General features: G+C 39.5%; 35 protein-coding genes and 7 pseudogenes (2 of these 42 running past the window's edge). 12 read left to right on the top strand and 30 right to left on the bottom strand.

The annotated features are described in order from the left end of the window. The 5 genes from RBL01_RS12285 to RBL01_RS12305 form a co-directional block, all read right to left on the bottom strand. Positions 1-210: the 5' portion of a hypothetical protein gene (locus RBL01_RS12285; RefSeq protein WP_002318811.1), read on the bottom strand. Its footprint begins 6 nt before the window's first position; the window shows 210 of its 216 coding nt (coding positions 1-210); it begins with the start codon at positions 208-210; its stop codon lies off the left edge, out of view. 528 nt (positions 211-738) lie between these two features. Next, entirely contained in the window at positions 739-1,131 is a 393-nt protein-coding gene (gene rpsI, locus RBL01_RS12290) for a 30S ribosomal protein S9 (RefSeq protein WP_002287505.1), read from the bottom strand. 15 nt (positions 1,132-1,146) lie between these two features. After that, the gene (gene rplM, locus RBL01_RS12295) at positions 1,147-1,575 is read right to left on the bottom strand and encodes a 50S ribosomal protein L13 (protein ID WP_002323724.1); all 429 of its coding nucleotides are present in this window, start codon (positions 1,573-1,575) and stop codon (positions 1,147-1,149) included. Positions 1,576-2,109: 534 nt separating this feature from the next. Next, the gene (locus RBL01_RS12300) at positions 2,110-2,577 is read right to left on the bottom strand and encodes a Dps family protein (RefSeq protein WP_002297290.1); all 468 of its coding nucleotides are present in this window, start codon (positions 2,575-2,577) and stop codon (positions 2,110-2,112) included. Between the two features lie 119 nt (positions 2,578-2,696). After that, entirely contained in the window at positions 2,697-4,235 is a 1,539-nt protein-coding gene (locus RBL01_RS12305; RefSeq protein WP_002307792.1) for a gluconokinase, read from the bottom strand. 79 nt (positions 4,236-4,314) lie between these two features. On the opposite strand from RBL01_RS12305, the gene RBL01_RS12310 reads away from it, so the two are divergent. After that, the gene (locus tag RBL01_RS12310) at positions 4,315-5,001 is read left to right on the top strand and encodes a prepilin peptidase (RefSeq protein WP_002318809.1); all 687 of its coding nucleotides are present in this window, start codon (positions 4,315-4,317) and stop codon (positions 4,999-5,001) included. Positions 5,002-5,072: 71 nt separating this feature from the next. Here the strand turns inward: RBL01_RS12310 and msrA are convergent, their stop codons facing one another. From msrA to RBL01_RS12330, 4 genes and pseudogenes are all read right to left on the bottom strand, one after another. Beyond that, on the bottom strand, positions 5,073-5,600 hold the full coding sequence (msrA, locus tag RBL01_RS12315; RefSeq protein WP_002288119.1) for a peptide-methionine (S)-S-oxide reductase MsrA: 528 nt from the start codon (positions 5,598-5,600) through the stop codon (positions 5,073-5,075). Positions 5,601-5,683: 83 nt separating this feature from the next. Continuing rightward, positions 5,684-6,361 (bottom strand): beta-phosphoglucomutase, encoded by a 678-nt coding sequence (gene pgmB, locus RBL01_RS12320; protein ID WP_002288121.1) that lies wholly within the window; start codon positions 6,359-6,361, stop codon positions 5,684-5,686. Next, positions 6,358-7,453: pseudogene (locus tag RBL01_RS12325) on the bottom strand (glycerate kinase). Before RBL01_RS12325 ends, pgmB begins: the two are co-directional and overlap by 4 nt. Further along, a pseudogene (locus RBL01_RS12330) lies at positions 7,453-8,361 on the bottom strand (glycosyl hydrolase family 65 protein); the annotation flags it as partial. The pseudogenes RBL01_RS12330 and RBL01_RS12325, both read right to left, overlap by 1 nt. Before the next feature lie 70 nt (positions 8,362-8,431). Here RBL01_RS12330 and RBL01_RS12335 point away from each other — a divergent pair. Then, positions 8,432-9,557, top strand: a pseudogene (locus tag RBL01_RS12335) (IS3 family transposase). A gap of 11 nt (positions 9,558-9,568) precedes the next feature. Here the strand turns inward: RBL01_RS12335 and RBL01_RS12340 are convergent. The 8 genes and pseudogenes from RBL01_RS12340 to RBL01_RS12375 form a co-directional block, all read right to left on the bottom strand. After that, positions 9,569-10,354 (bottom strand): annotated as a pseudogene (locus RBL01_RS12340) (glycoside hydrolase family 65 protein); the annotation flags it as partial. Then, positions 10,351-11,375 (bottom strand): annotated as a pseudogene (locus RBL01_RS12345) (Gfo/Idh/MocA family protein). The pseudogenes RBL01_RS12340 and RBL01_RS12345, both read right to left, overlap by 4 nt. A gap of 27 nt (positions 11,376-11,402) precedes the next feature. Then, complete coding sequence (locus RBL01_RS12350; protein ID WP_002373846.1) at positions 11,403-12,236, bottom strand: sugar phosphate isomerase/epimerase family protein; 834 nt, start codon at positions 12,234-12,236, stop codon at positions 11,403-11,405. Beyond that, positions 12,233-13,300 (bottom strand): zinc-dependent alcohol dehydrogenase, encoded by a 1,068-nt coding sequence (locus RBL01_RS12355; protein WP_038809159.1) that lies wholly within the window; start codon positions 13,298-13,300, stop codon positions 12,233-12,235. The genes RBL01_RS12350 and RBL01_RS12355 overlap by 4 nt, the downstream gene beginning before the upstream one ends. A gap of 25 nt (positions 13,301-13,325) precedes the next feature. Beyond that, positions 13,326-14,159 (bottom strand): carbohydrate ABC transporter permease, encoded by an 834-nt coding sequence (locus RBL01_RS12360; RefSeq protein ID WP_307780963.1) that lies wholly within the window; start codon positions 14,157-14,159, stop codon positions 13,326-13,328. Continuing rightward, a complete protein-coding gene (locus tag RBL01_RS12365; RefSeq protein ID WP_002302347.1) occupies positions 14,156-15,025 on the bottom strand; it encodes a carbohydrate ABC transporter permease in 870 nt (289 codons plus the stop codon). Before RBL01_RS12365 ends, RBL01_RS12360 begins: the two co-directional genes overlap by 4 nt. Positions 15,026-15,094: 69 nt before the next feature. Next, a complete protein-coding gene (locus RBL01_RS12370) occupies positions 15,095-16,378 on the bottom strand; it encodes an ABC transporter substrate-binding protein (protein ID WP_038809161.1) in 1,284 nt (427 codons plus the stop codon). 13 nt (positions 16,379-16,391) lie between these two features. Continuing rightward, positions 16,392-18,077, bottom strand: a complete 1,686-nt coding sequence (locus RBL01_RS12375) for an alpha-amylase family glycosyl hydrolase (RefSeq protein ID WP_002318801.1) — start codon at positions 18,075-18,077, stop codon at positions 16,392-16,394. Positions 18,078-18,352: 275 nt separating this feature from the next. Between RBL01_RS12375 and RBL01_RS12380 the strand changes: the two genes are divergently transcribed. Then, positions 18,353-19,378, top strand: a complete 1,026-nt coding sequence (locus RBL01_RS12380) for a LacI family DNA-binding transcriptional regulator (RefSeq protein WP_002300082.1) — start codon at positions 18,353-18,355, stop codon at positions 19,376-19,378. Positions 19,379-19,973: 595 nt separating this feature from the next. Here the strand turns inward: RBL01_RS12380 and rpoC are convergent. Both rpoC and rpoB read right to left on the bottom strand, forming a co-directional pair. Beyond that, the gene (gene rpoC / locus RBL01_RS12385) at positions 19,974-23,627 is read right to left on the bottom strand and encodes a DNA-directed RNA polymerase subunit beta' (protein WP_002295965.1); all 3,654 of its coding nucleotides are present in this window, start codon (positions 23,625-23,627) and stop codon (positions 19,974-19,976) included. Between the two features lie 78 nt (positions 23,628-23,705). Then, on the bottom strand, positions 23,706-27,323 hold the full coding sequence (gene rpoB, locus RBL01_RS12390; RefSeq protein WP_002295964.1) for a DNA-directed RNA polymerase subunit beta: 3,618 nt from the start codon (positions 27,321-27,323) through the stop codon (positions 23,706-23,708). A gap of 727 nt (positions 27,324-28,050) precedes the next feature. Between rpoB and RBL01_RS12395 the strand changes: the two genes are divergently transcribed. From RBL01_RS12395 to RBL01_RS12410, 4 genes are all read left to right on the top strand, one after another. Then, a complete protein-coding gene (locus RBL01_RS12395) occupies positions 28,051-29,019 on the top strand; it encodes an ABC transporter substrate-binding protein (RefSeq protein WP_002318800.1) in 969 nt (322 codons plus the stop codon). A 17-nt stretch (positions 29,020-29,036) separates the two neighbouring features. Further along, positions 29,037-29,942 (top strand): ABC transporter permease, encoded by a 906-nt coding sequence (locus RBL01_RS12400; protein ID WP_002318799.1) that lies wholly within the window; start codon positions 29,037-29,039, stop codon positions 29,940-29,942. Then, positions 29,939-30,745: an ABC transporter ATP-binding protein gene (locus RBL01_RS12405; protein WP_002328805.1), complete on the top strand. Its 807-nt coding sequence runs from the start codon at positions 29,939-29,941 to the stop codon at positions 30,743-30,745. The genes RBL01_RS12400 and RBL01_RS12405 overlap by 4 nt, the downstream gene beginning before the upstream one ends. Before the next feature lie 156 nt (positions 30,746-30,901). After that, entirely contained in the window at positions 30,902-31,870 is a 969-nt protein-coding gene (locus tag RBL01_RS12410; protein WP_002318797.1) for a biotin--[acetyl-CoA-carboxylase] ligase, read from the top strand. Positions 31,871-32,185: 315 nt separating this feature from the next. Here RBL01_RS12410 and RBL01_RS12415 read toward each other — a convergent pair whose 3' ends face one another. Both RBL01_RS12415 and RBL01_RS12420 read right to left on the bottom strand, forming a co-directional pair. Beyond that, the gene (locus RBL01_RS12415; protein ID WP_002289384.1) at positions 32,186-32,710 is read right to left on the bottom strand and encodes a DinB family protein; all 525 of its coding nucleotides are present in this window, start codon (positions 32,708-32,710) and stop codon (positions 32,186-32,188) included. Between the two features lie 286 nt (positions 32,711-32,996). Next, positions 32,997-34,122 (bottom strand): annotated as a pseudogene (locus RBL01_RS12420) (IS3 family transposase). Between the two features lie 66 nt (positions 34,123-34,188). On the opposite strand from RBL01_RS12420, the pseudogene scm reads away from it, so the two are divergent. Next, positions 34,189-34,731 (top strand): annotated as a pseudogene (gene scm, locus RBL01_RS12425) (collagen-binding MSCRAMM adhesin Scm); the annotation flags it as partial. Between the two features lie 154 nt (positions 34,732-34,885). On the opposite strand, the gene RBL01_RS12430 reads toward scm, so the two are convergent. The 3 genes from RBL01_RS12430 to RBL01_RS12440 are packed head-to-tail and all read right to left on the bottom strand — an operon-like array spanning position 34,886 to position 36,891. Next, positions 34,886-35,872, bottom strand: a complete 987-nt coding sequence (locus tag RBL01_RS12430) for a polyprenyl synthetase family protein (RefSeq protein ID WP_410779634.1) — start codon at positions 35,870-35,872, stop codon at positions 34,886-34,888. Between the two features lie 22 nt (positions 35,873-35,894). Continuing rightward, on the bottom strand, positions 35,895-36,461 hold the full coding sequence (locus RBL01_RS12435; protein WP_002289378.1) for a Gx transporter family protein: 567 nt from the start codon (positions 36,459-36,461) through the stop codon (positions 35,895-35,897). A gap of 13 nt (positions 36,462-36,474) precedes the next feature. After that, positions 36,475-36,891 (bottom strand): NusG domain II-containing protein, encoded by a 417-nt coding sequence (locus tag RBL01_RS12440; protein WP_002298268.1) that lies wholly within the window; start codon positions 36,889-36,891, stop codon positions 36,475-36,477. A 376-nt stretch (positions 36,892-37,267) separates the two neighbouring features. Between RBL01_RS12440 and RBL01_RS12445 the strand changes: the two genes are divergently transcribed. Continuing rightward, on the top strand, positions 37,268-38,560 hold the full coding sequence (locus tag RBL01_RS12445; RefSeq protein ID WP_000122610.1) for an ISL3-like element IS1251 family transposase: 1,293 nt from the start codon (positions 37,268-37,270) through the stop codon (positions 38,558-38,560). A 177-nt stretch (positions 38,561-38,737) separates the two neighbouring features. Here the strand turns inward: RBL01_RS12445 and RBL01_RS12450 are convergent, their stop codons facing one another. After that, positions 38,738-40,672 (bottom strand): NAD(P)/FAD-dependent oxidoreductase, encoded by a 1,935-nt coding sequence (locus tag RBL01_RS12450; protein ID WP_002327586.1) that lies wholly within the window; start codon positions 40,670-40,672, stop codon positions 38,738-38,740. Between the two features lie 300 nt (positions 40,673-40,972). Here RBL01_RS12450 and pplA point away from each other — a divergent pair, with 300 nt between their 5' ends. The 3 genes from pplA to menA all read left to right on the top strand — a co-directional run bounded on the left by pplA (position 40,973) and on the right by menA (position 44,066). After that, positions 40,973-41,908 (top strand): extracellular electron transfer flavoprotein PplA, encoded by a 936-nt coding sequence (gene pplA, locus RBL01_RS12455; protein WP_033629036.1) that lies wholly within the window; start codon positions 40,973-40,975, stop codon positions 41,906-41,908. An 88-nt stretch (positions 41,909-41,996) separates the two neighbouring features. Continuing rightward, on the top strand, positions 41,997-43,100 hold the full coding sequence (locus RBL01_RS12460; RefSeq protein WP_002327584.1) for an FAD:protein FMN transferase: 1,104 nt from the start codon (positions 41,997-41,999) through the stop codon (positions 43,098-43,100). Positions 43,101-43,112: 12 nt separating this feature from the next. Continuing rightward, positions 43,113-44,066, top strand: a complete 954-nt coding sequence (gene menA / locus RBL01_RS12465) for a 1,4-dihydroxy-2-naphthoate polyprenyltransferase (RefSeq protein WP_002289029.1) — start codon at positions 43,113-43,115, stop codon at positions 44,064-44,066. Between the two features lie 1,298 nt (positions 44,067-45,364). Here menA and gor read toward each other — a convergent pair. The 5 genes from gor to RBL01_RS12490 form a co-directional block, all read right to left on the bottom strand. Then, a complete protein-coding gene (gene gor, locus RBL01_RS12470) occupies positions 45,365-46,711 on the bottom strand; it encodes a glutathione-disulfide reductase (RefSeq protein ID WP_002318792.1) in 1,347 nt (448 codons plus the stop codon). Between the two features lie 133 nt (positions 46,712-46,844). Next, a complete protein-coding gene (locus RBL01_RS12475) occupies positions 46,845-48,098 on the bottom strand; it encodes a peptidase U32 family protein (RefSeq protein WP_002318037.1) in 1,254 nt (417 codons plus the stop codon). A 5-nt stretch (positions 48,099-48,103) separates the two neighbouring features. Beyond that, positions 48,104-49,027, bottom strand: a complete 924-nt coding sequence (locus RBL01_RS12480; RefSeq protein WP_002318793.1) for a peptidase U32 family protein — start codon at positions 49,025-49,027, stop codon at positions 48,104-48,106. Positions 49,028-49,247: 220 nt separating this feature from the next. After that, positions 49,248-51,740, bottom strand: coding sequence for an ATP-dependent Clp protease ATP-binding subunit (locus RBL01_RS12485; RefSeq protein WP_002318794.1), 2,493 nt, complete (start codon positions 51,738-51,740; stop codon positions 49,248-49,250). A gap of 6 nt (positions 51,741-51,746) precedes the next feature. Next, a protein-coding gene (locus RBL01_RS12490; protein ID WP_002327581.1) for a CtsR family transcriptional regulator crosses the window boundary here: on the bottom strand, positions 51,747-52,157 show its 3' portion. It continues 57 nt past the right edge of the window; 411 of the gene's 468 nt are visible here — the last part of the coding sequence; its start codon lies beyond the right edge, outside the window; its stop codon occupies positions 51,747-51,749.

The raw sequence follows: 52,157 nt of genomic DNA on the forward strand, positions 1-52,157 counted from the left end.
TTCTTTCTTATTGATAAGTGAAGTATAGTTGACGGGTATAAAGAAAGCAGCCAGAAATGTATAAAGAAAGCGTAAATTTTCCAATTGAATTTCAAGAAAAATCAGACTGTCTCGCAGACGTGGTTGCGTTGTCTGCCAATCAAAGAGCGCACCAAACAGTGCTAATCCAAGTGGACTGGCCACCATGGTAATCGTTGTTATCGTTGACATCAGACGTCCTTGTATATGCGTTGGAACTTCTCGCTGAAGCTAGACCATATAAAAAGCAAAAGAAAACATTAATCCTTAAAAACGGACTTATGAAAAATAATACATGCCGTTTGGGATTTACAATTAGCTACCAAATAAGAGGTTATGACAAAAGACTTTTCACAATCCCTTCTTCCGAATAAACGGTGTTCTCCTGCCAACTCCTCGGTCACAAGTCACAATCTTCATCAAACATGAGAAGCGATTTTTGTAAATTCCTTCTTATTTCTTGAAGCTGACCACTTCTGTCACAACCTCAGAAGCGGATAAATAATATTGTTTGAAGATACTTGATCTTTTTCCCGTTTGTTTATAGATCGAATGATATTATAGACCAAGAATCCTACCTATTAACATAGCTAAAAACACAAAAAAGGCACTTTCCAAATTGTGGAAAGTGCCAGAAAAGTTAGGATTAAGGTAACTGCGCTCAGCATTGCTTCGCCCAGTACGATTCTCGTAACTCGTGAACTCGAACGATAATCGCAATTAACGTTTTGAGAATTGTGATGCTTTACGAGCTTTCTTAAGACCTGGTTTTTTACGTTCGACCATACGTGCGTCACGAGTAAGTAAGCCAGCACGTTTAAGAGCTAAACGGAAGTCAGGATCAACTTCTAGCAATGCACGAGCGATACCATGACGGATAGCTCCTGATTGTCCAGCGTATCCTCCGCCGTTTACGTTAACAAATACGTCATATGCGCCTTTTGTTTCAGTAACAGCGAAAGGTTGATTGATTACTTCACGCAAGTCAGCATGTGGAATGTATTCTTCAACATCTTTTTTATTTACAGTAATTTTGCCAGTTCCTGGTACTAGACGTACGCGAGCAACTGCGTTTTTACGACGGCCTGTGCCGATATATTGAACTTGTGCCAATGAAATTCCCTCCTATTAGATTAAGTTTGTGATGTCTAAAACTTCTGGTTGTTGTGCTGCATGTGGATGTTCTGCTCCACCGTATACGTTCAATTTTGTAAATTGTTTGCGGCCTAAAGTGTTTTTAGGAAGCATACCTTTTACAGAAGTTTCGATCAAACGACGAGAATTTTTAGCACGCAATTCGCCAGCAGTGATTGATTTCAATCCTCCTGGGTAGTTGCTGTGACGGTAATAAATTTTGTCAGTCGCTTTTTTACCTGTTAATTTCACTTTGTCTGCATTGATGACGATGACGAAATCGCCAGTATCCAAATGAGGTGTGAAAGTTGGTTTATTTTTACCACGTAGTACAGATGCAACAACTGTTGAAAGACGTCCCAATGGAACATCAGTTGCGTCTACTACATACCATTTACGTTCTACTTCGCCTGGTTTGGCCATATATGTTGTACGCACGTTATTTTCCTCCAATTTAAGTTCTGATGTTTGACATACACTTCGAGTTTCCGGGGCTCTTTGTGGGGCAAACAATACCATTTAACATATTACCCGCTAATCTAGCCAATGTCAACGTTTTTCTGCTTGATTGAAAAATTTATATGAAACTTTACTTCTTTGTCTTTCTTTTATATAAAAGGGGCGTTTCCTGCCAAAATGAAAAACAAAAAGAGGCTGTGACAAAAGTCTTGTCACAACCTCTTTTTTTAAATAAACAGTGTTATCCTGCCAACTCCTCGGTCACAAGTCACAATATCCATAAAACATAAGAAGCTGTTTTTTAAAATTGTTTCTTGTGACTCGGAGCTGAACGGCAGGCTTACAACCTCTTGGTAAACGGTGTTCAATCAGCTGACCCTCGGTATTAGCTCAAAAAACGGCAAAATATGAGGAACTATTTTGACGTTTGTTTCTCTAATACTCAGGTCAAAACGCTGATTTCACAACCTCTTTTTCGGTCAAGTTCAACAACAGTTTTTACGCGTCGATCTCTGGCGCTTTGCCCAAATGAGCTTGGATCATCCAGATACGTTTTTCTGTGGCTGTTTTGAATTCGATAAAGATATCTTGTGTTGGATCGTCGCCTTCTTCTCCAGAAACTTCGATTCCTTTTTGGTAAAGATCTGCTAGATAACGATAGCCTGCAACAAGTGTTTCCAAACGTTCTGGAATAGTACGATCCCAGCGGCCAATTTCATCAGGGATTTTTGTGTTATCTGCAAATTCACGCAATGTAGAATAAGGTGAACCGTCTAATGTGATCAAGCGTTCGGATACTTCATCTAACTGAGCGTTCAAATCATCCATGAACTCATCCATCATTGGGTGCAATGTAAGGAAACCTGGTCCTCTCATGTACCAATGTGTTTGGTGAACAACAACAGACATTTGGCTTAGATCTGCAACTAATTGATTTAATACTTCTTTGGTTTGTTGGAATTTCATCTTTCATGCCTCCTAACATTTTCTTACACTTAAAATAATAGTAGACTTTCAATGAAAAGTACAACAAAATCATTTACCTGAGAACGATTTTCAGTTCGCTTTTTTATCCGTAAAGCCAATCATTTTTCAGAATCAGCTAATTCTTCTCGCAGTTGTGCAAATTGCTGATAAGTCTGTGCTAAATGCTTTTGTGTCGAAACAAATAATGGATAGATTTTCTGATATTTTTTATGATCAGTTTCTTGTACTCCAACTTGCTCTTTCAATTCTATCAATTCCTGTGCTTCACTGATACTTTGAATCTTTCCGATGCTTCGCCAGCCTAAAATCACAGCTCCTAATGCGGATGCTTCTGTGACAGTAGGGAAAACAAGCGGGTAACCCAGTACATCAGCCATCATCTGACGAAAAATCGGAGATTGAGCAAACCCGCCTGTAGCACGGATCTCTGTGAGCTGATTTTCTTGGCAAACTCCTTTTAAAATCCGATAAAGATTGAGACAGATCCCTTCTAGAATCGCCTTCATCATTTCTTTTTCTGTATGTTGCCGCTGTAAGCCGATAAAACTGCCAAACGCATCTGCGTCCCAAAGCGGTGCTCGCTCACCAAGCAAATAGGGATGAAAAATCAGACCATTGGCACCCGCTGGCACAAAAGCGATAGCCGAAAGCAGTGCGTCATATGGATTTTCTCCTTTTTCTTTAGCAGATTGAACGACTTCCTGTAAAAATGTATGCCCTGCCCAATCAAAGATGCCAGCACCATTGCTAGTCGCTCCTCCCACTACCCAATGTTTCTGATCCAGAACATAACAAAACGTCTCCATTTCTGGATGGAACTGAGGCTGAGTAGTAATAAAACGAAGTGCTCCGCTCGTTCCTACGGTCAAAGCGGCGATCGTATCACCAAAAGCACCTAACCCTAGATTAGAAAGCGGCCCGTCTGCCCCTCCCAAAACAAATGATATATCATTTGGCAAACCTAGTTCTGCTGCTGTTTTTGATGGTAGACCTGTTACTTGATAGGTGGAAGGAAAGACTTGCGGCAATTGCTCTATTCGAATGTTCAAGTAGTCAAGCACTTCTTCTGCCCATTGGAATTCATGGATATCAAAATATCCAGTTCCTGAAGCTGTTCCGTAGTCGCTGATCAGTTCGCCAAACAATCTATAAAAGATATAGTCTTTGATACCGACAAAATAAGCAGTTTTTTTGAATAATTCAGGTTGGCTGTTTTGCAGCCACTTGATTTTGTTCAATGGTGTCATTGGATGAATCGGCGTCCCAGTCTGCCGATAAAATTCTTTGCCAAGCACGGTATATTTCAGTTTTTCTGCTTCGTCCGCTGCTCGGTTATCTGCCCAAGTGATCATTCGAGATAACGGTGTTTTCTCTTCATCCAACAATATCAGGCCATGCATCGCAGAGGAGAAGGAGACAAATTGAATGATTGTGTCTGAAGGCAACTGTTTAATTACTTCTTTTATAACGGTGCAGACACCTTGAAAGATCAATTCCTGATCTTGTTCTGCCATCCCTTGTGTTTCTTGGATCAAAGGGTAGCGAAAATAAGCGGATGCTACTTCTTGGGCTTCATCTGTGAAAGCAACTGCTTTGGTTTGTGTGGTTCCGATATCTAATCCGATTGAAACGTTCATTTTTTCACCTCAAATTTTATGTATGTACAAAAATTTAGTTTAAGCTTGCGTATCTTGGTTTTGAAAAGGGGGAGATGGCGTGTTACTTTATTTTATCATTGGTTGCTGTATCGGATCATTTTTATGTTTAACCGCCCAGCGGATTCCGTTAGGTCACTCTATTATTTATCCTAGATCTCATTGTGTCAAATGCTGTCGTTCGCTTTCTTGGTATGAATTGATTCCGATTCTCTCGATCATCGTCCAACGATTTCGCTGCCGCTATTGCAGGTGTCGGTTGCCCTTCTACTATTTGTTGGCAGAAGCCTTATGTGGTGGTCTTTTTGTCTGGTTCTTTACTTTTTCTTCTGCAAGAAATTATTCGACGTTCATATGGATGCTTTCGGCTTTGCTATTTTCGTTGATGGATTTATTTTACTTCATGGTCCACTCTCACACGCTATTCTGTTCTTGGGCAATTTTATGGATTTTTTGGTTGCAGGTCGGCGTCTTCCAATGGCAAAGTGTGCTGTTAACGTTTATCGTAGGCGGTGTGTGCCTTCGCTATGGTCAATCCTATCTCGGAGCTGGTGATACTCTGTTGATGCTTTCTTGGAGTGGTGGCTTGTCTCTGGAAGAGTTGCTTCAGATCTTGTTTCTTGCTAGTCTGTTTGGAATATCCGTTTTTTCTGTTTACTTTATCTGTCATAAAAAAAAGATGGAAAAACTGCCTTTCATTCCTTTTTTGAGCAGTGCGTTGCTGATCGTCCTTCATCTTAGGTATTGAAAAAAGGTTGTGACAAACGACTTGTCACAACCTCTGATATACGGTGTTCCATAAGTAGCTTTTTCGGCTTCTTATTTCTTGACGCCCCAATGTCGACGAAGGAAACCTGCACGTCCAGAACCTTCTCGATAAAGATTGTAATGGAGCTTGTTTTTCTTGTAATAATCCTGATGGTAATCTTCTGCAGGATAAAATTCGCTTCTTGGTTCGATTTTTGTCACGATTGGCTTATCGAATCGCCCGCTGTCTTGCAATGCTTGTTTTGAACGCTCTGCAATATTTCGTTCTTCTTCATCATTATAGTAGATCACTGGACGATAAGAATCACCGCGATCAGCGAACTGTCCTAATGCGTCAGTCGGATCGGTTTGCTGCCAATAGATTTCCACCAACTGATCATAAGAAATAACTTCTGGATCATATTCGATCTCTACTGCTTCTGTATGCCCTGTTGTGCCTGTTGTTACTTGTTCATAAGTTGGATTTGGTACATGCCCGCCAGTATAACCGGATGTCACAGAAATGATCCCTGGCTGCTCTTCAAATGGTTTGACCATACACCAAAAGCATCCGCCTGCGAAAACTGCTTTTTTTGTCATATAAAATCCTCCTTTTTTCTCATCATACCTTGATTTCCAAAAGGAGGATAACGTTTTGCTTGTGACAGAAAAAACGGAAACTATTATATACGTGATACGGCTTCTGATAAATGCCAAAACGAACGTACTTGATCAAAAACGGTTAAATCAGGAATCACATATTCAGCAGAAGGAAGATTTATGTTTTCACCTATTCCCAATACATGCATGTTACCAGCCAAAGCTGCTTGACAACCAGCTTCTGAATCTTCAATGACCAAGCATGCATTTGGCGGTACATTCAATTGCTGTGCTCCTTTGAGAAAAACTTCTGGATCAGGTTTTGCTTTTGATACTTGCGTGCCGTCAATAAGGACATCAAAATAACTTGTCAAATTCGTTTTTTCTAAAATGAGGCGTGCATTTTTGCTTGCTGATCCCAATCCGATCTTGATGTTTGTTTTTTTCAAGTACTCAAGAACAGCTATTGCACCAGGCAAAACGGATGTTTCATCCATTTTTTGAATCGCTTGAAGATATAGATTGTTTTTTTGCTCAGCAAAGGCTGATTTCTCTTTTTCTGAGAATTTCTGTTCCATTTTTCCAAATGACAGCAATCGCTCTAGTGACTCGGTTCTGGATATTCCTTTCAGTTGCTCGTTTTCTTTCTCAGTGAATGGAATGGACAGCTGGTTAGCTAAAACCAGCCACGCTTCGTAATGATAACGAGCTGTGTCTACAAGAACGCCATCTAAATCGAATAGTGCTGCTTTGATTTTCATCGATTACCTCCTTGAAAATGAACGACTTGAAGTAAAGATGCGATGTTTTTAGCTGTGCGATGAAGATTATCAGTGGCTTGCTGTAAAGCTTCTTGTAAAGGCACAGCTGCAGGAAGGATCGGAAAAACGGCCGAAATGCCAACATCTGCTGCTTTTTCGCTTCCTTTACCAACACTTCCGCAAATAGCTATCACAGGAACGCCCTCTGGTACTCTTCTAGCAATCCCAACTGGCGCTTTTCCTTTTAGACTTTGTCCATCTAGACGTCCTTCGCCTACGATTACGAGGTCTGCTTGCTGTACCCGTTTATCGAACTCCAGTAAATCCAATACGTAGTCGATGCCAGAGACTATTTTCCCTGAAGCAAATGCTAACAGTCCTGCACCCATTCCACCACCAGCACCACTGCCCGATGCCTCGATTACTTGAGGGGCAAATCTCATATAAAAATCATGCATGGCTTGGTCAGCCACTGCTAATTCATTTTCTTTCAAGCCTTTTTGTGGTCCGAAAACAAAAGAAGCGCCTTCTTTTCCGCATAAAAGATTAGTAACATCAGTAATGACAGTGATTTTGGCTTTAATCAGCTCAATAGGCACGTTCGTTTTATCAACTGTAGCAATTTTACCTAGATTTTCTCCCAGTGCTTCTACTTTTTGATTATCTTGATCATAAAAAGCATAACCTAGACCTTCCGCCAATGCCGATGATGATGTGTCGAACACCTTGTTGCAACAATTGTCGTATCAGTTCTCCTACTCCTCGCGTGGATAACCTAAGTGGCTGTCGTTGGTTTAGTGGGACATCTTTCAATCCGACGATTTCTGCCATTTCAAAAATCGCAGTTTGACCGTCTGAAGCGTACTGGATTTCTTTGTTTTTGCCAAATGCATTAGTAACGACTGCTGTTTGCCGCTTCAACCTTAAACTGTCTGCTAATGATGAAACCGTTCCTTCTCCTCCATCGCCTATAGGTAGCAGATCATATTCAGCCTGAACAAAAACTTCTTGAAAACCTGATTGAATGGCTTGTGCTGCCTCTAAGGCTGTCAGACTTTCTTTGAAAGAATCTGGCGCAATCAGAATACGCATTATTTTCCCCTCCGTTCCAAGATCAGTTCTTTTTCCAGCTGGTATTGGTCTCCATTGACAAAAATAGGTAATGTTTCTTTCGTCTCTTTTTTTATTACTATTTGTTTTTTTGTCAAAACAAATAGTAACCTGTGATTTTTCCAAATAAAAGGAAAAGAATTTTTTTCCCATGCTGAAGGAAGTCTTGGAGAAATAGAAAGAGTTCCATTCGTTACTGTAATACCTGAAAAACCAAATATAACTGCTAGCCATAGTGCTCCTAATGAAGCAGCATGAATTCCGTCATCTGATGAATGCGGATCTGGTCCTAAATCAATCAGGCACGCTTCTTGGAATAAATGATACGCCCATTCCATTTCTTGGATACGGCAAGCCTCTATGGCGTGAATCGCTTTACTCAACGATGAGTCGTGGATCGTTTTGTTTTCATAGTAATGCAAATTCTTAGAAACGATTGGTTGAGAAAAATACTCAGGTAATAAGTATAACAGCATGACAAGATCTGCTTGCTTGCTGACTTGGAGTTCATTTACTTCGCTACGGGCATAATCAAGTAAAATAGACTGGCTGCCAGGACGTTCTTTGTAAGTGGTCAAATCAATAACTGGCTTACTGAGATACGTGTCATCTTGCGGAATCAGCTGTTCTTTGTTAGGCACTGGCAAATATAACTTGTCTAAAAAATTTTGACATTCTTTCAAAAAAAGCGGATCGCCAGCTTGATATTTAACAGCTAAGGCCACATTATAATGCGCCAGATAGTTCGTATATGCATTATTGTCGATATATTCTGTGTATTCATCTGGACCAATGACTCTGTGTATCTCTAAATGATCATCGACTTTTACAGCTCTGCTCAGCCAAAAAGCTGCTGTTTCATGAATGAGCGTTTTTCCCTTTGGTGTTAGTATCAAATCTTAGACAGCTTTTCGTAGAGACAAGAATAAATTAAACTTATCTACGAGAGGATGAATTTTTATGACCCGATATGAAGAAAATTTTAAACAAATGATTGTTGAACTGAATCAAACTGGACGTTCTGTTCGAGGGTTAGCGAAAGAATATGGCTTATCTGAAGCAACGATTTACAAATGGAAGAATTTATATTTACCTGATCAGTCCACAGGACTGACTGGAAAAGAAGTAGCTGAACTGAGAAAAGAAAATGCTCGTTTAAATGAGGAACTTGAAATCTTAAAAAAAGCCGCAGCCATATTCTCTCGGAAAACCTAAATTCGCTTGTTCAATTTATTGAAAAATGGTGTAAGGATTACACTGTTTCTTTGTTGTGTCGGTTATTAGAAATCCCTAGAAGTGTCTATTATTTTTATAAGAATAAACCGTTGACAGCTACAGAAATCAGAAATAATAAGTTGAAAAAGAAGATTTCAACAATTTTTTTACGAATAAACAACGCTATGGTGCCACAAAGATCCATCAAGTTTTATTAAAAGAAGGGATTTCAGTATCTCTTAAACATGTCCAAAAGCTAATGAAACAATTAAATTTAAGGTCGATTGTAGTTAAAAAATATAGACCTCAAAGGTCTAATAAACCGATCATTTCAAAAGAGAATCTCTTAAATCAGGACTTTTCTACTGAAACGATCTGTGAGAAATGGGCAGCTGACATTACGTACATTCCTACTAAGAAAAATGGTTGGTGTTACTTATCTTCAATCATGGATTTACACACGAAAAAAATTATTAGTTATACATTTTCAAAACGAATGACTGTGGATTGTGTCATTCAAACATTGAATAAAGCAAAAATACATTATCACATTCCAGAAGGAATGATTCTACACACTGACTTGGGCAGCCAATACACAGCAAGAGAAGTGGAACAATGGCTTAAAACCAACAAAATAAGGCATTCTTATAGTAGAAAAGGAACACCTTATGATAATGCTGGAATCGAATCTTTCCATGCCTCATTGAAAAAAGAAGAAGTCTACACGACTAGCTACTCAGATTTTGAAGAAGCAAATCGAGCGCTATTTAGCTACATTGAAGGATTTTATAACCGAAATCGAATCCATAGCTCGATTCACTATCTAACCCCACAGGAATTTGAAGAATTAGCAAAAGAAAAAATGGCTTAACCGTCTCTACTAAAATGTGTCCAAGATATTGACTCAAATCCACTAACGCTTTTCTGGGCTTGGGCAATACTTTTCTTAAACGGGTCTGTTTGCTGAAGAGAGGTAGAGAGCACGATGATCTTCTCCAGCGTAAAGGACGTATTTTTTCTGATCTTTTCTGAAAAGGAAGCGGTGATCCGGCGATTTTTTGCTTGGAATACACCTGCTTTATTGAATTTAGCTGCAATCCCAATATCAATTTTACTTTCTGTTGTCTGGTAGGATGCACTGATCAAATCGTCACCAAATACTCGCAGTTCTTTTTCAACCAACTGCTGTGTACCAAAATTGGTTTGCTGTCCATCGATACCCGTTTTCACATCTACTTGGCAGTCTTCGGTCAACGGCTTGATGACCACTTTCAGGGCTGCCTGATGGAGATTATTTTGATCAGCAACACGACAAGTAATGACTTCCACTTTTTTTCCTTGAGCAGTTTCAATGAGCGCATAGCGTTTAAGCTCTCCCATTTCTAAATCTAGTGCCCGCTCGTATGCAAGAACTTTCATCGTCTCAAGAGAAAAATGTTCACCGTCGATTTTTATTTCCCATCTGATGACATCTGGAAGATTCACTAACTCGGCTGATTCTGCTCCTAAAGGTCGGTTATATACACCAGCTGCAAACATTCCCCTTACTTGATTCCGATAGTCTTCCTCCTGGCTTCCTCTGATACCAAAAAATCCATTTCCAATGGTCATCTGACTCGCATACTTATTGATATACTCTAAATCAAATTGTTTTTCTTCTACTTTCATAAGGTAATAACTTCTCCTGTTTCTGCCGAACGATATAAATTTTCCACCAGATTCTGGATGACATATCCTTGCCAGCCATCTGCAATCATCTGAGTCTGGTCACCGAGCGCCCGATTCACAAAATGATCCATACTTAGTTCATGTGGGTCATTAACTGGTGTGGTCTTTTGTAAGGAAACCAGCTTTCCATCTACATCTTCGAATAGTTCGCCTGGATACAGATTAGCACCTGCCTGATCGCCACAAAAAGCCACATTCAGTTTGTCTTCTCTGACATTCAAAGCAAACGAAGTATTCAGTTGGATGATCTTGCCGTTTTCTAATTCCAGTGTGCCAAAAATTGCATCTTCTACTGTGAATTTGCTTGGATCCCATTTCCCGAATTTCCCTGAATTTTTTTCGTACCAATTTTTTGGAAGCTGTACGCCCGAACGTTTTTTACTTTAGGAAATCCAGTAATATACATCGCTGTATCAAGCATGTGAATGCCATAATCGATCAAAGGCCCGCCTCCTTGAAGTTCTTTGTCGATAAACGTTCCCCAGCCTGGAACACCAGACCGACGAAGCGCATTCGCTTCTACGTAATAAATATCCCCGAGAACATCAAGATAATTCTTGATCATTGTTGCTTCGTCAGAAAAACGATGCTGGAATCCATAAGCCAAAATCTGCCCGTTTTTATCGGCTGTCTCTGCCATCTTTCTTGCTTGATCAGCTGTCATAGCTGGTGGTTTCTCGCACATCACTGAAGCATTAGCTTCGAGGGCAGCCAATACATGTTCGAAGTGAAAGCGATTGGGTGTACAGACACTCACGATATCGGGAGAAATCTCATTCAGCATTTGTGTAACTGATGTATACGCATGAGAAAATCCTGTACGTCGGCAAAAGTCTTCTGCTCGCTGGCTGACTGGATCAACCACAGCGGCCAATTCTAAGACATCTGATCTTTTTTGATAATAAGCAGCATGTACTTTTTCTGCTACTTGTCCAGCGCCTATGATTGCTACTTTCTTCATTTATTTCTCCCTCCTTTGCTTATTTACTTATTGTTTTTCTTTCTCTAAATCATTTAAATGACGCGCTGTTTCCAGACAGTTTTTCAAGTATTGCAATGATTCCTGATAAATTTTCACTTCATTTTCTCCTCGCAAACGACATTCATATACCATATAACCTTCATACTCATTTTGAAGTAGCGTTTGAAAATGGCGAGTAAAATCAATTGCGCCAGATCCTGGTTGGTAGCGATGATTATCTGCTAAATGGATATGACCCACATACTCTTTTTGCGTAGTCAATGCTTTTGAAATATCATCTTCTTCAATATTCATATGATAAAAATCAGCGATGATCTGCACATGTTTCAATTGATTAGAGTCAATATAATGACGCGCATCCGCTAACAAATTGATCATATGGTCTTGGTATCGGTTCAAAGGCTCCAAATAAATAACCGTACCTGTTTCTTCGGCTACTTTATCTAAATAACGAAGTGATTCGCTGACTGCTTTATAGTCTCCTTCTTTGCTTCGGGGTGAAACCATCGGCGGTAATCGATAAGTGAACATTCCCCAAGCTGCTGGGATAACGATTCCTTTGCCGCCAACCTCGCTTAGTGCACGCAAAATCTCAGCAATTTGACGTACACCATTAAGACGCCGTTCTTCGATGAAGTCACCGATCCACCCATCGTATCCGTTACAAGCTGTCACTACTGGGATCCCTGTTTCTTTGATTGCCTGTTTGACTGTGTCGATATTTTCTATTAACAACTTACCATCGATTTCGTATTCTTCAAATCCACAGTCTTTGATAAATCTAAATTTTTCTAAAATGTCTCTTGGGAAAAATGCTTGATCTTGCGTACCGAATTTCATTGTTCTCCTCCTTGTACTTGAACACCCATTTTGATACTTTTTTCTGGGTGCTGATCTACATAACGCATGTAAGCTTCTGCGCTTTCTGCAAATGGCACAACTGGATCAATGATTTCTTCACAATCCAAGTAACCGTTCATCAATAATTCCCAACATGTGTCCTCGATTCGTTTACGGTTCCATCTTGGGTAATCTGGGTTTGGTTCACTAGATGCTCGAGCAAAGACGATTTTTGCATTATTGAAATGTGCTTCGCGACCAAGATTAAACCCAGCTGGAAAAGGTTTAGCAAAGGCAACATAAGAAATGATCCCGCCATAGCCGATCCCTCTTAAAGAAGCTTGTAATGCGGCAGCACTGCCACTCGTTTCAATAACTGAATCTACTCCACGTTTATCTGTCAATTCCTTTAGACGAAAACCGATATCTGCTTTCATAGGATCTAGCGTGTAATCGGCACCGTATTTTTCTGCTAATTCTCTACGCTGCGCTATGGGATCGATCCCAACGATGGTAGTAGCACCTGCTTTTTTAGCTAATTGAATCGCAATTTGCCCGATAGCGCCTAAACCGAAAATTGCTACAGCATCACCTGCTCGAACATGTGCTTCCCGGATACCACCTAAAGCGAATTGAGCAGGATCGTAACATACTGCATTTTTCCATTGATCCAACCGATCAAGTTTACGTAGTTTATAATTATCAACACCGTTTGTAATTAGTGTTTCACGAATGGGTCCATAAGTGCAGACTAACTCTCCTTTTTGATACTCTGTCACCAAACTGCCCGTTTCTTCGATCGTACCGACAATCATATTTCCTAATTGAAATTCGCCAAATACCACACCGCGTTGGCTTCCTTCTTCTCTTGGCAAGAATAGGCGCCATTCTTCTGAAAATTCTTCATCGATAAATGGACTTAATCCTCTAAAGTCGACAATTTCTGTTCCTGGTTTTGGAGTAGCGAAAATTACTCGGATACGTACTTCGTTCTTTTCGATCTCACGGTCTTCGTAATCTTTGAATCCGGCTATTCTTGGTTCTAATGCAACTAATTTTTTCATCTTTTCTTTCCTCTTTCTTTTCTTTTTATCCTTTTACGCCGCCTTCGACTAAATCCCCTTTAATGAATCGTTCAGATAACGCATACATAATGATGACTGGTAAAGCGGTCACCAATGAAGCGGCCATCATTCGTCCCCAAATGTAGTCTGGTGTACTGAATAATGTGTTCAAACCGATTGGTAAAGTAAATTTTTCGAAGGTCGACAGGAAAATCGAAGCAAATAAATAATCATTCCACGAAACCATAAAACAATAAACGAAGACAGAAATGATTCCAGAAATAGCCAATGGTATAATGATCCGAATAATGATTTGGATCCGGCTAAGACCATCGATCATTGCTGCTTCTTCAATATCAGTCGGAATCGTGTCAGAATAACTTTTTAGCATGAATATCGCAGTAGGAAGTGTTTGAACGACCATCGTGATAATCAGTGCTGTATTGGTATCATACAAACCTAGACTGGAAATGATTTTAAATAATGGAACAACGATCAAAATACCGGAAAACATATAGACGGTATAAAAGCTAGCATTGATTTTCGAGCGAGCTTTGAAGCGTAGTTTTGACAAAGCGTATGCCCCGCTGATCCCAATCACTACTGCAGTTACGGAGGCTATCGAGGAGATCACTAAACTATTTTTGAAATACATGATGAATGGAAAAATCTCAGCATTGAAAATATCCTGATAATGTTCAAAAGTCCATTCTTTCGGAAAAATAGTTTGTGTCGTTGCAATTTCTTGTGAATCCTTGAATGATGTCATCAGCATGATCAAAAATGGAAACAAATTGACAGCTAATAGCAACAAAATCGTCGCGTAAAATAAGATTTTCCTGCTCTTTTTATTTTTCATTTCAAGTCCACCTTCTTTCGTGAGAGCAAGACGACCGCTGCAATAATGATGAACAATAGAATCGATATAGCTGCTGCTTTTCCAAGATCATTGAACGCAAAGGCTGTCTGATACAAATAAACGCCTAAGATATTGACTTTATTCGTCAGTAGATAGACATCTGTAAACATATAGAACATCCAGATAGATCTTAAAACAATCACAGTTGCTAGTACTGGTTTGATTGCCGGCAGTGTCACGATCTTGAACTTCTGCCAAGCATTTGCACCGTCCATTTCAGCTGCTTCATAAAGCGTTTTGTCGACTGTTTGCAAAATAGCCAAAAATGAAATAAACGCATACGGATAGTATCTCCAGATCGCAAACAAAACGACCATAAAGAAGCTAGCAACTGGCTGGTCGAACCACAGCGGTGCTTCGTTGAAAAGCTGCAACCTATCTACTAACAGATCATTGACGATTCCATAACTATTATTGAACATATATTTCCAAGCAAAAATCAAAGAAATAGATGGCGTAACATAACTTAATAAAATCAGTGAACGCACCGTTTTCCTAAATCTGAACTTGCGGTTAAGCAAAATAGCTACGGCTAATCCTAAAGCTGTACTGCCTGCTACAACTAAGAATGTGTAAGCAACTGTTAAACCTAAAGAACGATAAAATTCACTATCACTTAAAATTTCAAGATAATTGCTTAATCCGATAAAAACGGCGTCTAAGTTAGGATTCAGCGGCATATCGAAAAAACTGATCTGAATATTGGAAAGCATTGGAATCAGCACTAAAACAGCTAATAAAAGCATGCTTGGTGCTAAAAGTCCCATGGCTAATTTTAAGTCAGAATGTTTCCTTGGACGATTCATTGAAACCTCCCCCTGATAATCTGCCAATAGCTATCTACTTTTTTCGAACACCATTGGCAGAACTTCTTGTTATTTCGTATTTTTTTGTGCGTCAGCTAAAGATTGATCGACATCTTCGTTTCCGACAGTTACTTGGTTCACTGCTTTTCCGATCACACCTGAGCTTGTGATATCTCCCATTTTCGTGAAATTCTTTTCCCCGACTAGTCCAAAGACTTGTACTTCATCAAAAGCACTAGCAATCTCAGATGGCAGCTCGCCAAAAGACTTGATGACTTCATTTTCTTTGTAACCATCCAGTTCGACTACTTGTTTATTCACTGGTTGAGCACCACCAGGAGACATCAAGACCCACTTTTCCATGTTTTTCGGTTGAGATAAGAAAGCTGTGAATGCTTCAGCAGCCTCTTTTTGTTTCTCGTCTAGACCAGAAGAAATCGTCAATCCAGATACTGTGCCATAGACAGCTTGATCTTCTTGTGTTGGGATAGCAAAACCGATATTTTCTGAGTTCCCCGCTTCATAAACAGAAGGCAAAATGTAAGTTGAATAGATTGCCATTGGTGCTGTTCCATTCATGAAAGCATCTTTGATTTCTGTCACATCATTAGAGCCTGGCATCGTGTATTGGGATAAGTTTTGATAAAACGACAATGCTTCTCTCATCTTTTCCGTATCGATCGTTACCTCGCCTTCATCATCCAAAACATTTGCTCCATTTGACAAAGCAAATTGAGAGAACGCTTGCTCACTCATTGTTCCTTCAGCAGTAGGCATAGCAATTCCATATTGTTTATTCTCTTTATATGTGAAATGTTGAGCAATTTTTAAAATATCATCCCAATTTTCTGGTTCTGAAAAACCAGCTTCTGATAATTTTTCTTTGTCATACCAAATACCTTGAACCCAGCCGCTAATTGGTGCAGCAATATAGCTTTTTCCATCTTCTGAACGAACAAGGTTTTTGGCTCCGTCATAATAATTATCTTCTCCAGCTTCCTCGATAACGTTTTGGACTGCCGTCTGATCAATCAGTTCATCTTTATCCATCACTTTAGCAAAATCCTGACTGACTTCCATTACTTCTGGTAATTTACCGGAACGAGCTAACGTAACGATTTTCGTATTGAACGCTGATTCTTCTACCGGCACTTGCTTGATTTTGATGTCTGGATTTTCTTTTTCAAAATCAGCAACCAGTTCATTGATCACACTTAATCGTTCCTGTTCGACAGAAGAGTGCATGAATTGAATCGTTGTCTGTTGTGATTCGTTAGATCTTTGACTTTCACCACAAGCAGTAAGAAGAAATCCAGTAGCTAGCAGACAGGTAGTAACAATAATTTTTTTCATTTTTTTCCACCTCTTATTTTATTATTTTCAGCCACATATATTCATACGGCTGGAATATCAACTTTCGTTCTTGACTGCAATGGATAATTTGTCCAGAAAACAGGTCTAGGTAATCTCCTTTTGGTAAAAGATAACCTGCTGATTGATTGGAAAAATTATGGATAACTAAGACTTTCTCTTCCTTCGCTTCGCGAATAAAACTGATAAAAGAATCTGCTGAGTCCAGTAAGTAAATCAAACTATTCGGATGGAAGGCTTTTTCTTTTTTTCGAATAGATAGCATCTGGGTCAATTCACCATATACTGCTGTTCTTAATGGATCTGTCTGCAACTCTTTCTCAATATCTGCTAACAAAAATTTTTGCCGATTGATTTTTCGATTCTCTCCTGTTTTTTCTACGCCTTTGTAATCATTTCGACTTCCCATCACACTTTGAATATAAATTGCCGGCACGCCTGGTAACGTTACCAAAAATGAATGAGCTGCTAAAAAGCGTTTGCTTCTCCATTCCGTCGTATCTGTTGGAGAACTTAACGCATCTAGATACGTAGCGTTTATCTCATATGGACTGGTCGTTCCATCTGGGTTTTTCTTGTAGTTTACTCGGGCACCCTCTTTCTTCAGCTGTTCCACTAATTCAAGGATCGTTGTTTCTGGCAAAATACCTCGTACCGGATTCAATCCGATACCGTCATGGGAGGCTAAAAAATTAAAAAAAGTTATTTTTTTCGATGCGAAATCGATGGTTTTTAACCATTCTTTCAACTTACTTGTATTACCCGAACGAATCGCTTGAAGGGTCAAAGGTGGTAGCGAAAACTGATAGACCATCTGTGCTTCATTCCTGCCATCGCCAAAATAACTAATATTATCTTTATGTGGCACATTTGTCTCGGTGATCAATACCGTTCCTAGAGCTGCTTCATCAACGATTGCACGGAATAACTGAATAATCTTATGCGTTTCTGGCAAGTGTATACAAGAAGTTCCTAGTTCTTTCCATAAAAACCCCACAGCATCCAAACGAATAAATGAAGCGCCTTTTTCTAAGTAAAACAAAAGAATATCGATCATTTTCAATAAAACTTCTGGGTTTTTAAAATTCAAATCTACTTGATCTTCGCTAAAAGTCGTCCATACATGTTTTTCTTTCCCGTTTTTGTCGATGAAAGTTGTAAGTAGTGGACTAGTCCTTGGTCTAGTCACGCTGCTTGTATCTGTATCCAGTGGCAAATCAATAAAAAAATCTTTGTACGTATCATTCAAGTTTAAATATTCCTGAAACCAAGTACTTTCGGCAGACATATGATTGCAGACAAAGTCGAACATTAACCGTGTTTCGCTTCTCATTTCTTCTATATCTTCCCATGTGCCCAAACGGTCGTTGATTGCCTGATAATTTACAACGGAGAAACCATCATCAGATGTATATGGGAAAAATGGCAAGAAATGTACAACACTAAATGTATCTGCCAAATACTTTTGATAAAATTTCTTAAATGTACGCAAAGTTGGTTGCTGCTCTTCAAAAAATTGCTCCCCATAAGTAATCAAGAAAATATCTTCTTCGTCCCAATGCAGTTTGCCTGCCTGGCCTTTCTTCTGCTGATAATCACTGACTTTTTGTTCAATCATAGAGGCGGTTTTCTCAGCCAAATCTGAGTCGCGATAAATCGCTTGTAAAAGTTTTGTATACATCGGATTCCCCTTTCTTTTTTTGGGAGCGTTCCCAACGATTTGATCATATTATGGAAAACGCTTACTGTCAATAGCATTTTTTTAAATAATTTTGATATACAAAAAAATACAAATAAGAAAGCTTATGTATCAATAGTTAATAGCTTCTTAAAAAAATATGGTCTCTCATGATCATGCAAGCTATTCCTAAATTTTCAAAATCATAGACAAAAAAGAATGTCTATTGTACTATGGAATTATTCTAAAACGCTCCCAAAAAGGAGGTGCATATAAAATTGAAACCTACTATTTATGACATTGCGAACAAAGCCAATGTCTCCAAATCAACTGTCTCCAGAGTATTAAATAACCAGCCAAATATCTCTGATAAAGCAAAAGCAAGTGTACTTCAAGCAATCAAAGAATTGAATTATGAACCGAGCAAAATTGCAAGAGGACTGTCAGGAAATGGTTTTGACGCGATTCTAGCATTATCTCATCGTACTTCTCATACGACCTATGGCAATCCTTTTTTTTCAGATGTTATTCAATCCATTTCTGCCGTTTCTGAACAAAATAACTTCGACTTGATTCTACAAACGGCAAAAACACCAGAAGAAGAGCTAGAAAAATGCGCGAAAAAGATCCAAGAAAAAATGATTCGAGGAATTATTATTTTAAGCTCTACGATGGATGAAACACTTCTTTTTGAATTGGATCAATACAATATTCCTATTGTGGTAATCGGAAAAGTCGGAAACGACTACACGAACATCTACTCAGTGGACACGGATAATTTCCAGGATAGTTACGATTTGGTGGAAACACTGATCAAGAATGGACACCGTCATATCGGCTGTCTCCATGCTCCGACAGAAGTTTATGTATCCAATGATCGTCTCAATGGTTACCGTCAATGCTTATTTGATCATCACCTAGATATCCGTAATGAATGGATCATAGACGGCGGCTTTCGCTTAGAAGACAGCATGGCAGCAATGAATGATTTAATGAAGCTGCGAGAAAGACCAACTGCGATTTTTTCTACCGATGCATTAAAATCATTGAGTATTTACAAAGTTGCAGAACAAACTGGAAAGCAGATACCTGATGATCTTTCGATCGCAGGATTCAGTGATCCCTTATTGTCCTCCCTATTTTCGCCACAGCTGACTCGGATAGACATTCCAACAAATCAGTTAGGAATCAAAGCCACAGAACTTTTATTCCAATTGATCCATCACCAATACCCAGAAGAAAAAAGAATCATTCTTTCAACCGAGATTACTCTCACAGATTCGATCCAACAACAAGAAATGTAGGGCAGATTTATAAAAGAACAGAAACACTGAGGATAAGTCAGTTACTCTGTTCTTTTTTCAATCACTCACCCCCCATTACCCCCTCCCGGTATTTTAGCGGATTTTTCTTTATTTTCCATCTGTTTTAGATAGCTGTGGATAATTATAATGTTTGTGTTAAACTATTTTTTCCACAGGGAAGAAAAAACTATTTTTAACCACGTTGTGTATAAGTTTTTATAGTTCATTTTTTCAAACTCATTTACCCTTATTTCAATCCATGTTATTTGGGGATACTTATCTCTAAAACATAAATAGAATAACAGACATGTCTACTGGTTTTGTTTTATTCGAGGAATTATTCAATAATAGCTAGCAAAATATTAAAAATAACCGCTCTATCTTCCCATGAATTTATTTTGCATTCAAAAAATGATCTATCTTTACTTTTGTTGATTGACTTCTCTTGGAAGATGATCGTTCCGATACCTTAATGGGATACGAATCGATGTTGTTAAGATCCTTTCCCACTTTTCTTCTAGTTAGACAAATTATTTTAGAAAAACCAAAAAAGAGGTTGTGACAGTAATTTGTCACAACCTCTTTTGTAAAATATCTATTTTGTTTGATTGTTCATTGCGTCTTCTGCAGCCATTTGTGCTTCAATATCTGAAATACTGTAGACATTTTCGCTTGCTACACCGACTTCTTTTGGTTCCATGTCACGGTAACGTTGCATACCAGTACCAGCTGGGATGATCTTACCGATGATAACATTTTCTTTCAAACCAAGAAGAGGATCTTTTTTACCGCGGATCGCAGCATCCGTCAAGACACGAGTTGTTTCTTGGAATGATGCAGCAGATAAGAAACTATTTGTTTCTAATGATGCTTTTGTGATACCTAGCAAGACAGGTCGAGAAGTTGCAGGAACGCCTCCTGAGACTAGCGTATTGTAGTTTTGATCTTTAAAGTCTGCGATGTCTAATAATGTACCTGGTAAGATATCTGTATCACCTGGATCCATTACACGAACTTTACGCAGCATTTGACGAACCATTACTTCGATATGCTTGTCGCCGATTTCTACCCCTTGCATACGGTAAACACGTTGTACTTCACGAAGCAAGTAGTTTTCAACAGATAATACATCGCGAACTTGCAACAATTGTTTTGGATCGATTGATCCTTCTGTCAATGGCGCACCACGGTGGATCATATCGCCTTCTGCTACTTTCATACGTGCTGTATAAGGAACAGTATACGTACGTGTATCTGTTTTTCCTTTGATTGTTACTTCTTTGGTACGTGTTGCAGGATCTTCTGAGATATCGATGACATCCCCTGTTACTTCTGTGATCACTGCTTGCCCTTTCGGATTACGTGCTTCAAAGATTTCTTGGACACGAGGAAGACCTTGAGTGATATCGTCTCCGGCAACCCCACCCGTATGGAATGTACGCATCGTCAACTGAGTACCAGGTTCACCGATTGATTGAGCGGCGATCGTACCAACTGCTTCTCCGACTTCAACGTCAGAGCCAGTTGCAAGGTTGCGTCCGTAACAATGTTTGCAGACACCATGTTTTGTATTACATGTGAAGACAGAACGGATTGTCACTGTTTCGACACCTGCATCAACGATTTGTTTTGCGATGTCTTCGGAAATCAATTGGTTTCCTGCAATGATCAATTCATTTGTTTCAGGATGACGTACTTCTTTACGAGTGTAACGTCCCACTAAACGATCTTCTAATGATTCGATGATTTCATTTCCTTCACGGATTGCTTGGATTTCAAGACCTCGGTCAGTACCGCAATCTTCTTCACGAATGATTACATCTTGGGCCACGTCAACCAGACGACGAGTCAAGTAACCTGAATCGGCAGTCTTCAAGGCTGTATCGGTCATCCCTTTACGAGCCCCGTGAGTTGAGATAAACATTTCCAAGACGGATAGTCCTTCACGGAAGTTCGAAATGATTGGCAATTCCATGATTCGACCATTAGGAGCGGCCATCAAACCACGCATTCCGGCAAGCTGTGTAAAGTTGGAAATGTTCCCACGAGCTCCAGAATCAGACATCATGAAGATTGGGTTTTTCGCTTCCAAACCTTCCATCAGTTTTTGTTGGATGCTGTCTTTTGCAGCGTTCCAAACAGCAATGACACGTTCATAACGTTCATCATCTGTAATCAGACCACGACGGAATTGTTTTGTAATAGTTTCAACTTGTTTATGGGCATTTTCAATGATTTCTTGTTTTTCATTCAGTACACTGATGTCAGCGATCCCTACTGTGATACCGGCATGTGTTGAATGTTTATACCCTAAGTCTTTCATACGGTCAAGCATCTTAGAAGTTTCTGTTACTTTGAATCGTTTGAAGACTTCTGCGATGATGTTTCCTAAGTTTTTCTTCTTGAACGGTAATACTAATTCTTGCTCTTTGATATGTGCAGGAATATCAGTACCAGCTTCAACAAAGTATTTGTCCGGTGTTTGGACGGTCAAGTTGAAGTCTGTTGGTTCATTCAGATAAGGGAATTCAGGAGGCATGATCTCGTTGAAGATGATCTTACCAACTGTTGTGATCATCGTACGTTCTTTTTGCCATTCAGTAAATGGTTTTTCACCTAATGAGTTAGGGTTCACACCGATACGTGAATGTAAATGAACATATCCGTTGCGCCATGCGATAACGGCTTCGTTTTGATCTCTGAAGACCATTCCTTCGCCTTCGCGTCCTTCTTCTTCCATTGTCAAGTAGTAGTTACCTAGAACCATATCTTGAGAAGGAGTAACAACTGGTTTACCATCTTTAGGGTTCAAGATGTTTTGAGCAGCTAACATCAACATACGTGCTTCTGCTTGTGCTTCTTCATTCAATGGCACGTGGACAGCCATTTGGTCTCCATCGAAATCGGCATTATAAGCTTCACATACAAGTGGATGCAAACGGATTGCGCGTCCTTGTACTAAAACTGGTTCGAATGCTTGGATACCAAGTCGGTGAAGCGTAGGTGCCCGGTTCAGCAATACTGGGTGTTCCTTGATTACGTCTTCTAAAACATCCCATACTTCGTCTTCTTGACGTTCGATTTTACGTTTCGCATTTTTGATGTTTGAAGCTAGTTCGCGTTGAACAAGCTCACGCATCACGAATGGTTTGAATAATTCGATAGCCATTTCTTTTGGAAGTCCACATTGGTACATCTTCAAGAAAGGTCCAACAACGATAACAGAACGACCGGAGTAGTCGACACGTTTACCTAGCAAGTTTTGACGGAAACGACCTTGTTTCCCTTTCAACATATGAGAAAGAGATTTCAATGGGCGGTTACCTGGTCCAGTAACTGGACGTCCGCGACGACCGTTATCGATCAATGCATCTACTGCTTCTTGCAGCATACGTTTTTCATTTTGAACGATGATTCCAGGTGCATTCAAGTCTAACAAACGTTTCAAACGGTTATTACGGTTGATTACACGACGGTAAAGATCATTCAAGTCACTTGTTGCAAAACGTCCACCTTCTAATTGAACCATTGGGCGTAAATCTGGTGGAATAACAGGGATAACGTCCATAACCATCCAGCTTGGTTGATTTCCTGAAGCGCGGAATGCTTCTAAAATATCCAAACGGCGGATTGCACGTGTACGTTTTTGTCCTTGTGCAGATTTCAATTCTTCTTTCAATTCGGCTGCTTCTGCATCTAGATCAACATTATCAAGTAATTGTTTGATCGCTTCTGCACCCATAGCAGCTTGGAATTCTTGTCCATATTGTTCACGTTTTTCGCGATATTCGCGTTCTGTCAACAATTGTTTTTTCTCTAAATTCGTATTTCCTGGTTCGATGACTACATATGAAGCAAAATAAATGATTTCTTCCAAAGCGCGTGGGCTCATGTCTAATACAAGACCCATACGTGAAGGAATCCCTTTAAAGTACCAGATATGTGAAACAGGAGCTGCTAATTCAATATGTCCCATGCGTTCACGGCGAACTTTCGAACGAGTAACTTCCACTCCGCATCGATCACAAACGATTCCTTTATAACGGATACGTTTGTATTTTCCGCAGGCACATTCCCAGTCTTTTGTAGGACCAAAAATCCGCTCACAGAACAACCCTTCGCGTTCAGGTTTTAAGGTGCGATAGTTAATCGTCTCAGGTTTTTTTACTTCACCGTAAGACCAGCTTCTGATTTTTTCGGGAGAAGCCAAACCTATTTGCATACTTTCGAATTTATTTACATCGATCAAAAGGGGTTCCCTCCATTTCATTTAATGGCAAACCGCAAGACGGCTGATCTTCGACCGCCTTGCAGCTCATAGACCGGATTAGTCTAAATTATCTTCTGCGGTTTCGAAGTTTTGGATGACATCGTCTTTTTCATCTTCCACTTGTTCAGCAGCTTTCTTTTCTAATTCTTTGGCAGTTTGCTGTTCGGCAAATTTTGTCAAAGCATCAACAGTGATCAAATCGTCGTCTTCATCGTCCATGTCGCGAAGTTCGATCTCTGTTTCTTCGATATCCAAGACACGCATGTCCAGACCTAGTGATTGCAATTCTTTCACCAATACGCGGAATGATTCCGGTACACCTGGTTTTGGAATTGGTTCACCCTTGACGATTGCTTCGTATGTTTTCACACGTCCGACTACGTCATCTGATTTGTATGTCAAGATTTCTTGTAAAGTATAAGCCGCACCGTAAGCTTCCAGTGCCCATACTTCCATTTCACCAAAACGTTGTCCACCAAATTGAGCTTTACCTCCCAATGGTTGTTGTGTAACCAATGAGTAAGGTCCGATTGAACGTGCATGCAATTTGTCATCGACCATGTGAGCAAGTTTGATCATGTACATCACACCGACAGACACACGTCCATCAAATGGTTCACCTGTACGTCCGTCGTACAGAACAGTTTTCGCATCGCTGGCCATACCGGCTTCACGAACTGTTTCCCATACGTCTTCATCACTTGCACCATCAAATACTGGCGTTGCTACGTGGATACCTAACTGACGTGCAGCCATACCCAAGTGTAATTCCAATACTTGTCCGATGTTCATACGTGAAGGCACCCCTAAAGGATTCAGCATGATATCGATTGGTGTTCCATCAGGTAGGAATGGCATATCTTCTTCCGGCATAATACGGGATACAACCCCTTTATTTCCGTGACGACCGGCCATTTTATCCCCTTCATGGATTTTACGTTTTTGAACGATATAAACACGAACTAACATGTTTACGCCTGGTGACAATTCATCTCCAGCTTCACGAGTAAAGATTTTCACATCGTGAACGATCCCGCCGCCGCCATGCGGTACACGTAATGATGTATCGCGGACTTCACGAGCTTTTTCGCCAAAGATCGCATGCAATAGACGTTCTTCTGCAGATAATTCTGTTACCCCTTTTGGCGTGACTTTCCCTACAAGCAAATCGCCATCTTGGACTTCTGCACCGATACGGATGATGCCCATTTCGTCTAAATCTTTCAATGCGTCTTCCCCGACATTAGGGATTTCGCGTGTGATTTCTTCAGGTCCTAATTTTGTATCGCGGGCTTCCGATTCATATTCTTCAATATGAATAGAAGTGTATACGTCATCTTTTACCAAACGACGGCTCATGATGATCGCATCTTCATAGTTGTACCCTTCCCAAGTCATGAAACCAACTAAAACGTTTTGACCTAGAGCCATTTCGCCTTGTTCCATAGATGGTCCGTCTGCCAGAGTATCCCCTTTTTCGACTTTCTCACCCAAATGAACGATTGGACGTTGGTTGTAGCTTGTTCCGGAGTTTGAACGACGGAATTTTGTTACATCGTATTTATCTAATGCACCGTTGTCGCGGCGTACACGGATTTCAGAAGCATCAACGTATTCAACGACACCGTCATGTTTACATAACAAAGCAGCTCCTGAGTCATGCGCTGATTTGTATTCCATACCAGTACCAACCCATGGTGCTTGAGGATTGATCAACGGCACTGCTTGACGCTGCATGTTGGCACCCATCAAGGCACGGTTGGAGTCATCGTTTTCCAAGAAAGGAATACATGCTGTCGCAACGGCAACTACTTGTTTAGGTGATACGTCCATGTAGTCTACTTTATCAATAGATACTTCTAAGTTTTCACTTTGAGCACGAGCCATAACAACGTCTTGAGCAAATGTTCCATCTTCATTCAATGGGCTGTTTGCTTGGGCTACGATGTAATGGTCTTCGATATCAGCTGTCAAGTAGTCGATTTGGTCAGTAACACGACCTGTTTCACGGTCTACACGACGATAAGGTGTTTCGATAAATCCGAATTTATTTACTTTCGCATAACTGGACAAACTATTGATCAACCCGATGTTTGGGCCTTCAGGAGTTTCGATCGGACACATACGGCCATAGTGGGAGTAGTGAACGTCACGAACTTCATAACCGGCGCGGTCACGAGTCAATCCGCCAGGTCCTAAGGCTGAAAGACGACGTTTGTGTGTCAATTCGCCAAGAGGATTTGTTTGATCCATGAACTGTGACAACTGAGAAGAACCAAAGAATTCTTTGATACTTGCCACAACTGGACGGATATTGATCAATTGTTGAGGTGTCAATGTTTCAGTATCTTGGATCGACATTCTTTCACGAACCACACGTTCCATACGTGCTAGACCGATACGGAATTGGTTTTGTAAAAGTTCACCGACTGAACGGATACGACGGTTTCCTAAGTGGTCGATATCATCGACATTGCCGATACCTTCCATCAAGTTCAAGAAATAGCTCATTGAAGCAATGATGTCGGCTGGACGAACCGTTTTTACAGCTGCTTCTGGATAGCCGTTTCCGATCACGTTTACTTCACGTTCAGGGTCTCTTGGTGAAAATACTTTGATGACTTGGACAGTCATTGGATCTGTGACCACACCGTCTTCTGATGGATAGTAAGTCACTGAATTTAGGCCATTATCAATGAAAGGAGCTAGTGTTTCCATGACTTGGTGAGTCAGAACTGTTCCTTTTTCAACGATGATCTCGCCTGTTTCTGGATCAACTAATGTTTCAGCTAATGTCAGATTCAATAGACGTGTTTTCAAATCTAATTTTTTGTTTACTTTGTAACGACCAACGTTTGCTAAGTCGTAACGTTTTGGATCGAAGAAACGAGCATTCAGCAAGTTACGTGAGCTGTCTGCTGTTTTTGGTTCGCCTGGACGCAAACGTTCGTAAACGTCTTTCAAACCTTCTTCTGTTCTTGAGTCGCTTGCGTTTTTATGCAAGTCTTTTTCGACTGTATTGCGTAATGTTTCGCTGTCACCGAAGATTTCAAAGATCGTATCATCGGAACCAAATCCTAACGCACGAACTAATACGGTTAAAGGAATCTTACGTGTACGGTCGATACGTACATAAGAGATGTCTTTTGCATCAGTTTCCATTTCTAGCCAAGCGCCACGGTTAGGGATAACAGTAGAACCGAATCCTTCTTTTCCGTTTTTGTCGACTTTTCCATGGAAATAGACACCTGGTGAACGGACTAACTGAGAAACGATTACTCGCTCTGCCCCGTTGATGATAAATGTTCCTTGTTCTGTCATTAATGGGAAATCACCGAAGAATACTTCTTGTGCTTTGATTTCGCCAGTCTCGCGGTTTGTCAAACGCAATGTTACATGTAATGGTGCAGAGTAGTTTGCATCATGCGCACGAGCTTCTGCTACTGTATACTTTGGTTCTTTCAATTCATAATCTACAAATTCCAAAGATAGATTGCCATTGAAGTCATCGATTGGCAAAATGTCTTCAAACATTTCTCTAAGTCCCTCATCTAAGAACCATTGGTAAGAGTCTGTTTGAATTTCGATCAAATTTGGTAATTCCAACACTTCACTGATTCTTGCGAAACTTCTACGTTCGCGATGTTTTCCGTATTTTACTACGTGTCCAGCCAAGCTCTTCACCCCTCTAAAATGTCATTCAAAAAGACTACCCGATCGATTGTTACAATAATATTTCAAATATTATTTTTAGGTAACAACAGACATTTTTTGCGGCTTTTAGGCAAAAAAAAACCAAAAATAGAACATTCTCTTGAAACCTTACTTCGTGAGCTTCTACTTTTGTTTCCTTATATTAAAGCCGAAACGGACAATATTTCGTTTCTGCCTTTTCTTCATCAGATAGTTTTTGCAACTTCATATATTACACTTATTTTCTATAAAAGTCAACACTTCCTGGCGTTTCTTCTGCTTTTTCGCAATATTTTCTTAATGTTTTCAATTTTATGTTTTCAATTATCTGACAATTCTTAATTGACAGACCTTTTTATCTCGGTTATACTTTAGAAAATTCATCTTGTGGAGGAACTTCTATGCGAACCAACATCAACAAAATCGCACCAACACAACTGAATAACTTTTACTTTAGCTACTTTAGATAGGTTTATATTCATCATGATGGATACAAACGTTAAACGACAGTTTGTATCTATGATGGCTAAAGAACTTTGTATTGCAGCAAAAAGCCACGTAGACAAAATGCTAAGTGGCTGAGCAGTGAAAATACAAAGTAAAAGTATCAAGCATTCTACTTTTTCAATTTATTTTCCGACTTTTCAATCCATTTGGACATTTTGTCTGAATGGATTTTTTGTTTCCCAAAATTAAGGAGGAAAAAGAAATGAAAAAAAATATAATCATCGGATTAGGCGCTGCCCTGCTACTAGCTTTAGGAGGTTGCGCACAAAAAGACAATTCCGCAGAGGCATCAGATGGACAAAAAACAATTGGCGTATTGCAACTTGTACAACATAACTCGTTAGACGCTGCCTATAAAGGATTCAAAGAAGGATTAGCAGAAGAAGGGTATAAAGAAGGCGATAATCTAACAATCGATTATCAAAATGCCCAAAACAATCAAGACAACCTGAAAAGTATGAGTGAGAAACTCGTCAAAGAAGATCCTGATTTGCTACTCGGGATCGCCACTCCAGCAGCACAATCCTTATTAAATGAAACAACCACTATCCCGATGACTGTCACAGCGGCCACAGACTTGGAACAAGCCCATTTAGTCACATCCAATGAAAAACCTGGCGGCAATGTGACTGGCACGACAGATATGGTGCCAATCGAAAAACAAATCGGCTTACTGTTAAATATCGTGCCAGACGCCAAAACAATCGGCATCATGTATAACAACGGTGAAGCAAACTCTAAGATCCAAGCTGATTTGGCAGAAAAAGAATTGAAAAAAGCGGGCGTCAAAGTCAAAGTACTGACAGCAAATTCCACAAATGATGTCCAACAAGTGACGAAAAGTCTAGCTAAAGATGTAGATGGAATCTATATTCCTACTGATAACACGTTCGCAAGTGCGGCAAGTGTTGTCGGTGAAGTCGCAAAAGAAACAAAAACACCTGTCGTTGCTGGCGCAGTTGATCAAGTCAAAGACGGCGGTCTAGCAACAGTAGGAATCGACTACGAAAGCTTGGGCAAACAAACAGGGATCATGGCAGCAAAAATCTTAGACGGCAAGAAGCCAAGTGAACTTCCTGTCGAAACAGCGAATGATTTGGAACTGTATGTCAATAAAGACATGGCCAAAGCATTAGGCATCAATCCAGACAGCATCAAAGAAGCTGAATAAAACACAGGAGGATTCTCATGACAAATTTGCTCTCTCTTTTCTTATCATCTGCATCGCAAGGGGTCTTATGGGCCCTACTTGCGATTGGTGTATACGTCACTTTCCGTATCTTGGACATTGCCGACTTGACTGCTGAAGGAAGCTTTTCTTTAGGTGCAGGGATCGCGGCAGTAAGTATTACAAATGGCTATCATCCATTGACAGCTTGTCTTCTAGGCTTTTTAGGGGGTGCGGCAGCAGGGCTTGTTTCCGGACTGCTTCACACAAAATTGAAAATTCCCGCCCTTCTTGCAGGGATCATCACCATGACTGGTTTATATTCTGTCACATCCCGTGTGATGGGTGCGCCGAACATCTCTTTATTGGGTCAGCCAACGATCTTTCATTGGGTCGAGTCATTCGGCATAACAAAAGACAACGCTGTACTGATCGTCGGTCTGCTTTTTGCTTTGATCGTTGTATGTTTACTTGTTTTGTTCTTACGTACAGAAACAGGACTTGCTATTCGTGCAACTGGCGATAATCTGGCAATGAGCGAAGCAAACGGGATCAACACAGATAATATGAAGATCATCGGTTATATGATTTCTAATGGATGCATTGCTCTTTCTGGCTCCTTGCTTGCGCAAAACAACGGCTTTGCTGATTTGAATTCTGGTATTGGAACGATCGTAATTGGACTTGCTTCTATTATCATCGCAGAAGTTTTGTTACGTAACCAACCACTATTTCTCCGTCTCTTGACTGTCGTTTTAGGTGCGGTCATTTACCGTTTTATTTTAGCGTTAGTCTTCGAACTGAATGTTGAACCAAGTGATTCGAAACTTGCTTCTGCTTTCGTGCTAGTGATCTGTCTTTCTTTCCCGCAGATCCAGCAAAAATTCCATTTACCTCAAAAAAAGAAAGGCGGTAGTGTCAAATGAATGACGTCTTAACATTGGAAAATCTCCATCATACCTTTGAAAAAGGAACGATCAACGAAAATCATGTCCTGAAAGGCATTAATCTTTCCTTAGATCCCGGCGACTTCGTGACGATCATCGGTGGAAATGGGGCTGGTAAATCTACTTTGCTGAACAGCATCGCCGGTACATTTTCTGTCGATCAGGGACAAATTTTATTGAATGGAAAAAATATCACGAAAAAATCTGTTGTCGAACGTTCGAAATCCATCAGTCGCGTATTCCAAGATCCTAAACTAGGGACAGCCGTTCGTTTAACGGTAGAAGAAAACCTCGCTCTTGCTATGAAACGAGGAAAAAAACGCGGCTTCTTCCGTGGTGTCAAACCACAAGACCGAACATTTTTCAAAGACCAGCTGGCTCGGCTAAATTTGGGTTTGGAAAATCGTTTATCCTCAGAAATCGGTTTGCTGTCTGGAGGACAACGTCAAGCTATTACGCTGTTGATGGCCACATTACAGCGTCCAGAACTGATTTTATTAGATGAACACACTGCAGCGCTTGACCCTGCTACTTCCAAAACGGTGATGGAATTGACAGAAAAGCTGATCACTGAGCAGAATCTCACTGCTTTTATGGTCACTCATGACATGGAAGACGCGATCCGCTATGGGAATCGACTGATCATGCTACATCAAGGAAGGATCGTCGTAGATATCCAGCAAGAGGAAAAACAGCAGCTCACAGTGCCCCAATTATTAGCGTTGTTCAAACAAAACAGCGGCACGGCATTAAAAGACGATCAAGTACTTTTATCTTCATAATCAGAAAGAGGCTGGGACAAAAAATGAACGCCCACCCTCTTCTTTTTTCTCTTTCCTTCTTTCGTTTTTGCTTTATGTATCAACCGTTGTTTCTTCGAAAACTATTTTGTTCTCTCCTTCTTCCTGATAGAATGGATGAGAAAGGAGCTTGATGCCATGACAACGAAAGACAAGGTACTTCAATTATTGAAAAAGACACCAGATTTTCTTTCCGGAGAAAAGTTGGCACAGCAACTGGAAGTTTCCCGGACAAGTATTTGGAAAGCCATCAAAGAATTGGAAAAGGCAGGCTATCGTTTTGAGCACGGGCCTACAGGGTATCGTTACCTGCCCTCTGACGTACTAGATGCAAAAGAAATCCAGCAAGAGCTACGGTCGTTTATTCCTGATTTGAAAGTACAAACGATGTTGACTTCTGAATCTACGATGAAAGATGCCAAACTGACAGCAGCTCAAGGAGATTCTGTTTCGAAGTTATTTGTTGCTGATACACAAGAACAAGCTCGTGGACGTTTTGGACGGCCTTTTTTCGCTGAACCTGGACGAGGAATCTACATGAGTCTCTTGCTCCATCCAGACAAACGGTTTGATGAATTGCCTCAATATACGATCATCGCAGCCAGTGCCTGTGTGAAAGCCATTGAATCTGTAACCGGTCGTTCTGCTTCGATCAAATGGGTCAATGATATCTACATGGATGGAAAAAAAGTCTGTGGGATTTTATCTGAAGCAGTCAGTGATATGGAAAGCGGCAGGATCAGTCATATCATCATTGGGATCGGGCTTAATTTTTCTGTTCCTCAAAATCATTTTCCAGCTGATCTCCAAGAAAAAGCCACCTCTGTCTTTCCCGACGGACAAGCTAGTGTCACAAGGAATCAGCTAATCAGCAAAATTTGGCAAGAATTGTTCACTTATCTTTCTCACCCAGAAAAAGCGTTGGACTTCTATAAAGAAAAATCATTCGTATTGGGAAAAACCGTGTCGTTCAATCAAAAAGGAACGACTTATGTCGGTCTTGCAAAAGAAATCGGTGATCATGGCGAATTGATCGTCCAAACAAATGAACAGGAGATGAGTTTGTCTTCTGGCGAAATCAGTCTCACATCTATCCGTACGCAATAATATCAGATTTCACAAAAGGACACCTGATCTCATACAGTGTCCTTTTTTCTGAATTCTCTTCAAAAGACTCTCCTTATTCTATCAGCTGACAGTTTCTCTATCCTCTAGAAAAAGGTGTTCTAAAAATATCTATAAAGCATGGTACACCTTCTTTAAATGAATCAATGCAAAAAACAAGAGAGTCATTAGTTTACACGATCAAAAGAGATAGCAGGCCGCTTCCTTTTTCGATCTTATAGATAGACCATGGGTAACGATAAAAACAAAAAAGAACTTGCGACTTATTTTGCCGTAAGTTCTTTTTTAGCTAGTGCCTTAATCTCTTAATCCCAACAAACGTCTCGCATAGATCACCTGACCAGAGTGCATAGCAGCATCATCAATAATAGAAACGAGACGCATTCCTCGTGTGACTGGTGGTGTCCAGTTCTCGTCAATTACTTCATCTAGCTCGGAAGGTTCCAGCCTTCTTAAGTAAGAAATAGCAAAATCAGCAGCTCCTCGCAAGTATCCTAGCAGATCTTCTATTTGATTAGCTTGGATCTGCTTTGCTTGTTCCAGACTGTGCTTCCAATCTTGTTCGTTATCTGCTATCGTCATCGGAAACCGGCTTTCCCAGTCTTGACTATGCCAAATTGGAGAGGTTCCTGCTAAATCAGCAATCTGGAAATCTAATTCTCGAGCGGTATGCCAAGCCAGCCAAGTCATTGATTTGATCTGCGGTGCTCTATCTTCCACTGGAAAACGATTGGCCTCCTCAATAGAGACGCCTTCAAACAAACGTTCAAACCGATCATATGCCCGATCCACACTCTCGCATAGCATATCTAAATAATCCATTTATTTTCCTCCTTTTTATTTATCCTACTTACTTTTTCCTAATTCTAGGATACCTACTTATATGTTACTACACACCCTTATTTTTTACACTTTAACAGTCACCATCATCAATAGTTTGGAGATTGAAAGAAAAAGAGTATAATAGGAAAATGTTTGAAAGGAAAGGAAGGGGAAAAATGAAAAAAAGGGCAAGTTTACTAGTCCTAGTTGCTTTGTTGTTCAATATCTTTTCGTATGGTGTGGCTGGATTTGAGTCAATATCTTGGACACATTTTAGTAGAGACGGTTAAGCCATTTTTTCTTTTGCTAATTCTTCAAATTCCTGTAGGGTTAGATAGTGAATCGAGCTATGGATTCGATTTCGGTTATAAAATCCTTCAATGTAGCTAAATAGCGCTCGATTTGCTTCTTCAAAATCTGAGTAGCTAGTCGTGTAGACTTCTTCTTTTTTCAATGAGGCATGGAAAGATTCGATTCCAGCATTATCATAAGGTGTTCCTTTTCTACTATAAGAATGCCTTATTTTGTTGGTTTTAAGCCATTGTTCCACTTCTCTTGCTGTGTATTGGCTGCCCAAGTCAGTGTGTAGAATCATTCCTTTTGGAATGTGATAATGTATTTTTGCTTTATTCAATGTTTGAATGACACAATCCACAGTCATTCGTTTTGAAAATGTATAACTAATAATTTTTTTCGTGTGTAAATCCATGATTGAAGATAAGTAACACCAACCATTTTTCTTAGTAGGAATGTACGTAATGTCAGCTGCCCATTTCTCACAGATCGTTTCAGTAGAAAAGTCCTGATTTAAGAGATTCTCTTTTGAAATGATCGGTTTATTAGACCTTTGAGGTCTATATTTTTTAACTACAATCGACCTTAAATTTAATTGTTTCATTAGCTTTTGGACATGTTTAAGAGATACTGAAATCCCTTCTTTTAATAAAACTTGATGGATCTTTGTGGCACCATAGCGTTGTTTATTCGTAAAAAAATTGTTGAAATCTTCTTTTTCAACTTATTATTTCTGATTTCTGTAGCTGTCAACGGTTTATTCTTATAAAAATAATAGACACTTCTAGGGATTTCTAATAACCGACACAACAAAGAAACAGTGTAATCCTTACACCATTTTTCAATAAATTGAACAAGCGAATTTAGGTTTTCCGAGAGAATATGGCTGCGGCTTTTTTTAAGATTTCAAGTTCCTCATTTAAACGAGCATTTTCTTTTCTCAGTTCAGCTACTTCTTTTCCAGTCAGTCCTGTGGACTGATCAGGTAAATATAAATTCTTCCATTTGTAAATCGTTGCTTCAGATAAGCCATATTCTTTCGCTAACCCTCGAACAGAACGTCCAGTTTGATTCAGTTCAACAATCATTTGTTTAAAATTTTCTTCATATCGGGTCATAAAAATTCATCCTCTCGTAGATAAGTTTAATTTATTCTTGTCTCTACGAAAAGCTGTCTAAGATTTGATACTAACACCAGCTCAGATTCATCTACCACTACAAGTGATAGTACCGATACATCAGCTTCAAGCGACAGTACAGATACAACCTCTACCACAAGTGATAGCTCAGATTCATCAACTTCAAGCGATAGTACAGATACTACCTCTACCACAAGTGATAGCACGGACACGTCAGCTTCAAGTGACAGTACAGATTCATCTACCACTACAAGTGATAGCACGGACACGTCAGCTTCAAGTGACAGTACAGATTCATCTACCACTACAAGTGATAGCACGGACACGTCAGCTTCAAGTGACAGTACAGATTCATCTACCACAAGCGATACACGTCATGCAAGTGTCTCCTTCTCAAAAACAAGTTCGGATAACAGGACGAACTTTAACTTAACTAATAAAACAAGCAATGACAATGGAAACAAATCAAAAAGAGCACTTCCTAAAACTGGAAGTCAATCGAATAATTGGATAACACTCGCAGGCGTTATATTACTTGTAATCGGTTTAAGAATCACTTTTATGAGTTATAAGAAATCGAAAAGGTAAAAAAATATTCAAGATAAAAAAGAGCAACGTCGCTAACGGACGTTGCTCTTTATTTTTGCTTTTTATCATAAATACAAGAACTACAATTCAATTTGTCAAAAAACACGTAGATTTCCTTCTGAGAAATTTATTTACGTATCGAACCTTTCCCTATTCAGTCTTTGCGATCCAAAATCAGTTGGGTAAGGGAAAAGAGATTCTCTTTTGTTCGAAGAGAGGTGGCAGGTAATTTCTTTATTTCCTTCAAAGCCTTTTCTGTGTAAGAGGCCGCTAACTTCCTAGCTTCTTCCACGCCTACTGTATGTTCAACGATTTTGCGTACGGCGTTGACATCTTCTTCTGTCATTGCCGCTTTCTTCTCTAAATAAGGTAGTAGCTTTGGTTTGTTTTTTTGCAAAGAGTAGATCAACGGTAAAGAATAGACCCCTTGACGCATGTCTTCTAGTACAGGTTTGCCGATTTCCTGGCTCTCTTTTGTATAATCTAAAATATCATCGATAATCTGAAAGGCCATCCCTATAGAAAGTCCGATATCTCCTGCTTTTTTTGCGAAGCGCTCGCTTGTTCCACTTTCAAAAGCGCCAACAGAACAACTTAATTGGAACAGTTCAGCTGTCTTACCTGAAATATTTTCCAAATATTCTTTTACAGAAAGTTCATAATTATAGCGATCATCCATCTGCCCTAATTCGCCATTCAATACTTTTTCCATACTGCGAGAATTCAATTGGAGACTTTTCAAGGAAGTGGAGTAATCAGACAATAGTTTAAAACAGCAGACAAATAAATAGTCTCCTGCATAGACAGAAACGACATTACCAAACTGACTACGGATATTAGGCTGACCACGTCGCAGATCCGCTTCATCAACGATATCATCATGGATCAGTGTGGCCGTATGGAGCATTTCGATAGAAGCTGCCAAAGCGATGGCTTTGTCTCGATCTTGCTCTGGTCCAAATTGTGAGAACAATAGCTGATAGGCAGGACGCAACAGCTTTCCGCCGGCATGGATCGTTTCTTTGATTGCTTGTTCGACAGGTTTGTTTTTCAGGCGGACAGTTTCTTCCATCCGTTTTAGTGTTTCTGTCAATTCTTTACTTAAAGCAGGATAGTTTTCCCACATTGGATGTAGCTTCATAAAAAAACTCCTTGTGTGACGATTATTTTTTGGTAAACATTGGGCTCCATTTTTGTTTGGTTCCCTGCTCATAATCTTTTTGGAATCGTTGAAGTGTCTGCACATGTCGTAAAAGATAATTCGCTGCGATCCCGATTGCAATCCCTGATAAAATCCCTAAAACTGAAAGGACTGGCAAGTACAACATGACTGTCCATGATTGTGCAATGAAAGAAGCCATCAAAAGCTGTCCGACATTATGCATGAAACCGCCGGCCGCACTAATTCCGATGATACTGACACGTTTTGGTCCTAATTGCTTGACCAATAACATTCCAAAATAACTAAGCAAAGCACCACTCATACTATAAAGGAATGTGGAAATCGTTCCGCCTAGCAAAGTAGTCAGGAATAGTCGTAGCCAAAGTAGTAAGAAGCTGTCTCGTTTTTTCATGGTAAAAATGGCAACAATCGTGATTAGATTGGCTAAGCCTAGTTTTGCACCAGGCGCAAAAGAAAAAGGATAAGGGATCATATTTTCCAATAAACCAATGATCACTCCTTGTGCAACAAGTAGCGAAATATAAATCATTTTTTGTAATTTACTCATGGTGTGTGAAGGTCTAATAAATCAGACTGTCTTCGTCACCCCCATCTGTTGATCGGACCTCGATCACTAATTTATGTGGTAAACAAACAATGGTTTCGCCATTTTTCGTTGCCCAGCCTCGACGTACGCAGATCTGGTCATCGCAATCTGCTTCTTTTATCCGTACTCGATCGCCATCTATCTCGATCAAGTTATAATCTCCGTGTTCATCTTTGTAAGTATATGTGTAGCTCTCTTCTCCAGCCATCAAAGGGAATGTTTTGATTTCTGTGCCATCCACACGCAGTACCGCTTCTTTTTCTGCTGTTGCGGTGTTTTGCTGAAGACCAAAAATCATGACTGGTAAAAAAGAAAGAACAGTCAAAAGCAAAATAATAAAAACATCCCAAGGTTTGAGCAGACTTTTTTCAGCAAATTCTTTAAGGCTCATTTTTGTTCTCCTTTTTCCAGATTAACTCACCCAATTTTAGCATAAAAACAAGAGGTTGTGACACCTGTGTCTTGCTTTGAGTAATAAGAACGAAGAATAGAAAACAGCTTTCCATGTTTTCTAATTCTTTGGGCTTATTACCGAGAAGCAGCAGGTGGAACACCGTTTATAACAAGAGGTTGTAACAGAGGTTGTGACACCTATATCTTGCTCATGGAGGCTTATCTCGGGCATCTTATTCCTTTAATTTGGCTCTATACTTTTTGATGTTGGTGGATGACACCAGCATCTTTTTTATTTTCCAAAACATATAGAAAAGACACCTTGAAATCCTTTAGAATTAATTTGGCGAACCAACCCAAAAGGAGGAATCAAGATGTCTTACACTCACCTTATCAAAGAAACATTAGATATTCTAGACTTATCAGTTACTTTTAACGAAAATTGTCTCACAAAAGAAAAATACAAAGGGCAAATCTGTCATATTTATCGTGGAAACTTGATTTATACAGCCCAAGAATGCATCCACTGTAAACACCAGATTGCTTCAGATATTGTGCGTTGGGGTACAACAACCGTCCGGTTGTTAATGAACGATGTTTCTGAATACCGTACCTACCTCGAATTGAAAAAGCAACGCTTCAAATGCAAAGCTTGTCAGCGGACCTTTGTCGCAGATACTTCTGTTGCGAAAAAACATTGTTTCATCAGTGAGAAAGTCCGCTGGTCTGTCGTGACTCGTCTGAAAAAAAATACCTCAATGACAGAGATCGCCGCTCAGAAAAATCTATCGGTCTCTTCTGTTTACCGTATTATGAAGCGATTTTATCGTCCGTTGAATCCTTTTCGGACACCGTTACCTAAGGTACTTTGTTTTGATGAATTCAAATCAGTTCGGGGTGTTTCAGGTGCTATGAGTTTCATCATGATGGATGGACAAACACAGCGCTTATTGGACATTGTCGAGAACCGACAACTGCCTTTTTTAAAACGTTATTTTAGTCATTTTTCACGAGAAATTCGTGAAGCGGTCGAATGGATCGTGATTGATATGTACGCTCCTTATGTATCGCTCGTTAAAAAGCTGTTTCCAAAAGCACAGCTGATTATTGACCGGTTTCACATCGTCCAACATATTGGTCGTACCTTTCGCAATCATCGAATCAAAGAAACGAACCAACTATTAAAAAGCAAAGAACAAAAACACTATCAATTAGGTAAGCAATTAAAAAGATACTGGAAACTTCTTCAAAAAGATGAACGCAAGCTTGATTATACTCGACGCCTTTGGCGACCTGGCTTCAAAGCTCATTTAACAGAGACCGATATTGTGGATCGCTTACTGAAAGGGAGCCCTGCTTTGCGTGTAGGCTATCAGTTATATCAAGACTTTCTTTACGCTGTAAAGGAACGAGACTACGTATCGTTTGAAGAACTACTTACCAATAATATCATGCTTCCCGAAGGCTATCAGACGACCTTGAGAACGTTCCAGAAATTTCTGCCACAAATCAAAAATGCTTTACAACAAAGTTATTCAAATGGCCCACTTGAATGTCTGAACAACCATATCAAAGTGTTAAAACGAAATGCATATGGCTTTCGTAGCTTTTATAATTTCAAATTGCGCATCATGATTCGTCATGGCAACGCATTGATTTTCAACTAAAAAAGATCAAGAGGAACTGATCCACTTGATCTCCAATTATTCTAAGATTTCTCTTTACCAACATCATTTGACAAAGAGCCTTTAATTTTACATAAAAAGGGGCTGTGACGGTTTGTCTCAGCCCCTTTCTATTGAAATCTTGCATTCAAGTAAAGTTGTTCATCTATTTTTGTCTATTTATTTCTTGCCGTACTGGGAACTTGGTCTACCGTACCACCAATTACCTAGTGTACGTTGTAGCCATGGAATTACCCAGCGATCCAACCCAATCGCACGTCCGGAACCGTTCATCAATGCGAAAGCAACAAAAATGAACCAAATGTTTACCCAGTAAAACATGCCTGATAAGCAGAACGTGATCACCAATACAATCGTTGTCGCACTGCATAACCATGTGAATAATCCAGCAATCAATGCTAATGCCAAGGCAATTTCAAAGAATACCATGAATTTTTGGAAGAACATTGCTACATCATTGTTTGGCATGATCACTTGCATGATCTTTGTGAACCAGTCTGGTGACTTCTCAATCACAGCCATTGGTTCTTCACCGTATGCATAACTCAAACCAAAATGTGCAGCTTGAGTCGCTGCTTCTCCAGCACTGGCCCCTGCTCCGCTGGCAGCTGTCGTTGCGTCCCCAGCAGCAGAAGCACCACTGGCAACATCTGTTACATTGTATTCCCATGTCCAAGGGAACACACTGTTTCCAGTGAACCATGATCCTTCACCAAACCAAGTACTTGGTTTGAACACTTCACCATTCCCAATGATTTTTTTGGAGGCTTCAACGAACCAAACTAAACCATAGAAAATACGAAGTGGCACACTCCATAAGACGTTGCCGTAACGAGAAGAATGTCCTCGAGTCACGTTGCGATCATCTTTGATATGGAAAAACTCATGCATTAAATATTGGAACATATAATAACCAGAACGAATATCAAAGAAATATTTCAAATTAACGATATGTTTCATCACGATAGCTAAAAATCCACTTAGATGAATCTTGTCAAATAAATTCGCCACACCCCATTTGGCTCCAATAGAAACCATAAATCCTTGATAGTTCCCTTTGAATTTGTGCTTTTCTCCACCTTTGATCGAAGCCACGATATTCGCTGCAGCCGTGTGTCCTGTTTGTTCAGCAGCTTGAACGATCTGCGGTGTCGGTGTTCCTGGGAATTCTTCATAAAAGACTAAATCACCAATGATATAGATGTTTTTATCTTCGTAGCCTTTTGCCTGCATATATTCATTGGCGATCAACCGCTGTCCGCGTGCTGATTCTAATCCAAAGTCAGCAGCGTCAGAAGTTCCTTTGACACCAGCTGTCCAAATCAGTGTGTGAGTCGGAATGTTGCGTCCGTCTTTCAATTTGATATGATCAGCAGCCACTTCTACGATTGGTGCATTCAATAATAATTCCACGTTGTGCTTACGCAAATAGCGTTCAGCTTTTGCAGCATCATTTCGATCCAACATATTCAAGATCGTCGGCATTGCCTCTACGACCATCAGTGTGATTTCGTTTGGATCTAATTTATAATCTTTGGCTAGGCGATTTTTCCAGTCGATCAGTTCCCCAATCATTTCAATACCGGTAAATCCAGAACCACAGACAACGAAAGTCAGCATGGCTTTACGCAGTTCATCATCTGGTTCCAATGCAGCTTTTGCTACTGTCTTCTCAATATGTTCCCGAATCCTTACAGAATCTTCAAATGACCAAAGGGTGAATCCGTGTGCTTTGACACCAGGTGTACCAAAGTCATTCGGCTCTCCGCCCATTCCAAGGATCAGCTGATCAAAAGGATAGGAACCTAATTTGGTCTTGACGATTTTCTGTTCTTTATCGATACCGATTACAGTGTCTGTGACAAGTTGTACATTCTTTTGACGAGCAAACAAATGCTGCAGATCGTATTGGATTGCTTCTGGTTCTACACGTCCGCCAGCTACTTCATGCAACTCGGTCATCATAGTATGGTACGAATGACGATCGATCAGAGTAATTGCTACATCTTCTTTTTTCAGTTTCTTTGCCAAGTATTTTGTAGCTGAAACACCGGCATATCCTGCTCCTACAACGACAATATTTTGCTTTGCCATTGATCATCCGCTCCTTATAGACTATCTATATAATGAATATATGATAATTCTTTTAGTTTGATACTTATTACACAATCTCCATATATTATATAGATGTTCTGTTCTTTTGTCTAACTCCTTTTGGATTTTTTCAAATTTTAAAATAAAGAGTTTTTTCACGAAATTTGCTGAAAGAAAACGTTTGAAATATTACATGGGTTATTTATCAAAAATAGTTGACTTATAGGCTAAAAAGATTAGAATGTATAATGAATCACAAAGAAAAATTGTGGACTAAAAATGGAATGGTGGGGTATTAAAATGAAGAAAAAACGTTTTGTAACTGGATTTGCCGTATTAGCATTTTCAGCTCTAGTGTTAGGCGCTTGCGGCGCAGATGACAACGGAAGCTCAAACTCTTCTTCTGAATCATCTACAGCACAATCTTCGACTGCAAAAAGCACAACAGAATCATCTGCAAAAGTTGTAGCTGGCGGAGATTTGCAAGACGGTACATATAAATTAGAAGAAAAAAATTATTCAAATGGTTACCGTGCAGTCTTTGAAATGGTTGTAAAAGACGGCAAAATCACTGAATCAAAATATGATAACGTCAATGAAAACGGCGAATCAAAAACAAAAGATGCAGAATACAACAAAAACATGGAAGCAAAATCTGGCACAAACCCAGAAAAATACATTCCTGAGTTGAATGACCAATTCTTAAAAGCACAAAGCGCAAGCGGTGTGGAAGTCGTAACTGGAGCTACTCACTCATCTGAAAGCTTCCAAAACTACGCACAACAATTGATCCAAGCTGCTCAAGCTGGTAACACAGATACAATCGAAATCGACAATGGTGCTGATTTGAAAGACGGCACTTACAAGCTTGAAGAAAAGAACTACTCTAACGGCTACCGTGTGCAATTCGAAATGACAGTTGCTGGCGGCAAAGTAACTGAATCAAACTTTGATTATATCGACAAAGACGGTAAATCAAAACAAGATGATACAGAATATAATGAAAATATGAAAGCAAAAAGCGGTACAGAACCAAAAACTTACATCCCTACTCTGAACAACGAATTCGTCAAAGCAATGGGCGAAGAAGATGGCTCACCTGCTGATGTAGAAGTTGTTACAGGTGCTACACACAGCTCACATTCATTCATCATGTACGCACAACAATTAGTGAATGCAGCTGAAAAAGGCGACACTCAAACAATCGAAGTAGATAATATCGTAACAGAAAAATAATCACATAATCATACTAATAAAAGTTGGAGGGTGGGACGATAGCCAATTAGGCAGTCGTCTCACCTTTCAAAATGAAGAGAGGAAAACAATGCGGAAAAAACTACTATTTTCCTTAATCACACTGGGCATCTCTTTTATGGTGCTAACTGGCTGCACTGATTCAGCAAAAAATACAACCACTGAAAGTACAGCGTCTACCAAAATATTAAAAGATCCGTATTCTGATGAACAGTTCTTGTTAGGGACTTACGTTCGTATCCGTGTGTATGATGAAGGCAAAGAATCAGCATTGAAACCTGCCTTCGATCGAGTAAAAGAACTTGGTGATAAAATCACGATCAATCAAAAAGGTTCTGAGATCGATGAAGTGAATGAGCAAGCTGGGATCAAACCAGTAAAAGTTTCTGATGACGTCTACACGTTAGTCAAGCGGGCCTACGAATATAGTCAAGATTCTCAAGGCGGATTCGATATGGCGATTGGTGCAATCACACAATTATGGCGAATCGGTTTTGATGACGCCAGAAAACCTTCCCAAGAAGAAATCGATCAGGCATTGAAATTAGTGGATTATCATAAGATCGAACTAAATGACAAAGAAAAAACTGTTTATCTAAAAGAAAAGGGAATGATCATCGATTTAGGTGCAATTGCCAAAGGTTACATTACGGACGAAGTAGTGAAAGTCTTGAAAAAACAAGGAGTGACCACTGCCATCGTTGACTTGGGCGGTAATGTCTATGTCTTAGGCCACAGCCCAAGAGGCGAAAACCAAGACTGGACAGTCGGCATCCAAGATCCGAACATGGCTCGCGGATCTGTTTTAGGTTCTATTAAAGAACGGAACAAAACATTAGTTACCTCTGGAATTTACGAGCGTTATTTAGAAGTAGATGGCAAAAAATACCATCATTTGTTTGATCCAAAAACGGGTTATCCGTTCGACAATGATATCGCAAGTGTCACGATCATAACAGATAAATCAATTGATGGTGACGGGTTGTCTACAGCAGTCTTTTCAATGGGTGTGAAAAAAGGACTGGAATACGTCGAAAGCGAATTGAATAACGGGACGGAAGCGATCTTCGTGACAAAAGACGATAAAGTATATGTGACCGATCCAATCAAAGACACCTTCAAATTATCGGAGGACTCCCATTACACGATGGGTGACCGTTCTGAACTAAAATAAGGAGTACGAACCATGACACTAAAAATCTTTTTAGAAGTAGTTGAAATACGAACAAAGGTGGCTAGTGTATTTCCTTTTGCGGTAGGGGTATTATTCTCTATCGCTTTTTTTCATGAGATACATTGGCTAAACACTTTTTTATTTTTTATTGGAATGCTAGTTTTTGATTTGGCGACTACCGCTATCAATAATTACATGGATTATGAAAAGGCTCATTCTGAAGTATATAAGTATGAAGAAAATGTCATTGGCCGCAGAAATCTATCTCCTGTATTGATTCGAAACATGATTTTAGCTATGATTGCATTTGTTTTTGTTATCGGCGTTATTTTAACGATCAATACGGGTTGGCTTTTACTTTTGATGGGATTTATCTGTTGTTTTATTGGAGTATTCTATACATTCGGACCGATTCCTTTATCTCGAATGCCTTTAGGGGAAATTTTCAGTGGGGTGACTATGGGCCTTGGAATTTTTGCCATGGTCGTTTATGTCAATACATTCGGTTCAGATGTCTATGATCTGACAGTCAACTTTTCATCTGGACAATTTGCTTTGGTAGGAAATCTTTGGGCTATAGCAGCAATCGTATTAGCTTCCTTACCCTTGGTGTTTACGATTGCCAATATCATGTTGGCTAATAATTTGCGGGATCTTGACCGTGATATTGAAAATCATCGCTATACACTAGTTTTTTATATCGGACGTCCTGCAGGGACAGTGTTATTCCAACTATTGATGTATGCTTGTTATTTTGTGATTTTGATGGGACTGTTGAGTGGTATCTATGAATGGCCGATCTTGGTCACCTTCTTGACCTTGCCAATTGTGAAGAAGCATTTGGATCAATTCAAGCAAACGTTACCCCAGCCTATCAGTTTCAGCTATTCCATCAAAAATATGGTCTTATTCAATGCCAGTTATGTATTGGGGCTATTACTAACAATCATTATGCAAGCCATTTAACAGTATGAAGAGGTTGTGAAAAAGCTGCCCTGCATCAAGTAATAAGAACAGCCAAATAAAAATAGCTCCTTATATTTTTCGTTTGGTTGGGCTTATTACTCCAGATGCAAGCTTTTGAACACCGTTTATCGAGAGGCTGTGAAAAAGTCGCTTAGTTTCGAGTATTAAGAAAAATTTTGTGAAAATGGCTTTCCACATTTTTGCATAAATTTGGCTTAATACCGAGAAACTGGCTTTTGAACACCGTTTATCGAGAGGTTGTGAAAAAGTCGCTTAGTTTCGAGTATTAAGAAAAATTTTGTGAAAGTGGCTTTCCACATTTTTGCATAAATTTGGCTTAATACCGAGAAACTGGCTTTTGAACACCGTTTATCAGGAGGTTGTAAAATCAGCGTTTTGTCCTGAGTATTAGAGAAACAAACGGAAAAATAGTTCCTCATATTTTGCCGTTTTTTGAGCTAATACCGAAGGACAGCTGATTGAACACCGTTTATCAGAGGTTGTAAAATCAGCGTTTTGTCCTGAGTATTAGAGAAACAAACGGAAAAATAGTCCCTCATATTTTGCCGTTTTTTGAGCTAATACCGAAGGACAGCTGATTGTACACCGTTTATCAGAGGTTGTAAAACCAGCGTTTTGTCCTGAGTATTAGAGAAACAAATGGAAAAATAGTTCCTCATATTTTGCCGTTTTTTGAGCTAATACCGAAGGACAGCTGATTGTACACCGTTTAAGAAAGAGGTCGTGAGTCTGCCGTTTAGCTCCGAGTCGCAAGGAACAAGTTCAAAAAACAGTTTCTCATGTTTTATGAATATTGTGTCTTGTGATTGGGAGTTGGCAGGAGAACACCATTTGTTCGGAAAAAGTGACTAACTATGACACAACTTTTGTCACAGTCCCTTTTTTCACTTGATTTGATTCGTACCAGCGAACTTGACGAGAATTTTCTTGGTTTGGTAACTATATGGTATTCTTTTAACATCCTCGTTTGCTTCTTCTAATTTATTTATACAAAGTCACACTTTTTTAATCATCTGTTCTTCGATACATTTCTATTTCTTTTAAACATCGTTACCAATATTTTGAACTTAAGAGTGCATACCAAATGGATTCATTTACTCTTCGTCAGTTACGAAGATAATCAAAATCTCCAACTTCCCTACTTATTTCGTTTTGAGAATTATCGAAGCAATCTTACATAAATAACTAAAAAACAAAAAACCAGAAAATCAGTATACTGATTTTCTGGTTTTACATGGTTTGTTCAATAAAAAGCTGTTGGAACTGTTAATATTAAATTATCGCATCGTTACGAATTCTTCCGCTCCTGTTGGATGGATGGCTACTGTATTGTCAAAGTCTTCTTTAGTTGCACCCATCTTGATAGCCACGGCAAAACCTTGCAGCATCTCATCGACACCAACACCAATAGCATGTAAGCCGACGATTTTTTCTTCTTTTCCGACACAGATCAATTTCATTTCGCATTTTTGGCGATAATCATTTAATGCAAAGTACATTGGGGTAAAGCGTGAACGATAAACTTTCAATTCATTTTCGCCATATTTTTCCAATGCTTCTTCTTCTGTCATACCAATTGTTGCAATTGGTGGATGCGTAAAGACGACTGTCGGAACAAGTTTATAGTCAAGATAAGAATCTTTCTTTCCATTAAATAAACGTTCTGATAAACGTCTACCAGCTGCGATTGCAACAGGAGTCAGATCTAATTTACCGATCACATCACCAACAGCAAAAATATGTTCATCCGTTGTATTTTGGTATTTATCTACTTTGATAAACCCTTTTTTGTCCAATTCCACATTTGTATTTTCCAGACCTAATTTTTCGGTATTCGGTACACGTCCACCGGCAAAAAGTACACAATCACCAGTTAAGGTTTCACCATTTTCAAATAGCACCGTATATTCGTCATTGTTTTTAGTAATTTCTTTAGCAATATGATGTGCGTAAGTTTTTATTCCAGCTTCTTGGTACATTTGGATCAAATTGTCCGAAAGCATTTTATCAAACGTTCTAAGTGGTCGTTCTTTTCGATATGCCCACATGACTTCACTACCTAAACCACGAAATACACCTGAAAGTTCAGCCGCAATGTATCCAGCACCTAAAACGATTGCTCTCTTAGGTAACTCTGTTAATTCAAAAAATCCATTTGAATCAATGGCGTATTCTCCACCAGGAATGGTCATTTTACTTGCACGGCCTCCAGTAGCGATCAAGATTTTAGGAGCACGATAGGTTTCACCGTTTACTTCGATCGTTTGACTATCGATAAAAGTAGCGTAACCTTTTATAGCCTCGACATGATTGCTATCTAATCCTCTTTGATAAGCACCGTGTAGAAAATCAATATATTTTTCTCGTCTTTCTACTAGACCGGCGAAATCAACATTTTTTAAATCTGCTTGGATACCGTAACTTGAGGCATCTCGTTCAATTGTTTCCAAAATCGTACTTGCTTGCCACATAACTTTTTTAGGTACACAACCGACATTGACACACGTTCCGCCCAATTCATTCGCTTCAATCAGCAAAACTTTTGCGCCATGCATCCCTGCTCTGTTTGCTGAAGCAATACCGCCAGAGCCGCCACCAATTACGATGTAATCATATATTTGCATTTTGTTCCTCCTTATTGAAGAGATCAATCAAAACCTTTATTTAACGATCCTTTTTCTACAGAAAACAAGTGTAACACTTTTCTTGAATTTTGTATGCGAAGATGCTTAAAATAGGGATATATCAGCTTTTTCCTTATTTACGTTTTCGGATCATATCTCCAGGTTTCACCGGCTGTGCGACTGGCATAGTTAAAATCATCATTGGATTTGGTGCTCGGTCAATGGATTCGCCTTCTTCATTATGCATAACTTCAACGGTTTGACTGAAATGACTGAATCCTGGACCATAAAATTCGATTTCATCTCCTACAGAAAACAAGTTTCTCTGACGTATCGTAGCAATCTGTGTTGCCTCATCATAAGATAATACTTCACCAACAAATTTATATACTGGGATTTTACGACGTTCACCGAATAATTGTTCGTTTTCAGTTGGTGTATTGTAGTAAAAACCTGTAGCTAATTCTCGTTGTGCTACTTTCCATAACTCGTCGATCCATTCTTGCTTGCAGACATAGTTTTCAGGGTCTTCCATATAACTGTCTACAGCCGCTTTATAGACATTTGACACCGTAGATACATAATGGATCGATTTCATTCTTCCTTCGATCTTGAAGCTGTCTACGCCGTTTTCAATCAATTCTGGAATATGTTCGATCATTGACATATCCACTGCACTCATCGAGAATTCTTCTTCCACTTCGCCTGTATCAGTTAAACTGTTTCGTTCTTGACCAAAAGGCATATCGAACAATCCATACTTCCAGCGACAAGATTGAGAACATCCGCCACGGTTTGCATCCCGCATCGACATATGGTTGGACAATGTGCATCGACCAGAATAAGAGATACACATGGCACCATGGATAAATGCTTCGATTTCGATATCCGTATTTTTACGAATCTCTGCCACTTCCTCCATTGAAACTTCACGAGCTAAAACGACACGTTCCAACCCTTCTTCTTTCCAGAATTCCAATGTCTCAAAATTAGTTGCTGAAGCTTGAGTGGATAAATGGATCGGCAGACCTGGGGCTTCTGTCGCACAAATTTCGATCAAAGCTGGATCAGAAACAATTACTGCAGAAATACCGACATCACGCAAACTGCGGAAAAATTCCCCTGCTCCATCTTCATTTCCTTCATGGGTGACCATATTAGCAGCAACGTATACCTTCGCATCATGTTCTTTTGCAAAAGCAACTCCTTCAGCCATTTCTTCATAAGTAAAATTACCTGCACGGCTTCTTAAACCATATGCATTCCCGCCAATATATACTGCATCTGCTCCATAATGGATCGCGGTTTTTAACTTTTCCAGTGTTCCTGCTGGCGCTAGGATTTCTGGTCGTTTCAATTTTCTTTTTACTGTCATTTCTTTCATCATACTCCTTATTTGATAGCAGAAGGATCAATATAAAAGAATCCTGTATCTAATTCACGGTTTTCAGGATGCAATTTACTGATTTCGCTAGTCATTTTTTCCGCTTTTTCTTGATCCCAGCTACCTTCTAAAATTTGTTTTTTTGCTTCGGCGAATAGTCGAGTGATGTTTACGAATTTTTCGCCTGGAGTAAATAATCCGTCCAATTTCCATGTACAGTAATGATGCTGATAAAGTTCATTCAATTCATTCGAGAGATTCAGATCATTGCTGGCAAAAATATGTGTGCCATGACTATCTTCATAAATAGAATAATGTGTCTCTTCTTTTTTAGGTTCCGAGATAAAAAGACCTCTTTCACGATCTTTTTGTTCGTCTTGTTTTGTATAGTTATAGTAATTCTGTAGCAGTGGACGTTTGGATTGATGGATGCATGTAGCACCATACACAAGGGTTTCTACAGGAATATCGAGTTTTTCTTCCATCGCCTTCATCTCTTCAAAAGGAACTTCACGAGCAAGTACTGCTCCAACTGCGCCTTTTTTCGCCCAGAAATTGATTTGACGTGCGCTCGTTACTAATGTTTCAGCATCATAAATATACGGTATACGCAATTCAGGATTTTTTTTCATCGTATAAATAATACCTGTATCACCAACTGTGATCACATCTACGTTTATTTCTTTTAAAAAAGCCAAATATTCAGGTACATTTTTCATTTTTTCAGGATGAATGATCCCATTTACAGCAATATTCGCTTTTTTACCATACTTGTGTGCTAATTCTACCAATTGTCGCTGTTCTTCTCGTGTAAATGAAGCAGGCAGACGCAATCCAAATTGCTCTTCACCGAAATATAGTGTATCTGCACCTGCAGCAAGCAACTGTTCTGCTTGTTCAGTAGTTTCTACTGTGGTTATGAGTTCGATCATAATTTTCTCCTCCTACAACTTCATAATAGTAGCATAGCTCTAAAAACTTTCCAATACTTCTTCTATTTAAAGTCGGATTTTTGAAAATTATTTCACAAAAAATCAAAATAAAGTTCGATATATTCTGTCCAAATATAAAAAGAGATTGTGACAAAAATCTTGTCACAACCTCTTAATCAAGTCTTACTATTGTAAAAATTCAGCTACACAGGCCAAGTAACTATAGGGAACCTACTGTTTCCTTTTTAGGTCCGCGAACATTCAATGTGATCTTACCTTTTGAAGCACCTACTGTTACGTGGTCACCTAAACGAATTTCTCCGCCAAGCAAAGCCTCGCTCAATCGATCTTCAATTTCTTTTTGAAGTGCGCGACGGATTGGACGTGCACCATATTCAGGATCAAATCCAGCTTTCCCGATCACATCGATTGCAGATGGTGTGATTTTCACTTGAATATCTTGTTCTTTCAATCGTTTGATAATCGCTTTGCTCATGATTTGGACGATTGTATGGATTTCATCTTTACTCAATGAATGGAAGACGACAGTCTCATCGATTCGATTCAAGAATTCAGGTCGGAAAGCTTTCTTTAACTCTTCTAAGATACGTTTTTGCATGGCTTTGTGATCTTTAGTAACATCTTGGACATTGAATCCGACATTTTTTTCTTCTCGAATTTGTGTCGCTCCGATATTTGAAGTCATAATCATGATTGTATTTCTAAAGTCCACTTTTCTACCTTTAGAATCTGTTAAATGACCATCATCCAATACTTGCAAAAGTAAATTGAAAACGTCTGGATGTGCTTTCTCCACTTCATCTAAGAGAATCACTGAATATGGTTTTTGACGAATTTTTTCTGTCAACTGTCCACCTTCATCATACCCTACGTATCCTGGAGGAGATCCGATTAATCGGCTTGTACTGTATTTTTCCATAAATTCTGACATATCAACACGGATCAGGGCATCTTCGCTCCCAAACATGACTTCTGAAAGTGCTTTGGCCAATTCTGTTTTTCCGACACCAGTTGGTCCAAGGAACATGAATGAACCAATTGGACGATCAGGATCTTTCAATCCGCTTCGTGCACGGCGGATCGCACGTGAAACTGCTTTGACAGCCTCATCTTGACCAACGACACGTTCATGCAGAAGTCCTTCCAGTTCTAACAAGCGTTCGCTTTCTTTTTTCTCCAACTGCTGTAGAGGGACACCAGTCCACTCCGATACAACTGTAGCAACATCTTCTTCTGTTACACGATCAGAATAACCTTGCTCCTGTTTTGCTTCAATTGCAGAAACTTTTTGCAGCTTTTTACGTAGTGCTTTTTCTTGTCTGCGTAATTGAGCAGCATTTTCAAAGTCTTGTTTTTGGATCGCTGCTTCCTTTTCTTGTACTAGTTCATCGATTTCTAGTTTGATCACAGTTGATTTTGTTAAGTGATCGGTTTGATCCAAACGGACTTTCGCTGCTGATTCATCGATCAAATCAATTGCTTTATCGGGTAGTTGACGAGAAGTGATATAACGAACAGAAAGATTGACTGCTGCTCGTACAGCTTCATCTGTGATCTCCACTCCATGGTGCTCTTCATATCTTGTACGTAATCCTTGAAGAATCACTTCTGCTTCTTCAGGAGTTGGCTCATCTACTTGAATGCGAGCAAAACGTCGCTCTAATGCAGAATCTTTTTCGATATATTTTTGATATTCATCTAGGGTCGTTGCTCCGATCGTTTGTAATTCTCCTCGAGCTAACGCCGGTTTCAAGATATTCGAAGCATCAATTGCTCCTTCTGCTCCACCTGCACCAATTAAGGTATGCAATTCATCAATGAATAAGATTACTTGACCATCATTATAGATTTCGTCGATGACCTTTTTCATTCGATCTTCAAATTCACCGCGATATTTCGTACCAGCAACCAAAGATCCTATATCAAGCATCATCAGGCGCTTTTCTTGCATGTCTTCTGGCACTTCACCTAAAATGATTTTTTGAGCTAACCCTTCAGCAATGGCTGTTTTGCCTACACCAGGTTCACCCACCAGTACAGGGTTATTCTTTGTCCGTCGGCTAAGAATCTGGATAAGCCGTTTCACTTCTCTCGAACGACCAACAACTGGGTCCAGCTTGTTTTCTTTTGCTAATTTCGTCAAATCACGTGCTAATGAATCTAGCGTAGGTGTTCCTTGCGGTGTTTGCCGTTTATCTTGTACATTTACATTTCTACGACGATTCATTCCTTTTCCAGCAGAATCACCAGCTAGCCCCATTTTTTGTTTCAGAACTTGACGGGCTTTTGAAAGGCTGATACCTAAGTTGATCATGATTCGAGTAGCCATGATACTTTCATCTTTTAATAAGCTCATCAAAATATGTTCTGTTCCAACTTTTTGAGAACCAGTTTTCTTCACTTCGCTGCTAGCTAAAGCAAAAACTTGTTTCATTCTTGGTGAATATGGAAGAAAGACTCCTTTAGGGTAAGAACGGATACCACCATAACCAATCAGATGTTCAATTTCTTCATAAATTTCCGTTTCATTCAAATCCATTTCACGTAATACTTTTCCAGCAATTCCATTTTGCTCGACCACTAAGGCTAGTAAAACATGTTCTGAACTAACTGATTGATGTTTCAATCGTTTTGCTTCTTCTTGTGCAATTTCTAATACTGCTTGGGCTCTTTCAGTAAAAAGTTCTTCCATCTAATCTCACTTCCCATCTTCATAACTTAAACGTTCCAGAAATGCTCGGAGAATCCGAGCACGTGTATGATCTTCATATTCATTGAAATTCAATGTGTTTTTTGCAATTGCACTCAACATCAAGTTTCCTTCTTTTTTTGTAATTATTTGGTCTTCATAAAGTTTTTGAATAATAGCAAAAGCATTTTTCTCACTGAGTGTATCATCAAATAACTGATTTATCTGCTCAAGTAATTGTTTTTTATCTGAAATCCTTACTTTTGCAATTCGTATATAACCACCACCACCACGTTTGCTTTCTACTAGATAACCACGTTGGATGGTAAAACGGGTATTAATCACATAGTTGATTTGTGAAGGAACACAGTTAAAGAGGTCTGCCATTTCAATCCTTCGAATCTCGATCATTTCACTATT

The sequence above is a fragment of the Enterococcus sp. SB12 genome (genome assembly GCF_030910025.2).
GTDB lineage: Bacteria > Bacillota > Bacilli > Lactobacillales > Enterococcaceae > Enterococcus_B > Enterococcus_B faecium.

What these genes read in the sequence shown, in the direction of transcription:
- rplM (WP_002323724.1), bottom strand. Translation starts at nt 1,575, where the DNA reads ATGGCCAAACCAGGCGAAGTAGAACGTAAATGGTATGTAGTAGACGCA.
- RBL01_RS12300 (WP_002297290.1), bottom strand. Translation starts at nt 2,577, where the DNA reads ATGAAATTCCAACAAACCAAAGAAGTATTAAATCAATTAGTTGCAGAT.
- RBL01_RS12305 (WP_002307792.1), bottom strand. Translation starts at nt 4,235, where the DNA reads ATGAACGTTTCAATCGGATTAGATATCGGAACCACACAAACCAAAGCA.
- msrA (WP_002288119.1), bottom strand. Translation starts at nt 5,600, where the DNA reads ATGACAAAAAAAGCAGTTTTCGCAGGCGGATGCTTTTGGTGTATGGTC.
- pgmB (WP_002288121.1), bottom strand. Translation starts at nt 6,361, where the DNA reads ATGAAAATCAAAGCAGCACTATTCGATTTAGATGGCGTTCTTGTAGAC.
- RBL01_RS12350 (WP_002373846.1), bottom strand. Translation starts at nt 12,236, where the DNA reads ATGAAATTCGGTACGCAAGATCAAGCATTTTTCCCAAGAGACATTTTA.
- RBL01_RS12355 (WP_038809159.1), bottom strand. Translation starts at nt 13,300, where the DNA reads ATGAAAAAATTAGTTGCATTAGAACCAAGAATAGCCGGATTCAAAGAT.
- RBL01_RS12360 (WP_307780963.1), bottom strand. Translation starts at nt 14,159, where the DNA reads ATGAAAAATAAAAAGAGCAGGAAAATCTTATTTTACGCGACGATTTTG.
- RBL01_RS12365 (WP_002302347.1), bottom strand. Translation starts at nt 15,025, where the DNA reads ATGAATCGTCCAAGGAAACATTCTGACTTAAAATTAGCCATGGGACTT.
- RBL01_RS12370 (WP_038809161.1), bottom strand. Translation starts at nt 16,378, where the DNA reads ATGAAAAAAATTATTGTTACTACCTGTCTGCTAGCTACTGGATTTCTT.
- RBL01_RS12375 (WP_002318801.1), bottom strand. Translation starts at nt 18,077, where the DNA reads ATGTATACAAAACTTTTACAAGCGATTTATCGCGACTCAGATTTGGCT.
- RBL01_RS12395 (WP_002318800.1), top strand. Translation starts at nt 28,051, where the DNA reads ATGAAAAAAAATATAATCATCGGATTAGGCGCTGCCCTGCTACTAGCT.
- RBL01_RS12400 (WP_002318799.1), top strand. Translation starts at nt 29,037, where the DNA reads ATGACAAATTTGCTCTCTCTTTTCTTATCATCTGCATCGCAAGGGGTC.
- RBL01_RS12405 (WP_002328805.1), top strand. Translation starts at nt 29,939, where the DNA reads ATGAATGACGTCTTAACATTGGAAAATCTCCATCATACCTTTGAAAAA.
- RBL01_RS12410 (WP_002318797.1), top strand. Translation starts at nt 30,902, where the DNA reads ATGACAACGAAAGACAAGGTACTTCAATTATTGAAAAAGACACCAGAT.
- RBL01_RS12415 (WP_002289384.1), bottom strand. Translation starts at nt 32,710, where the DNA reads ATGGATTATTTAGATATGCTATGCGAGAGTGTGGATCGGGCATATGAT.
- RBL01_RS12430 (WP_410779634.1), bottom strand. Translation starts at nt 35,872, where the DNA reads ATGAAGCTACATCCAATGTGGGAAAACTATCCTGCTTTAAGTAAAGAA.
- RBL01_RS12435 (WP_002289378.1), bottom strand. Translation starts at nt 36,461, where the DNA reads ATGAGTAAATTACAAAAAATGATTTATATTTCGCTACTTGTTGCACAA.
- RBL01_RS12440 (WP_002298268.1), bottom strand. Translation starts at nt 36,891, where the DNA reads ATGAGCCTTAAAGAATTTGCTGAAAAAAGTCTGCTCAAACCTTGGGAT.
- RBL01_RS12445 (WP_000122610.1), top strand. Translation starts at nt 37,268, where the DNA reads ATGTCTTACACTCACCTTATCAAAGAAACATTAGATATTCTAGACTTA.
- RBL01_RS12450 (WP_002327586.1), bottom strand. Translation starts at nt 40,672, where the DNA reads ATGGCAAAGCAAAATATTGTCGTTGTAGGAGCAGGATATGCCGGTGTT.
- pplA (WP_033629036.1), top strand. Translation starts at nt 40,973, where the DNA reads ATGAAGAAAAAACGTTTTGTAACTGGATTTGCCGTATTAGCATTTTCA.
- RBL01_RS12460 (WP_002327584.1), top strand. Translation starts at nt 41,997, where the DNA reads ATGCGGAAAAAACTACTATTTTCCTTAATCACACTGGGCATCTCTTTT.
- menA (WP_002289029.1), top strand. Translation starts at nt 43,113, where the DNA reads ATGACACTAAAAATCTTTTTAGAAGTAGTTGAAATACGAACAAAGGTG.
- gor (WP_002318792.1), bottom strand. Translation starts at nt 46,711, where the DNA reads ATGCAAATATATGATTACATCGTAATTGGTGGCGGCTCTGGCGGTATT.
- RBL01_RS12475 (WP_002318037.1), bottom strand. Translation starts at nt 48,098, where the DNA reads ATGATGAAAGAAATGACAGTAAAAAGAAAATTGAAACGACCAGAAATC.
- RBL01_RS12480 (WP_002318793.1), bottom strand. Translation starts at nt 49,027, where the DNA reads ATGATCGAACTCATAACCACAGTAGAAACTACTGAACAAGCAGAACAG.
- RBL01_RS12485 (WP_002318794.1), bottom strand. Translation starts at nt 51,740, where the DNA reads ATGGAAGAACTTTTTACTGAAAGAGCCCAAGCAGTATTAGAAATTGCA.